We start from the raw sequence: 57,671 nt of genomic DNA, 5'->3' as shown, positions 1-57,671 counted from the left end.
GGCCGTACAGAAGTTACGGTCCGCGCCGTGCACGAGGATGTTGGAGACGAACGGGCACACCGCCTTGAACTGCCCCTCGATCTCGGCCGGCGCGATGTACTTGCCGCCCGAGGTCTTGATCAGGTCCTTCTTGCGGTCGGTGATCCGCAGATAGCCGTCGACGGACAGCTCGCCGATGTCACCGGTGTGGAACCACCCGTCGGCCTCCAGCACCTCTTCGGTCTTCTCGGGCAGCCCGTGATATCCGGCCATGATCCCCGGACCGCGCAGCAGGATCTCCCCGTCGTCGGCGATCCGCACCTCGGTGCCGGGCAGGGGCTTGCCGACGGTGCCCGTGCGGTACGCCTCACCGGGGTTGACGAAGCTCGCGGCGCTGGACTCGGTCAGTCCGTAGCCTTCCAGGATGTGGATCCCGGCGCCGGAGAAGAAGAAGCCGATGTCGGGGGCGAGCGCGGCGGAGCCGGAGATGGCGGCGCGCAGTCTGCCGCCGAACGCGTCGCGGAGCTTGGCGTAGACGAGCGCGTCGGCGACCTTGTGCTTCGCGGCGAGGGCGAAGGGGAGCGACGCCCTGCCCGTACGGCGGAAGTTGTCCTGGGAGATCTTGGCCGACTCGCGGGCCAGTTCGGCGGCCCACTGGAAGATCTTGTACTTGGCGCCGCCGCCGGCCCGCGCCTTGGCCGCGACCCCGTTGTAGACCTTCTCGAAGATCCTGGGCACGGCGGCCATGTAGGTCGGCCTGACCACCGGCAGATTCTCGATGATCTTGTCGACCCGGCCGTCCACGGCGGTGACATGCCCGGCCTCGATGTGCCCGGAGGTCAGCACCTTGCCGAAGACGTGGGCCAGCGGGAGCCACAGGTACTGCACGTCGTCGTGACGGATCAGGCCCGTCCCCACGGTGGCCTTGGCCATGTACGACCAGTTGTCGTGCAGGAGCCGCACGCCCTTGGGGCGGCCGGTGGTGCCCGACGTGTAGATCAGGGTGGCCAGCTGGTCCGACCGGATGGCGCCGAGCCGTTCGGTGACGGCGTCCGGGTTCTTGGCGAGGAGCTCACGCCCGCGGCTCTCCAGGTCGGCGAGGGAGAGCACCCAGCCGTCCGGGTCGCCCTCGGCGGGGGACGCGTCGGCCGCGTCGATGACCACCACGTGGGCGAGGTCCGGCAGGTCGGCCCGGCGCTCCCGCGCCTTGGCCAGTTGGGTGGCGTCCTCCGCGATCAGCACCCGGCTCCCGGAGTCGGCGAGGATGTACGCGCACTCCTGGGCGTTGGTGGAGGGGTAGACCGTGGTGGTCGCGGCGCCCGCGCACATCACCCCGAGGTCGGTGAGGATCCAGTCGACGCTGGTGGCGGCGGCGAGCGCGACGCGCTCCTCGGGCCGTACACCCAGCCCGATCAGGCCGGCCGCGACCGCGTACACCCGCTCCGCGGCCTCGCCCCAGGTCAGCGAACGCCAGTCGTCGGGGCCCTCGCCGGAGGCCGGGGGGACCGGGTAGCGGTACGCCTCCGCGCCGGGCGTGGCCGCCACGCGCTCAACGAAGAGGACCGCCACGGAGGGCGGCCGGTTCTCGATCAAGTTCTGTGTGTCGCTCACGGCATCCTCCGGGCCCGTCCGCAGCGCTACGTGACGGACTGCTGTTCCAACTGTCGAGTAACTAACTCGCGAGTAACTACCGATCTGTGATCAGACTAGAGGCCGACCGGCCGGTACGTAAGTGCCTGTGCGCCGCCGCTTCCCCGAAAGCGACCGGTGGGCCCGCACGCCTCGGCGTGGGGCCCACCGGCGGAGCGCGCGACGGACTACTTCTTGGCCTTGCCACCCGACTCGTCGCTGGACAGCACCGAGATGAAGGCCTCCTGCGGGACCTCCACGCTGCCGACCATCTTCATCCGCTTCTTGCCTTCCTTCTGCTTCTCCAGCAGCTTCCGCTTACGGGAGATGTCACCGCCGTAACACTTGGCGAGGACGTCCTTGCGGATGGCGCGGATGGTCTCGCGCGCGATGACCCGCGAGCCGATCGCGGCCTGGATCGGGATCTCGAAGGCCTGGCGGGGGATGAGCCCGCGCAGGGTGGCGACGAGCCGCACGCCGTACGCGTACGCCGCGTCCCGGTGCGTGATCGCCGAGAAGGCGTCGACCTTGTCGCCGTGGAGCAGGATGTCGACCTTCACGAGCTGCGCCGACTGCTCACCGGTCGGTTCGTAGTCGAGCGAGGCGTATCCGCGTGTCTTGGACTTCAGCTGGTCGAAGAAGTCGAAGACGATCTCGGCGAGGGGCAGGGTGTAGCGGATCTCCACCCGGTCCTCGGAGAGGTAGTCCATGCCGAGCAGCGTGCCGCGGCGGGCCTGGCACAGCTCCATGATCGAGCCGATGAACTCGCTCGGGGCGAGGACCGTGGCCTTGACGACCGGCTCGTACACCGCGTCGATCTTCCCCTCGGGGAACTCGCTCGGGTTGGTGACGATGTGTTCCTTACGGTCCTCCATCACCACCCGGTAGACCACGTTGGGCGCGGTCGCGATCAGGTCGAGGCCGAATTCCCGCTCCAGCCGCTCGCGGATCACGTCGAGGTGCAGGAGGCCGAGGAAGCCGACGCGGAAGCCGAAGCCCAGGGCCGCGGAGGTCTCCGGCTCGTACACCAGCGCGGCGTCGTTGAGCTGGAGCTTGTCGAGGGCGTCGCGCAGCTCCGGGTAGTCCGAGCCGTCCAGCGGGTACAGGCCGGAGAACACCATCGGCTTGGGGTCCTTGTAGCCGCCGAGCGCCTGGGTCGCCCCCTTGTTCAGGGTGGTGATCGTGTCGCCGACCTTGGACTGCCGGACGTCCTTCACGCCGGTGATGATGTAGCCCACCTCACCGACGCCGATGCCGTCGGCCGGGGTCATCTCCGGGGAGGAGACCCCGATCTCCAGCAGCTCGTGGGTGGCGTTGGTGGACATCATCCGGATGCGCTCACGCTTGTTGAGGCTGCCGTCGATGACACGGACGTAGGTGACCACCCCGCGGTACGAGTCGTAGACGGAGTCGAAGATCATCGCGCGGGCGGGCGCGTCCGCGTCGCCGACCGGCGCCGGTACGTCCCTGACCACGCGGTCGAGCAGCGCGTCCACGCCGACGCCGGTCTTCGCCGACACCCTGAGGACGTCGTCGGGCTGGCAGCCGATGAGGTTGGCCAGCTCCTCGGCGAACTTCTCGGGCTGGGCGGCCGGCAGGTCGATCTTGTTGAGCACCGGGACGATCGTGAGGTCGTTCTCCATCGCCAGGTACAGGTTGGCGAGGGTCTGGGCCTCGATGCCCTGCGCGGCGTCCACCAGGAGGACCGTGCCCTCGCAGGCGGCGAGCGAGCGGGAGACCTCGTAGGTGAAGTCCACGTGGCCCGGCGTGTCGATCATGTTCAGGACGTGGGTCTTCCCCACGTCCTCGCCCGTGTTGGGCGCCCAGGGCAGCCGGACCGCCTGGGACTTGATCGTGATGCCACGCTCGCGCTCGATGTCCATCCGGTCGAGATACTGGGCGCGCATCTGCCGCGAGTCGACAACACCGGTCAGCTGGAGCATCCGGTCGGCGAGGGTCGACTTGCCGTGGTCGATGTGCGCGATGATGCAGAAGTTGCGGAGCAGCGCCGGGTCCGTACGGCTCGGCTCGGGCACGTGGGTAGGGGTCGCGGGCACGCAGGGTCCTGATTCTTGAGACGCGCGGCGTCTCGTCTCGGGTCGACTCGGATCGATACGTAGCCCCTATCGTCCCATGGGTACGGGGCTGCGGCCGGTTTGGGCCGCGTCGGCGGTGGCTGGTAGCCTGAGCAGCTGTGTCCCGTGCCGTCTCGGTCCGGGACACTCACTCGAAGATCATCAAACCTGAAAAGGCTCATTCGTGGCGAACATCAAGTCCCAGATCAAGCGGAACAAGACGAACGAGAAGGCGCGCCTGCGCAACAAGTCCGTCAAGTCCGCGCTCAAGACCTCGATCCGCAAGGCTCGTGAGGCGGCTGTCGAGGGCGACGTCGAGAAGGCCACCGCGGCCGCTCGTGAGGCGTCCCGCCAGCTCGACAAGGCCGCCTCCAAGGGTGTCATCCACAAGAACGCCGCCGCCAACAAGAAGTCGGCGCTGGCGTCCAAGGTTGCCGCCCTCCAGGCCTGAGCACCCGCTCCACATGATGTGATCGCCGGAAGGGACTCAGCGGGCCCTCTCTACCGCTCCTGACCGGCGGACCCAGGATTCGCACACGACTGCGTTCGCCACGCGGGTGCGGATCCACCAGGTTTGACGTCGAAGGCCCCGGGGCCGTCCCTCCCAGGACACCCCCGGGGCCTTCGTCACGCTCCCGAACGTCACGCTCCCGATGCCCGCCCTACGGGGAGGGTCCTCAATCGCCGGACGGGCTTGAGGTCACTACCGACCGGCCCGCGCCGCGCGGGCGATCGCGACGACCGCCTTCTCCAGCGCGTACTCCGGATCGTCCCCTCCGCCCTTCACCCCCGCGTCCGCCTCGGCGACCGCCACCAGCGCCGCCGCCACCCCGTCCGGGGTCCAGCCGCGCATCTGCTGCCGCACCCGGTCGATCTTCCACGGCGGCATGCCCAGCTCGCGGGCGAGGTCGGCGGGCCGGCCGCCCCGCGCCGAGGAGAGCTTCCCGATGGCCCGGACGCCCTGCGCGAGCGCGCTGGTGATCAGCACGGGCGCCACCCCCGTCGACAGCGACCAGCGCAACGCCTCCAGCGCGTCGGCCGCACGCCCCTCCACGGCACGGTCCGCGACCGTGAAGGAGGAGGCCTCCGCGCGGCCCGTGTAGTAGCGCGCGACGATCTCCTCGTCGATCGTGCCCTCCACGTCCGCCGCCAGCTGCGAGACCGCGCTCGCCAGCTCCCGCAGATCGCTGCCGATGGAGTCGACGAGGGCCTGGCACGCCTCGGGGGTGGCCGAGCGGCCCAGCGTACGGAATTCGGAGCGGACGAAGCTCAGGCGCTCCGCGGGCTTCGTGGTCTTGGGACACGCGACCTCGCGCGCGCCCGCCTTGCGCGCCGCGTCCAGCAGCGCCTTGCCCTTGGCCGCGCCCGCGTGCAGCAGGACGAGCGTGATCTCCTCGGCGGGCGCGTCGAGGTACGCCTTGACGTCCTTGATCGTGTCGGCGGAGAGATCCTGCGCGTTCCGCACGATGACGACCTTGCGCTCGGCGAAGAGCGACGGGCTGGTCAGCTCGGCGAGCGTGCCGGGCTGGAGCTGGTCGGAGGTGAGATCACGGACGTCCGTGTCGGCGTCGGAGGCGCGGGCCGCCGCCACGACCTGCTGCACGGCGCGGTCGAGCAGCAGGTCCTCCTGGCCCACGGCGAGCGTGAGCGGGGCGAGCAGGTCGTCGGGGGAAGCTTTTCTGGTGGCCATCGCGAACCAGCATGGCACGCCCCGCCGACACTCCCCCCGCCACCGGCCACCGACCGCGCGCGGACCGGCGGCCCACCCGCCACGGCGCCTCGCACCACCTCGCGGACACGCCCTACGGCGCGCCTACGGCGCGCCTACGGCGCCTCGCGCCACCCGTCCCAGTCCGCCACGAAGGCGTCCAGCTCGGCGGTGTCCAGGCGGGCCCGCGGGTCCTCCACGACCACGAGCCACTGCGCGTCCTCCGCGTCGTCCTCACCGGCCAGGGCGTCCCGTACGAGCTGGGGCTCCTCGGTCACGGCGAACCGCTCGCCCAGCTCCCGCGCCACCTCCTCCGCGGCGTCACGGTCGGGCAGCACCAGCACATGCCTCACGTCGCTCACCCCCGCATTCTCCCGTTCTCCCGCTACCCCTGTCCCTTGGGCACGATCTGGATGTCGAGGTCGATCCTGATGCTGGAGCCGACGACAGCGATCCCCCGCGCCAGCATGGACTGCCAGTTCACCGTGTAGTCCTCCCGGTGCAGCTCGGTGGAGGCGCGGACGGCCACCCGGGTCTCGCCCTCCATGCCGTTGCCCATGCCGAGGTACTGCGCTTCGAGGGTGACCGTACGGGTCACCCCGTGCAGGGTGAGCGCCCCGGTGATCGCCCAGTTGTTCCCCCCGCGGTGGACGAAGCGGTCGCTGTAGAACTCCAGCGTCGGGTAGTTCGCCACGTCGAGGAAGTCGGCCGACCGCAGGTGGTCGTCGCGCATCTGCACGTTCGTGTCGATCGAGGCGGCGCCGATGATGACGTGCATCGCCGACTGCTCGATCGTCTCGCCGATCCGGATGGCCCCGGCGAAGTTGTCGAACCGCCCGTGCACCCGCGCGAGTCCGATGTGGCGCGCGATGAACCCGATGCGGGAGTGGGCCGGTTCGATCTCCCACTCGCCGGGGGCGGGCAGCGGGAGCGAGGGCGCGATCTGGAGGGTGATGTCGCCGAGTCCGGCGTGCTGGCCGTCGTCGGCGATCGAGACACTGCCCCGGTACGAGCTGAAGCTGTCGGCCGACACCGCCAGCCGGTACTCGCCGTTCGGGACCATCGCCACGATCGTCCCGAACGGATCGGTCTCCCCGCTCACGATCTTGCGCCCGTTCCCGTCGGTGACCGTGAACTCGGCCTGCCGGACGGGCTCGTTGACGGGATCGAGAACACGACAGGTGAGCAGGCCCGCACCGGTGGGCACCGTCAGTCCCGCGAGTGGATTGCTCTTCTGGTGAGCGGCCGTCCGTCGGCCGAGCAGGCGACTGATCATGCGCTACGTACCCCTGTGCGTTGGGCTCTGCGGGGCCGCGCACGGCAGTACGTCCTCGGCGGGGCGGCGGCCCATGACGAATAGGCATTCGATCACCCCTGCGTCGTTCGAGGCAAACGTACGCCGGAGTACGGAGTCCGGTATTACCGGCCGTTATTGAACCGTGTCCGATCAAGGTCCCCACACCCCCGTTCCCATCCCCGCGACCAGTGTCACGACTGGCCAACGCCCACTGTCACGTCCGGCAGCCGGCCATGACGGACCCGGCCCCGCACCCGGCCACGACCCACGAGAACAAGACATTCTCGACCGGTCCGTGGCCCCCTCGTCCCCACCCTCCCCCGTCATCCCGGCCGGCCCCTCGGCCCGCCCCTCGGGCCCCGTGGCACCGCGCGCAGACCGCGTCCGGTCCCGGTGACCGCGATCGCCCCGTCGGTGTCCGTACGGAGCACCGCCGCGCCCCCGGCCCGCAGGGCGCCGACCGTCCGGGGCGAGGGATGCCCGTACAGGTTCTCCGCGCCGACGGAGATCAGGGCCAGCCGGGGACGGACGGTCCTGAGCAGGCCGGGGTACTGGAAAAGGGAGCCGTGGTGGGCGACCTTGAGGACGTCCACCGGGGGCAGCGCCGGATGGTCACGCAACAGCCCTTGCTGCGCCGGGGGTTCGAGGTCTCCGGGGAGCAACAGCGTGGGCCCGCCCGCGATGCGCACGAACAGGGTGACGCTGGCGTCGTTCGGCTCCCCCACCACCGGATCCGCCCGGGGCCACAGCACCTGCCAGCTCAGCGGCCCCACCCTGCGCCGCTCCCCCGGTCCCGCCCGGACGACGGGCACCCCTGCCGCTGCAGCGGTTCTCCTGACAAACGCGCTCTGGTCCCGGGGTTCCTGGAGCGGCGTCGTCTGGATCGCGCCGACCGCGCGGCCCCGCAACACCCCGGGCAGTCCGGCGACATGGTCGGCGTGCAGGTGGGTGAGCAGCAGCAGAGGTACGCGCGTGACGCCGAGGTCCCGCAGGCAGCGGTCGGCGAGGAGCGGATCGGGACCGGCGTCCACGACCACGGCCGTGCCGTCCCCGGCCGCCAGGACCGCGCTGTCGCCCTGGCCGACGTCGCACATCGCGACCGTCCAGCCCGGCGGCGGCCAGCCCGTCACCAGCCGGGTCAGCGGAGGCGGCCGCAGGATCACGAGCAGCAGGAGCACCGCGCAGCCCGCGGCGGTCCAGGGGTGGCGTGGGATCCGCCGGGCGGCGAACAGGACGAGGACCGTCAGGCCGGCCAGCAGCAGCCCGCCCCACCAGCCCCCGGGCCAGCCGGCCTCGGCGCCCGGGAGGGCGGCCCCGCGCCGGGCCACCGAGGCGATCCACCCCGCCGGCCACCCCGCGCACCGGGCGAGCGCCTCGGCGACGGGCATCGCCATCGGCGCCACGGCGAGGGCGGCGAAGCCGAGCACGGTGGCCGGGGCCACGGCCAGCTCGGCGAAGAGATTGCACGGGATCGCCACCAGGCTGACCCGGGCCGCGAACACCACCACGACCGGCGCGCACACGGCCTGCGCGGCCCCGGCGGCGGCCAGCGCCTCGGCGAGCCGGGGAGGCACCCCGCGCCGCTCCAGCGCCGCGCTCCAGCGGGGCCCGAGCGTGAGCAGCGCGCCCGTGGCCAGGACGGAGAGCAGGAATCCGTAACTCCGCGCCAGCCAGGGGTCGTACAGCACCAGGAGCAGGACGGCGCCGGCCAGGGCGGGGATCAGCGACCTGCGCCGGCCCGTACCGATGGCGAGCAGGGCGATCGCCCCGCACGCGGCGGCCCGCAGCACACTCGGATCAGGCCGGCAGACCACCACGAAGGCGAGCGTGAGCGCCCCGCCGAGCAGCGCGGTCGACCGCAGCGAGATCCTCAGCCTCGGCGCCAGTCCGCGCCGTTCGGCCCTGAGCGCGAGTCCCGGCGGGCCGATCAGCAGGACGAGGACGATGGTGAGGTTGCTCCCGGAGACGGCCGTCAGGTGGGAGAGGTCCGTCGCCTTGAACGCGTCCTGGAGGTCGGGCGGGATCCGCGACGTGTCGCCGACCACCAGCCCGGGCAACAGCGCGCGGGCGTCCGCCGGCAGCCCCTCGGTCGCCTCCCGCAGCCCGGCCCGGAGCGCGCCGGCCACCCGCTGTGGGCGGGACGGCGGCCCGGTGACCCGGGGCGGCCCGGCCCCCTCCACGCGCAGCGAGGCCGCGTACCGGTCGTCCCCGTACAGCGGCGGCGAGAGCCGCCCGGTCAGCCGCAACCGGGTGGAGGGCAGCACCCCCTGCCACCGCCCCGCGTACGCGCCGGGCGTGGCGAGCACGAGCACCGGCGTCCGCCCTGCGGTGACCGCACCGTCGGGCGCCGTCACGCGCGTCACCTCGGCCTCCAGGAGGAACGCGCCACCGGACATCCGGTCACCGAACACCCTGGGCCGGGTGGGCCGTGGATCGGAGGTGACAACCGCCTCGACCGTCACGCGTGCGTACCGCTCCGCCAACCCCACCACCGGCCCCCGCCTCAGATCGGCCCCGTACAACCCGGCGGAAGCCGCCCCGGCGGCCCCACAGAGCAACACCCCAGCGAGAGCCACCCCATTGACCCGCCCCCACCGCACCCCAGCCGGAACGAGCCCGTGGGACCGCCCCCGCCGCACATCCACTCCCCCGAGCGGGCCGGGCCCGGACCCGCTCCCCCGCCCCGCAGTCCTCCCCCGCCCCGCAGTCCTGCTCCGCGCCGCCTCCCGTTGCCACCGGCCGCCTCCGCCCGTCCCCCGCATCGCCGTCCGGATCAGGACCAGCCCGGCCATCAAGAGGCAGGCGAGGACTCCCACAGCCGTCCAGAGGCCCGGAGCACCCAGCACCAGGGCCGCCGCCGCCCAGGCCGCCACGGCCGGTGGCACCAGGCGCAGGTCCGGCGGACCCTCCTGGCGGGGGTTCGCAGCCCCCAGGGGGTTGTCCGAGGCCGCGTGGACCGCCGGGCGCGTCGGGCGCGTCGGGCCGATCGGGCGTGTCACGGCCGGACCAGCGCGCGGAGATCGGCGAAGCGGCGGTCACCGATGCCGTTCACCTCGCGCAGCTCGTCCACGGACCGGAAACCGCCGTGCTCGGTGCGGTAGTCGAGGATGTGCTGGGCGAGCACCGGGCCGACGCCCGGCAGCGTGTCCAACTGCTCCGCCGTGGCGGTGTTGAGGCCGACCGGTTCCGCGGGGCGCGGGCCCCCTGTCGGCGCGACCGCAACGGGCGGGGCCGGTACGCCCACCACCACCTGTTCGCCGTCCATCAGCACCCGCGCCCGGTTCAGCGCGGTCGTGTCCGCGCCCGGCTCGACGCCCCCCGCCGCACGCAGCGCGTCGGCCACCCGCGACCCCGCCGGCAGCCGCAGCACCCCGGGCCGTCTGACCTTGCCGCCCACGTCGACCACCACACGGTCCGTGGCCGCCGCCGAGGGCGGTGACGACGGCGGAACCACCGCCGCCGCCCGAACCGTCTGCGGCGCCTGGACCGGCCTCGGCCGCGCCGACCAGAAGTGCTGGGCCGCCAGGACCCCCGCCACGACCAGCACCACGGCGAGCGCGGCGAGCGCCCTGGGCTCCAGACCGCAGCGGAGCTGAAGCCACAACGGCAGCCGGTCACGGACCGCCAGGGCCACCCGCTCCCGCCTCCGGCCCGCCGTCGGGCGTTCCGGCGTCGCCGACACGGACGGCGCCGCTGACGCCGGCAGTTCGGCGCGTGTGAACGGCGCGGCGGGAGCCGCGACACCTCGCGGCCGCGCCGCAACCCGCAGGCCCTCCCCCGTCCGCCTCGGCGGTGACAGTCCGCCACCGTTCGGCCCATCGGTGAACAGCGCGTCCGCCCGGAGCCGCAGCGTCGTGGAGGTCGTGGACGACGTGGATCCGCCCCCGCGAGAACGCGTGCGGAGACGGCGGCCGTACCGCGCACGGCTGTCGGAGCCCGGCGCCCGGCCCGGGCCACTGGTCGGGGAACTGGTCACGGAACGTGTTCGGAATGTCATGCCTCAACACGTTAGGCACATCCGCCGAACCTCGCGGATCACCCTCAATTCCGGTGGACAACCGACCCGTTGTGGATAACTCCGTCACCCACACGTGTCTCCCCACGTATCGCCCGCACGTGTCAGCCACGCATCAGCGCGGCGAGATCACAGCCCCCAGCAACCCCGGCCCGGTGTGCGCCCCGATCACCGCGCCCACCTCGCTGACGTGCAGGTCCATCAGCCCCGGAATCCGTTCCCGCAACCGCTCGGCCAGCGCCGTCGCCCGCTCGGGCGCCGCGAGATGGTGCACCGCGATGTCCACCTGACCCGTCCCGGCGCGCTCCGCGACGATCTCCTCCAGCCGGGCGATCGCCTTCGACGCCGTCCGTACCTTCTCCAGCATCTCGATGCGCCCGCCCTCCAGCTGCAACAGCGGCTTCACCGCCAGGGCCGAGCCCAACAGCGCCTGAGTCGCGCCGATCCGCCCGCCCCTGCGCAGATAGTCCAGCGTGTCGACGTAGAAGTACGCGGAGGTTCCGGCGGCCCGCTTCTCCGCCGCCGCCACCGCCTCGTCCAGCGTGCCGTCCGCCTCCGCCACCTCGGCCGCCGCCAGCGCGCAGAACCCGAGCGCCATCGCCACCATCCCGGTGTCCACCACCCGCACCGGCACCGGAGCCTCCTTGGCGGCCAGTACGGCGGCGTCGTAGGTACCGGAGAACTCGGCGGACAGATGGAGCGAAACGATCCCGCTCGCGCCGGCCTCGGCGGCCGTACGGTACGCGGCGGCAAAGACGTCGGGGCTCGGCCGGGACGTCGTCACGGAGCGTCGCTTCTGGAGGGCGATCGCCAGCGAGCGGGCCGAGATCTCCGTGCCCTCTTCCCACGCCCGGTCGCCGAGCACGACGGTCAGCGGAACCGCGGTGATGCCGTGCCGCTCCATCGTCTGGGGCGGCAGGTAGGCCGTGGAATCGGTGACGATCGCGACATGGCGGGACATGAGCGGGAGGTTACCCGCCGTCGCCCCCGGTCGGCAGCCCGGGACCGCCTCAATGATCGCTTCCGTCCGGACCGGCGTCGAATCCGTCACTTACAGGTCCCGTGTCCCGTCACTTCAAGATCCACCTACCGGTCCCGTGTCCCTGACTTCACGATCCCGGTCCCGGTCAGTTCGAGGTCTCCGGGCGGGCCTGCCTGGCCGGCTTCTGCCACGGATAGACGTTCCGGTGGGGGACCGGGGGCTCGATCGCCTCCGCCGCACCCCTCTCCGCATCCGTACGCCCCTCGGACGGCCACTGGCCCGGCGCCGCCGACGCCTCGTGCGCCGCCGCCGATTCCTCCACCGTCGACCAGTGCCGCAGCGCCCCCGACTCCACGTCGATCTGCTCGCTCAGGGACGACAGGTCGTCCTCCGCGAACTTCCGCGCCCGGTCCCGCGCCGCCCACCGCAGCGAGTCCGCCGAACGCGTGATCCGCTCCGTACGCTCCCGCAGACCCGCCAGCCGCTCCGCGACCCTCGCCCGGTCCGGGTCACGCTCCATCTGCCTGAGGTCGTCGTCCAGCTCCCTGCCGTGCACGCTCAGACGCTCGAACAGCGCGATCGATTCCGACAGCGAGGCGTCCTCGGCCGCGCCCGCGTGCAGCGCGTCCTGCGTCGCCTTCATCGACGTACGCAACCGGACCCGCAGCTGCGCCAGCTCGCCCGGCACACCCAGCTGCCCGATGCTCCGCGCGCGCAGCGTGGTGTCCTCCACGGCCCTGCGGGCCTGCGAGATCGTACGGTCGACCCCCCGCTTGGCCGCCTTGACCGCCTTGACGCTCACGAACACCCCCAGCGCCACGAAGGCGACGAAGAGTAGCGCCAGGATCAGGATCACGGCTTCCATGAGCGCCCCTCGGGGGTTGGGTCGGAAACATGTCGTTCGTCCGCTGTGGCTTCAACTGTGCTTCTTCCACCGTAAACGGAACGGGCAGGCAAAGGGTTCCGTAGGAACCCTCAACCTGCCCGTAAGGGGAAGCCCTAAGCCGTCACACGACGATGTTCACCAGCTTCGGCGCCCGGACGATCACCTTCCGGATCGTCGCGTCGCCCACCGCCGCGACCACCGTCGCCTCGCCCAGCACCAGCGCCTCCAGCTCCGCGTCCGAGATCGACGCGGGCACCTCCAGACGCGCCTTGACCTTGCCCTTGATCTGCACCACACACGTCACGGTCTCGTCCACGACGTACGCCGGGTCGGCGACCGGGAAGTCCTGGTGCACCACCGAGTCGGTGTGGCCCAGCTTCCGCCACAGCTCCTCGGCGATGTGCGGGGCCAGCGGCGCGATCAGCAGCACCAGCCGCTCGGCGACCGACCGCGACAGCGGACCGCCCGCCTTCGTCAGATGGTTGTTCAGCTCGGTGACCTTGGCGATGGCGGTGTTGAACCGCAGGCCCGCCATGTCCTGCGCCACGCCGTCGACGGCCTTGTGCAGCGCGCGCAGCGTCTCCTCGCCGGGCTCCGTGTCAACCACGGTGACCTCGCCCGTCGTCTCGTCGACGACATTGCGCCACAGCCGCTGCAACAGCCGGTACTGGCCGACCACCGCGCGTGTGTCCCAAGGACGCGAGACGTCCAGAGGACCCATCGCCATCTCGTACAGACGCAGGGTGTCCGCGCCGTACTCCGCGCAGATCTCGTCCGGAGTGACCGCGTTCTTGAGGGACTTGCCCATCTTGCCCAGTACGCGCGTGACCTTGGCGCCCTGGTACCAGTACCCGCCGTCGCGCTCCTCGACCTCGGTGGCAGGCACCGCGATGCCCCGGCCGTCCCGGTAGACGAACGCCTGGATCATGCCCTGGTTGTAGAGCTTGTGGAACGGCTCGACCGACGAGATGTGCCCCAGGTCGTACAGCACCTTGGACCAGAAGCGCGCGTACAGCAGGTGCAGTACGGCGTGTTCCGCGCCGCCCACGTACAGGTCCACGCCGCCGTGCGGCTGCCCCTCGCGGGGGCCCATCCAGTACTGCTCGATCGCCGGGTCGACCAGCTTCTCGCTGTTGTGCGGGTCCAGGTAGCGCAGTTCGTACCAGCAGGAACCGGCCCAGTTGGGCATGGTGTTGGTCTCGCGGCGGTAGCGCTTGACCCCCTCACCGCCGCCCAGGTCCAGCTCCACGTCCACCCAGTCCTGCTTCCGCGACAGCGGCGGCTCGGGCTGGGTGTCGGCGTCGTCCGGGTCGAACGTCCGTGGCGAGTAGTCGTCGACCTCGGGCAGTTCCAGCGGCAGCATCGACTCGGGCAGCGCGTGGGCGGTGCCGTCCTCGTCGTACACGATCGGGAAGGGCTCGCCCCAGTAGCGCTGCCGGCTGAACAGCCAGTCGCGCAGCCGGAAGTTGACCGTGCCCTCGCCGATGCCCCGGGCCGCCAGCCAGTCGGTGATCTTCGCCTTGGCGTCGACCACGCCCAGCCCGTCCAGGCCGATCTCGTCGCTCGTGGAGTTGATGATCTTCGCGTCGTACGAGGCGAACGCGTCGTCCCACTCCGCCGGGTCGGCCGGCCGGCCGTCGGACGGCTCGACCACACAGCGCATCGGCAGCTCGAAGGCGCGCGCGAACGCGAAGTCACGGCTGTCGTGCGCCGGGACGGCCATGATCGCGCCGGTGCCGTACCCCATCAGGACGTAGTCGGCGATGAAGACGGGCACGGGCTCGCCGCTGACCGGGTTGGTCGCGTACGCGCCGGTGAAGACACCGGTCTTGTCCTTGGCCTCGGCCTGCCGCTCGACGTCGGACTTCGACGCGGCCTGCTTGCGGTACGCGTCGACGGCCTCGGCCGGGGTCGCGTGGCCGCCCGTCCACACCTCGTGCGTGCCCTCGGGCCAGGCGGCGGGGACGATCCGCTCGACCAGCTCGTGCTCCGGGGACAGCACCATGTACGTGGCGCCGAACAGGGTGTCCTGACGGGTCGTGAACACCGTGATCGCACCGGCGTCACCGACCGGGAAGTCGACCCGCGCGCCCTCGCTGCGTCCGATCCAGTTGCGCTGCTGCGCCTTGATGGCGTCCGGCCAGTCCAGCGCCTCCAGGTCGGCCAGCAGACGGTCCGCGTAGGCCGTGATGCGCATGTTCCACTGGCGCAGCTTCCGCTTGAAGACCGGGAAGTTGCCGCGCTCGGAGCGGCCCTCGGCGGTGACTTCCTCGTTCGCCAGGACCGTGCCCAGACCGGGACACCAGTTGACCGGGGCGTCGGAGGTGTACGCCAGCCGGTACTCGCCGAGCACGTCGGCGCGTTCGACGGCGTCCAGCGCACTCCAGGGGCGCCCGTCCGGCGTCGCGCGCCGTCCGCTCTCGAACTGCGCCATCAGCTCGTCGATCGGCCGCGCCTTGTCCGCTTCCTCGTCGTACCAGGAGTTGAAGATCTGGACGAAGATCCACTGGGTCCACCGGTAGTAGTCCGGGTCGATCGTCGCGAAGGAGCGGCGCGTGTCGTGACCCAGGCCCAGCCGGCGCAGCTGGACCTTCATGTTCTCCATGTTGGCCTCGGTGGAGGCCCGGGGGTGCGTGCCGGTCTGCACCGCGTACTGCTCGGCGGGCAGGCCGAAGGCGTCGAAGCCCAGCGTGTGCAGGACGTTGTGGCCGGTCATGCGCTGGTGGCGGGCGAAGACGTCCGTGGCGATGTACCCCAGCGGGTGCCCGACGTGCAGGCCCGCGCCGGAGGGGTACGGGAACATGTCCATGATGAACTTCTTGGGCCGCGCGACCAGCCCGGGATCCCCGGCCAGGTCACCGGTGGGGTTCGGCGCCTCGTACGTGCCCTCGGCGGCCCAGACGTCCTGCCAGCGTGCCTCGATGTCGGCGGCCATGGCAGCCGTGTAGCGGTGCGGCGCGGCCGTCTCGGTGGCGGCGTGAGCCGTCTCGGCGGCAGCGGAATTCGTCTCGCTCATGATCCTTCGAAGCTCCATCGATCGTCTCTGCCTGCGGCGAATGAAAAAAGCCCCTCGCACAGGAGGGGTCAGCCGCGCCGATTCCGACCGGATCTCTCATCCGTCGGGACTGATCAGCGCGGCCCGCTAAGCAGAAGGCGTACGGCACGCATGGCGTCAGGGTACCGCAGGGCCCGGACGGCCCGCACCGGAGATCCGGCGGGGCGGGTCGGCGGGACCAGGAAGCGTGATCGGGAGGATCGGCATGTCCGTGGACGGCGATCGCCGATCACTGGGGAGCGCCTTACTCCGCGTATCGCCCCTATCCGGGGCAAGCTCAAAGTCAGTTACCTCACCTTCCCTTGGTTAAACCTGAGAATCGGTCTCTGCCTGGTATCGCTCCACTTAGCATGCGGCAACGGGACCGCTTTCCCGAGCCATTCGGAGTCGACCCCATGAACCCTTCTCGCAATCGCAGGATCAGTTCGTCGCCCGCACTGGACCCCGGCATGAGCCGACAGGTCCAGGGCGGGCTGACCGTCGCTGCACTGGTACTGGTACCCCTTCTCGCCGTCGCGACAGGCGACGCCTTCCGCGCCGCGCTGGATTTCGCAGCCGGCGTGCTTTCCCTCGTGTCCCTGACGGCGGCCGTCGCGTGGGGGCTGATAGCCACCGACCGGTTGCTGCTCTCCTCGCGGCACAGGCTGCTCGCGCAGGGCATCCACCGGGCGACGGCCGTGGCTTCGCTCGGCTTCCTCCTGCTGCACGTCACCGTCAAGGTGTCGCTCGGGCACGTCTCGCTGATCGGCGCCGTGGTGCCGTTCGGCCTGGGGATGACCGGTACGAACGGTCTCATCGGTTTCGGTTCGCTCGCCGGACTCCTGATGATCGTCGCCGCCACCACCGGGGCGATGCGCAGTGCCTTCGCCACCCCGGGCCGCATCGCCGGCCGCTGGCGGGCGATGCACATGCTCGCCTATCCGGCCTGGTGCTTCGCCCTGGTGCACGGCCTCTACACGGGCCGGCCGGCGGCGACCTGGGTCACCACGATGTACTGCGTCTCGCTCGTCGGAGTGGCGGCGGCCGTGTCCCTGCGGCTCCTCCCCCGCCCGGTCCAGAACCGGATCGCCGACCAGCTGATCGCACTGACCGGCGGGCAGCGCCGTACGACGGAGCCGGAGCAGTCGCTCCGGGACCTGTCGTCGGATCCGCTGCCCGGAGCGACGGGCCTCACCCCGCGGCCCGAGTACGAGCAGCTCCGCCGTGAGCCCTCTTTCTCGGCGCAGCCGCTGGGTGCCCCCCTCGGCCGGCCGCGGACCCCGCCGCGGCTCGCCCCGCCGTCCCCGCCGCTGTACGAGGCGGAGCGGGCCCCCATGGGCCTGTACGCGGGCGGCTCGGGCGGCGATGCGCTGTCCGACGCGTTCGCGGACCCGTTCTCGGGCCGCGCACCCGATCCGGTGTCCGGACCCGGCACCGGCCTCTCGGCCGGCTACCGCGCGGTCTCCCTGGGTACGGACCCGACCGCCGTACTCCCGGTGACACCGCCCTACGGCGCGGCGCCCGGCTCCCCGTCCGGCCCGCTGTCCGGTCCCCCGTCCGGTGACGTCCCGCTCGCCGAACGCATCCCCATGACCGAGGAACTGCCGATCATCACCGAAGAGTCCACCGGCCGTCCCGGCTCCTGGCCGGCGCCCTCCCCGCCGCCGCCCGGACAGGCCTTCGCTCCCCCCGCGCCGGCTCCCTCCCCGTACGACACGGGATCCGTCCCCTCCTACGACACGGGCTCGACACCCCCGTACGACACCGGGTCGGTCCCGGCGTACGACACCGGTTCCGTCCCTTCGTACGACACGGGCCCGACCCCTGCGTACGACACCGGCTCCGTGCCCGTCTACGGACCCAACGCGGCCTCCCCGTACGACACCGGCTCGATCCCCGCGTACGACACAGGCGCCCTCCCCGCCTACGACACGGGCAACCTTCCTCCGTACACGGGCCAGTCGCCCGCCTCCCCGGTCGGGCCCTCCTACGAAGGCGCGACGTACGACGGAACGGGGCCCCGTCCCGGCAGCGAGCCCCCGCCGGGTCCGCTCTACCAGCCCCCGGCCGGGGAGCCCTGGAACGCACCCGCAGGAGACCGACCGTGAACGCCCCTCTCCCCGACGTACCCGAAGTCCGCGTCGTCGGCCTGCCCCAGCTGACGCAGGGGTTCGACCTGGTCGAGCGGCTCGACCTGCCCATGCACCTCAAGGTGCACGGCCCGCTCCAGCCGATGACCGGTGAGCGGCTGGCGCAGCTCGCCGAGAACATCACCCTGCGCGGCCGCGGCGGCGCAGGTTTCCCCTTCGGCAAGAAGCTGCGGGCGGTCGCCCAGGCGTCGATCCGGCGCGGGGTCAGGCCCGTCGTGGTGATCAACGGCAGTGAGGGCGAGCCCGCGTGCCGCAAGGACACCGTGCTGCTCAACCGGGCGCCGCACCTGATCCTGGACGGCGCTCTGCTGGCCGCCGAGGCGCTCGGCGCCCGCACCCTGGTCGTCGCCGTCACCCGCAACTCCACGGAGGTATCCATGCGGGCGGCGCTCGCCGAGCGCGGTCTGTCCGACCGGCGCGGCCAGCAGCTGCGCGCGCGGGTGGTCCGTACGCCCGAGCGCATGGTCTCCGGCGAGGCCTCGGCGGTGATCCGTGCCATCGGCGGCGGGCCCGCCCTGCCGCCGGGCCGCCGGGAACGCGCGGCGGAGTCCGGTGTCGGCGGAGCGCCGACCCTGCTCTCCAACGCCGAGACGTACGCCCAACTGGCCGTCGGCGCCCGGATCGGCGCCCGCCGGTACGGCCACACCGGGCTGGAGGACGAGCCGGGCACCGTCATGCTCACCGTGTCGGGCGCGGTCGCCCGGCCGATGGTCATCGAGGTGCCGACCGGCGTGCCGCTGCGGTACGTCCTCCAGATGGCCGGCGCCCCGCCGCTGCCCCAGGGCGTGCTCACAGGCGGCTACCACGGCAACTGGATCGACGCGGTGGCCGCCCATGAGGCGGTCGTCTCCCGGGCGTCCCTGGCGGCCGTGGGCGGCTCGCTGGGCGCCGGGGCGATCCTGCCCATCGGCCCCGAGACCTGCCCGCTGGGCGAGGCCCTGCGGGTGGCCAACTGGCTCGCGGCCGAGACGGCCGGCCAGTGCGGCCCCTGCAAGCTCGGTCTGCCCGCCGCGGCCGGCGGTCTGTCCGACGTGATCAACGGGGGCGGCCCGACCGCCCTGGAGGCGCTGCGGGCGGTCACCCAGGCCGTCAAGGGCCGGGGCGCGTGCAAGCACCCCGACGGCTCCGCGCGCTTCTTCGCCTCCACCCTGTCGGCGTTCACGGACGACCTGGCCGCGCACATGCTGCACGGCGGTTGCGGACGCGAGACGACCGGGGTGCTGCCGCTGCCGGGTCCTGGCTACCAGGAGGCCGAGGAGTCGATCCCGAGCGGCGAGAAGCTCGCCGTGGACTGGACGCTCTGCCAGGGCCACGGGCTCTGCGCGGACATCGTGCCCGAGCTGATCAGGCTGGGCCCCGACGGCTACCCGGCGCTCGCGGACGCGTCGGTCCCGATGCACATGCGGGGCCGCGCGCAGCGCGCCGTGCGCCGCTGCCCGGCGCTGGCGCTCCGTATCGAGCAGCCCGAGCCGGAACGGCCCGCCCGCACGGCGCTGCCGCCCGGCGGCGGCCGCAAGGCCCTGGGCCCCGGCCGGGGTTGACCACGAAGAAGCGGGCCACCCGATCCGGGTGGCCCGCTTCTTGTTGTTGTCTTCGCTGTGGAACCGATTCGCTGTGGAGCTAAGGAGAATTGAACTCCTGACCTCTTGCATGCCATGCAAGCGCTCTACCAACTGAGCTATAGCCCCGCGCCGGGTCTCCCCTGCGGTGTCGCCAACATTAACGGTCCCTCCCGCCGAGCACCAAATCGATTCCCCTCCGTACGGAGACGCCTGGTACCGAACGTCCTTCGCGACCGTGTCGCGAAGGACGTCGTCAGGCGGTCGCGAAGGAGTAGAAGCGTTTGAGCGTGCAGTGTTCGTCGAGGAGACGTCCGTAGATGGGCTCACCTTCGAGCTCACGGTAGGTCTCGATCGGGTCGCCTTTTATGATCAGTGCCCGTGCGCACTCCTCGCACCAGTACTGGAAGTCGGCGTGGAGCGGATCCATGTCCCTGACGATCGGCGTACCGCTGCCGCACCAGTCGCACTTACGCCTGTGAGCACCCATCACTCAGCTCCGGCTGCGGCCGCAGACCTCCGCCGTGGCAGGCAGGTCATCGTCCCCCTCGACGCCGCTGGCGGACATGCGCGCTCTCCCTCCGGGTCCAGGCCGGCGTCCCCCTCCGGCCGTCCGATTCTGCCACGCCCGCGCAACGGGGTCAGCATGAAAAGGCCTGCCGGTGAGGGCTCATAGCGGACGTCAGCGCACGGTAGGTGCCTTTCGCCCGGCGCCGAGACCGGCCGCCGCGCCCAGGACGCTCGCGCCGGCGAGCGCGAGCATGCAGATCCACAGCGCGTCCGCGGCCCCGCCGGGTCCTGAGGCGTCCAGACGGTTCAGGAAGAGTGTCCCGAATGTCGCGACCCCGAGCAGCTGGCCGAGTTGGGTGACGGTGGCGAGCAGTCCGCTGGCGTCGGCCGCGTCCTCCTGGCGTACGGTCGCCAAGGCGCGGGCAAGTACGGGGCTGAAGCCGAGCGACAGACCCGCGCCGAGGCCCATGAAGGCGACGTACATCGCGACACCGCCGTCGCCGATGTCGCGCAGCACCCATCCCACGGCGACGGACGAGACCGCGGCCAGCGCGAACCCGCCCGGGACCAGGGCCTGGTGAAGCCGCTGGGGCCAGGTGCGCCAGGTCAGGCCGATCAGGCCGAAGACCACGGCGGTCGGTGCGAAGGACAGTCCCGCGCGCAACGGGCTGTAGCCGAGGGCGCCTTGGATGTAGAGGGTGAGGGAGAAAAGGAAACCGGCGTTGACGGCCATGACCAGCAGGATGCGCACGGCCGCCAGGGCCATCCCCGGAATGCGCAGCACACGCGGGGCGATCAGCGGGGCTCCGCCGTTGCGGGCGAGCCGGGACTCGAACACGAGGAAGCCGCAGAAGAACACCACGGACGCCCCCAGCGACAGCCAGGACCAGAGGGGCCAGCCCTCCTCCTGACCGAGCACCAGCGGCACGGTCAGCAGCGACACGGCCCCGGCCAGCAGCACCAGGCCCGGCAGGTCCAGCGAGCGCGAGCGTTCCGGTTCGCCGCGCCGGTCCTTGGGCAGCACCCGGGCGCCGAGCACCAGCAGGACCGCGCCCACGGGCACGTTGACCAGGAAGACGGGCCGCCAGCCCTCCCCGAACAGGTCGGCGCTGACGAGCAGTCCGCCCACGACCTGCCCGGCCGCGGCGCCGGTGGCGAGCACGGCGGCGTACGCGCCGAGCGCGCGCCCGCGCGCCTCGCCGGTGAAGTTGCGCTGGATGAGGCTGAGCACCTGAGGGATCATCAGGGCCGCGCCGGCGCCCTGGACCAGCCGGAAGGCGATCAGCTGCCCCGTGCCCGAGGCCAGTCCGCAGGCGAGCGAGGAGACGGTGAAGACGGCGAGCCCGCCGAGGTACATCCGCCGGTGGCCCAGCAGATCGCCCAGTCTGGCCCCGGTGATCAGCAGGACGGCGTACGAGATGGTGTAGCCGGCGATCACCATCTGCAACCCGGCGCCGGAGGCGTGGAGTTCGGTACGGATCGTGGGCGCGGCGACGTTGACGATGAAGACGTCGAGCAGCGCCATGAACTGGGCGGCGAGCACCACCGCGAGCAGCATGCCGGGCCGCTTGTCAGTGGTCCCGGCTTTACTGGGTCGAACGGATCTGCCGGGGTGGGCGGAGGTCGTGGCCGGGGGGCTCGCGGCCGAAGGGGTCGTGGTCATGGCACCGAGCCTGCGGTGCTTTCGATACGGGTAACCAGAGCCCCTTGATCCTGGTACTGGCACCACCTGGCAGCAGCCTCTCCAGAAGCGCACGATGGGGGCGTGACCACGATGACCGTGCAGCACACCACACGCGGCAACCGGCGCAGGCCGGAGCTGGCGGCCTTTCTGCGCAGCCGCCGGGCGCGGGTGACCCCCGCCGACGTCGGCATGGCCCCGGGGCTGCGGCGCCGCACGCCCGGCCTGCGGCGCGAAGAGGTCGCCCAGCTCTCCGGGGTGGGTGTGACCTGGTACACGTGGCTGGAGCAGGGGCGCCCGATCAACGCCTCGGCCCAGGTGCTGGACGCCATCGCGCGCACGCTCCGCCTGGACCGTACCGAGCGGGAGCATCTGTACCACCTGGCGGAGGTGCCGCACGACCCGGACCCGGAGACGGATCCGCTGGCCGTCACCCCGGAGGTCCAGGGCATCATCGACACGCTCGACCCGCTCCCCGCCGTGGTCTACAACGGGCGGTACGACATCCTGGCGACCAACGGGGCGTACACCGACCTCTTCGAGGAGGTGCCTCCGCGCCCCGCCGATCCGTGGAACGTGCTGTGGGTCCTGTTCACGGTGCCCGACACGCGCTGCCCGCTGGTCCATCCGGAGAGGGAGCTGCCGATGATGGTGGCGACCCTGCGGGCCACGTACGGACGGCATGTCGGAGAGCCCGTCTGGGAGTCGTTCATCCGCCGCCTGGCGCACGCGAGCCCGTACTTCGCCGAGTTGTGGGAGCGGGGGGACGTGGCGCCGTCGGGCGCCAGGACGAAGACCTTCCACCACAAGGAGGTGGGCGAGATACGGATGACGTCGGTCTCGCTGGCGATCACCGGCATGCCGGAGTGCCGGATCGTCGTCTACACACCGGGCGACGAGGAGAGCCGCGAACGCACGGCGCTCCTGCGCGCACAGCGCACCCTGAGGCCTTGACGGCCAGGGCGGGTCGGAACCCAGTCGTGGACGGCCGCGGGACCCTTCTACGGCTGACCGCGCCTGATCCTTGGCCTCACCGCCGACAACAAAAATCCCGTCCCCTGCGGGGACGGGATCCAGAGTCCGTGCGACTGATTGTGGAGCTAAGGAGAATTGAACTCCTGACCTCCTGCATGCCATGCAGGCGCTCTACCAACTGAGCTATAGCCCCTCGTGTCCTCGCGCTCGCGCGCTGCGGACTAGAAGAACTTTAGCCTGCGACCAGCCCGAAAGTGAAATCAGACGTCGTCGCCGAGAACCGGCTCGGGGAGTGTGCCGGCGTTGTGCTCCAGGAGCCGCCAGCCGCGCGCGCCCTCGCCGAGGACGGACCAGCAGCAGTTCGAGAGGCCCCCGAGGCCTTCCCAGTGGTGCGCCTCCAGGCCGAGCAGGCGGCCGATGGTGGTGCGGATCGTGCCGCCGTGGCTGACGACGACGAGCGTGCCGTCGTCGGGCAGTTTCTCGGCGTGCCGGAGCACCACCGGGGCGGCCCGGTCGGCGACCTCGGTCTCCAGCTCGCCACCGCCGCGCCGCACGGGCTCACCGCGCTTCCACGCGGCGTACTGGTCGCCGAACCGGCCGACGATCTCCTCGTGGGTCAGCCCCTGCCAGTCCCCCGCGAAGGTCTCGCGGAGCCCGGCGTCGTGTGCGACCTCCAGGCCGGTGAGGCCGGCCAGCTCGGCGGCCGTGGCCGCGGCCCGGGAGAGGTCGGAGGCGACGATCGCGTCGGGCCGCAGGGACGCCAGCAGCCGCGCGGACCGCCGCGCCTGGGCCACGCCCGTGGCGGTCAGCTCGATGTCCGTGGAGCCCTGGAAGCGGCGTTCCAGGTTCCAGGCCGTCTGGCCGTGCCGCCACAGGACGATGCGGCGTCCTCTGCCGCGTCCGCTGCCGTTCAGCTCAGCTCACCGTCCGTGTCACCGGCGATCCCGGCGGGCTCGGGGGCCTTCGTGCGGGTCTTCACGGCGTCCTCGGGCAGGGGCAGCTCGGGGCAGTCCTTCCACAGCCGCTCCAGGGCGTAGAAGACCCGCTCCTCGGTGTGCTGCACGTGGACGACGATGTCGACGTAGTCGAGGAGGATCCAGCGGGCGTCACGGTCGCCCTCACGGCGCACCGGCTTGATGCCGAGCTGCTTCTGGATCTGCTCCTCGATCTCGTCGACGATCGACTTGACCTGGCGGTCGTTGGGCGCGGACGCGAGCAGGAAGGCGTCCGTGATCGACAGCACATCGCTGACGTCGTACGCGATGATGTCGTGCCCGAGCCGGTCGGCGGCCGCCTGGGCGGCGACGGTGACGAGCTCGATGGAACGTTCGGTTGCGGTCACAAGCAGGCTTTCGTGTCGGCGGTCGTGGAGAGAACCAGGATCTCACGGACCGCCGACACCGGGCGCAGCTCTCACGCCCCGGCCGGGTCGGACGCGGCCGGGGCGGGTCAGGACTCAGTTCGGCGCGTAGTCCTGACCGAGGACGACCGACACGTCGGCGTTGGCGGCGGGCGTGCCCTTCTTCACCGCGTCGGTCGGCAGCCCGAGGGTCTTGGCGACCTCCACGGCCTGTTCCTTGATCGCCGCGTCACCGTAGATGACCTGCGAGGACACCTCCGCGTCCGCCGACCCGCCGTCGACGTAGCTGTAACCGCCATTGATCACGGCGGTACGCGCGGACTCGGCCGCGCTCGTGCCGCCACTGGCGTCCTCGACCCCCACGCGCAGGGCACTGCCCTTCTCCGGGGCGCTCACCGAGCCGCCGAGAATGTCCTTCACCACACCGGCGACGGCGGAGTCGCTGAGGGTGCCGTCGGGCTGCACGGGCAGGAGGGCCGTCTTGTAGTCGCCCTCCTTCGCGTGCAGGGACAGCTTGGCGAGGGCGGCGCCCAGGTCGGCCTCGGTCAGCGACGGGTCGAGGATCTGCCCGAGGGTCTGCACGGTGACCGTCGCGGCCTTCGGGTCGTCGGACATCTTCCGCAGCACCCCCTGGAGGACCTGGCCGAAGCGCTGGAGCTGCTTGGCCTCGGGCTCGCCGGGTCCGCGGTACGTGGCGTAGGCGACGGCCGCCTTGCCGCTGAGAGTCTGGTTCTCGCCCTTCCGCACCACCGGCTGGTCGCCCTTCTTCGCGCCGGGCACGTCCGTGTCGGTGGTCAGGTCGATGTTGCCGACGAGCTGGACGAGGTTGTCGAGGTACGGGGTGTCGAGCCGCCAGGTGCCCGAGATCTCGGTGCCGAGCAGGGTGCCGAGGGCCTTGCGGGTGGTGTCGGAGCCGTCGTCGTCCACGGACTTGCCGAGCGTGACCCCGGAGCCGTCGTCGCCCTCCACGGAGAGGGAGTTGGGCAGCAGGACGGTGGTGCCCTGGCCGGTGGTGGCGTTGTTGACGAGCAGCGCCGTGGAGGTGCCCTTCGCCTTGGTGTTGTGGAGGTGGACGACGATCACGTCGCGCTTCTGCGCGCCGCCCGCGGCGGTGCTCCCCTTCGTGTCCGCGCCGGCGGAACCGGGCAGCTTGCCCGCGTACCAGAGGTAGCCGACCCCGCCGGCGAGGACCAGGACGACGGCGACGACCAGGGCCACCACCCGGGACCGGCCCCGGCGCTTGGCCTCCTCGCGCCGCTCGGAGCGGCTCTCGGTGAACTTGAGCCAGTCGATGACGTCCTCGGAGTCCTCGTCGGGCTCCTCCGTGAAGGCGAACTGTTCGTCGACGGCGGGGCGCCGCTGCTCGGGGACGGCGGCCTGGGGGGTCTCGGGGGCGGCCTGCCGCGTCTGCCGCGGCGCCTCCTGCGGCGGCTCCTGCTGCTGCGGGATCCACTGCTGGGTGGCGTCGACGGCGACGGGCTGCTGCGCCTGCTGCTGCCCGGTGTCGTAGCCGTACCCGTCGTACCCGTAGCCGTCCTGCTGCTGGGGATGTTGCTGGGGCTGCTGCTGCCCGTAGTTCTCGTACGGCTGCTGGGGCTGCTGGGCATACGGGTCGTACGTCTGCTGCTGCTGGGCCTGCTGCTGATGCTGCGGCTGCTGCGGCTGTCCGTATGCGTCGTACTGCTGCGTCTGAGGCTGCTCGTACACCGGCTGCCCGTACTCGTCGTACCCGACGATCCGAGGCTGTGCGTAATAGGGGTCGTACGGGTCGTACGGCTGCTGCTGGTCGTTCACCGGTGTCCCTCTCCGTGACTCATTCGCCGCGGTACAACTGCCTCTTGTCGATGTAACGCACCACACCGTCCGGGACCAGGTACCAGACCGGATCGCCCTTCGCGACGCGCTCCCGGCAGTCCGTGGACGAGATCGCCAGCGCCGGGACCTCCACCAGCGAGACACCGCCCTTGGGCAGCCCGTCGTCCGTCAGGTCGTGGCCGGGCCGCGTGACCCCGATGAAGTGGGCCAGCGAGAACAGCTCTTCGTGGTCCCGCCAGCTCAGGATCTGCGAGAGCGCGTCGGCCCCGGTGATGAAGAAGAGGTCCGCGTCGTCGTTGCGGGACCGCAGGTCCCGCAACGTGTCGATCGTGTACGTCGGCCCGCCGCGGTCGATGTCGATGCGGCTGACCGAGAACTGCGGATTGGACGCCGTGGCGATGACCGTCATCAGATAGCGGTCCTCCGCCGGGGAGACCACCTGACGACTCTTCTGCCACGGCTGTCCGGTCGGTACGAACACCACCTCGTCGAGCTGGAACCGTATGGCGACCTCACTGGCCGCGACCAGGTGCCCATGGTGGATCGGGTCGAAAGTCCCGCCCATCACACCGAGTCGGCGCCTGCCCCGACCGGGGCCCGCGACGGGGCCGGTAGGCGTCTGCTGCTCTCCCATGCGTGCAGAGCGTACTTGCACCGGGTTACGTACCGGCCTCAGCGGTCGCGGTTGAAGCGGGTGGTGATCCACAGCAGCAGGAGGAGCGCGAACAGCGCGCCGCCGCCCGTGAGGTACGGGCTGAGGCTTTCGTGGTTGCCGCCGCCGTGCTCGGCGCCCTCGGCGAGCGTGACCAGGTTGGCGGCGGTGCCGGTGAGGCTCATCTTCAGCAGGCCCTTTTCGTCGGGAGTCGGTGAGACGTCGCGCACATCGTATGCGGGCGCGTCGGGCACGCTCACGCCGACTCAGTCGTTGTTGTCCTTGTCGCGGTAACCGCGCAGCAGGAACCAGGCGAGCAGGGCGACTCCGACCAGGGAGACGACGAGCACGATCCGGATCGTATCGCCGGGCCCCTGCTGGTCGGAGGCCGCGGCGAGCAGTGTGGCGGGGAAGGGCATGTCGGCTGTGCTCCTAGCTGTTATCGGGCTTCACGGGCCCCCTTCACACGGTAGACGCACCACCTAGGGTGGGGTCCGTCAGGGGGACGGGCCTTGGACTCGTACGAACAGGGGGCATCCATGACAGAAGAGATTCACGACAACGTGCCGAGCAGGCAGCGCAAGCGCTTCCCGGGCATCTCCTCACGCGCGTACGAACATCCCGCGGACCGCTCGGCGCTGGTGGCCCTGCGCAAGCTCACCGGCTTCGACACGGTGTTCAAGGCGCTGAGCGGGCTGCTGCCGGAGCGCAGTCTGCGGCTGCTCTTCCTGTCGGACTCGGTGCGCGTGAGCGAGGCGCAGTTCGCGCACCTCCACACCCTGCTCCTCGACGCGTGTTACGTACTGGACCTGGAGAAGGTCCCGTCGATGTACGTGACGCAGGACCCGCGGCCCAACGCCATGTGCATCGGGCTGGACGAGCCGATCATCGTGGTAACCACCGGGCTGGTGGAGCTGCTCGACGAGGAGGAGATGCGGGCGGTCGTCGGCCACGAGGTGGGCCACGCCCTGTCCGGCCACTCGGTCTACCGTACGATCCTGCTCTTCCTCACCAACCTCGCGCTCAAGGTCGCGTGGATCCCGCTGGGCAATGTCGCGATCATGGCGATCGTGACGGCGCTGCGGGAGTGGTTCCGCAAGTCGGAACTGTCCGCGGACCGGGCGGGACTGCTGGTCGGTCAGGACCTCAAGGCGTCGATGCGCGGCCTGATGAAGATCGCGGGCGGGAACCACCTGCACGAGATGAACGTGGACGCGTTCCTGGAGCAGGCGGAGGAGTACGAGGCCGGGGGCGACCTGCGCGACTCGGTCCTCAAGATCCTCAACATCCTGCCCCGTACGCACCCGTTCACCACGGTGCGGGCGGCCGAGCTGAAGAAGTGGGCCGAGAGCCGCGACTACCAGCGGATCATGGACGGCCACTACCCCCGCCGCGACGAGGACAAGGAGACGTCGGTCGCGGACTCCTTCCGCGAATCGGCCACGCACTACGCGGACACCGTCCGCACCAGCAAGGACCCGCTGTTGAAGCTGGTTGGTGACCTCGCGGGCGGCGCGGGGGACCTGGGCGGCAAGCTGCGCGACCGCTTCACCGGCGGTACGGCCGGCCCGAAGACCCCGCCGAACGGCGAGGCGGCGGAGGGCCAGGCCTGACCGCTTCCCCAAGGGTGTACGGCTCTTCCCAAGGCTCTACGGCTTCGGCTCCGCCCCCGTCGACAGCATTCCGCACAGGCCCGTCCCGATCGGGCCGGTGGCGAACGGGTTGGTGCCTGGCGGGCGCTCGGCCACCGTGGTCCGTGCCCCCGCCAGGAGGGGCCGCAGCGTCCTCGGCGGCGCGGCCGAGCAGGCCTGCGGCCCGACCTGGGCCTGGCTCAGCAGCAGCTCGGCCTGGTGTTTCGCCAGGTCGTTCTGGTCGAAGCGGAAGCGCAGCTCGCGCCGCACGGTGAACAGCGACGCGTCCCGTACGGGCACCGCCGACGACACGGCGGGCCGCAGCGCGTAGACGAAGGTGTGGTCGGAGGTGACCTCCAGGATCCCCGGCCCCGTCTCCTCGACCCGGAGCGTGCCGTGCACCCGTACCTCGTCGGCGGCCGGGGCCACCTTCGCCGGGTCGAACCGCACCAGCCACCCCGCCGGGACGTGCCGCCCGTCGTCCGCCGGCGCGCTGAAGCTCCGGTCGAACTGGGTCAGCTGGTCGGGGTCGAGCAGGGCCCGCACGGGCCGCAGCGTGCGGCCCGCGAGCACGTCGGGGTCCAGCGAGGACGCCACGAGGTAGTCCTTGACGGTGGTCAGCGCGGCGACGACCTGGCTCTCGGTGAAACTTCTGGTCCCCCGCACACCCGGCAGGGTGATCCCGGAGGCCCCGGCGCGGAACTGCGCGGCCGGGCTGTGCGCGAAGAGGTCGTCGGGGGTGCCGCCGGGCACCCGCCCGGCCGGGGCCAGCGGGATCACCGTCATCCGCAGCGCCTCGGCGGTGCCATGGGTCGAGGGCCGGTACGGACTCCGTACGCCCAGGTAGATCGCGGTGCCGAAGGCCAGGGCGACCACCAGGAGCAGGACGAGCGCCTGCCGGGGGCCGCGCATGAAGCCGCGTCGCCTGCCCCGCCTGACGTGCTTGGGCGGCAGGCTCCGCACGGCCGCGTGGGCGTGGTCGCCGCCCATCCGCTCCCGCGCCGAGTACTCCTGGAGCCGGGCAGCGCGGATGAACGATTCGTCGAACACGACGGACCGGTACTCGTCATCGCCGTTGGGGGAGCCCTCGGGTGCCCCTTCAGGTGGCTCTCCGCGCCCTGCCATACCTTCAGGGTAGGTCGGCGGAGGCGAACATAAACGCTCCGCCTCGGGGCGAGTTCCGCCGGACGGCGTTGGTCCGTTCGGGTGAGCGGGCCCCCGGATCACGGGTGGGCGGACCCACGGAACACCCCGGCGGAGCGCCGCCTCGGGGGGTGTCAGGGCGTGTGCGGTACGGCGCCGGTCGCCGGGGCCGTGCGGTCGTGCTCCCGGGAGACCCCGGCCCCGGGACCGATCACGGGACCGATGACGGGCGCGCCCGAACGGGTCGTGTCCACCCCGGTCGTGGCCGGTGCGGGCGCCGGGTCCTGGCGGCCGCTCGCCGCCCCGCGGTAGACGGCGCTGAAGGCGAGCGCGACCATCCCGATGCCCATCAGCAGGGCGAGGAGCCAGGCGACCGGCCGGTGCCAGCGGGCATTGCCGCGGTACGGACGCAGGGCGCCGCCGTGCGGTCCGTACGGCCCCGCGTACCCGTCCGGGTCGTCGGGGTCGTATCCGTATCCGTCCTCGCGGTCGTATCCGCCGCCGGGCCCGTAGAACTCGTCGTAGAACTCGTCGTCCGGCGGGCCGCCCGACCGCAGGCGGGCCGCCTCCGCGGCGGCGCGTGCCTCGGCGGCGGCCAGCAGCCGCTCGACCGCGCTCGGTTCATGGAAGGTGGCTGACTTGATGAAGGCCTCGTCGAACACCACGGAGGCGAAGTCCTCGTCCGCGCCTCCGCGGTCGTCGTCGGGCTCCCAGCCGTCCGGGAACGGCCTGCCCCCCACGTCGTCCGGCACGATCCCAGGGTAAACCGGGCGAGTCGTTTTGGGCAGGCGGAGTCCAAAGTACGGGTAGTCACCTCACCTGGTGTGACCGTCACCGGTCACGATGTACTTGGTGGAGGTCAGTTCGGGCAGCCCCATCGGCCCGCGGGCGTGCAGCTTCTGGGTGGAGATCCCGATCTCGGCGCCGAATCCGAACTGCCCGCCGTCGGTGAAACGCGTCGAGGCGTTCACGGCGACCGTCGTCGAATCCACCAATTGGGTGAACCGGCGGGCGGCGGCCTGCGAGGTGGTCACGATCGCCTCGGTGTGGCCCGAGGACCAGAGCCTGATGTGCGCGACGGCGGAGTCCAGCGAGTCCACGACGGCCGCGGCGATGTCGTACGACAGGTACTCCGTCTCCCAGTCCTCCGCGGTGGCCGCCACGACGGTGGCCTTGGTGCCGCCCGCGTAGGCGAGGACCCGCTCGTCGGCGTGCACGGTCACGCCCGCGTCGGCGAGCGCGTCCAGCGCGCGGGGCAGGAACGCGGCCGCGATGTCCTGGTGGACCAGCAGCGTCTCGGCGGAGTTGCAGACGCTGGGCCGCTGCGCCTTGGAGTTGATCAGGATGTCGACGGCCATGTCGAGGTCGGTGTCGGCGTCGACGTACACATGGCAGTTGCCGGTGCCCGTCTCGATGACCGGCACGGTGGACTCCTCGACGACCGTACGGATCAGGGAGGCGCCGCCGCGCGGGATCAGGACGTCGACCAGGCCGCGCGCCCGCATCAGCTCGCGTACGGAGTCCCGGCCCTCGCCGGGCACCAGCTGGACGGCGTCGGCGGGCAGTCCGGCGCCTCCGACGGCGTCGCGCAGCACCCGGACGAGCGCGGTGTTGGAGGAGATCGCGGAGGACGAGCCGCGCAGGAGCACGGCGTTGCCCGACTTGAGGCACAGGGCGGCGGCGTCCACGGTGACGTTGGGGCGGGCCTCGTAGATGATCCCGACGACGCCGAGCGGCACGCGTACCTGCCGCAGGTCGATGCCGTTGGGCAGCGTGGAGCCGCGGACGACCTCGCCGACGGGGTCGGGCAGCGCCGCCACGTCCCGTACGTCGGCGGCGATGGCCCGCACCCGCTCGGGGGTGAGGGTCAGCCGGTCGATGACCGTCTCGGTGGCCCCGGCCTCCCGGGCGCGCGCCACGTCCTCGGCGTTGGCCGTGACGATCTCGTGGGTACGGACCTCCAGCGCGTCCGCGATCGCCAGGAGGGCGTCGTCCTTGGCCGCGCGCGGCAGCGGCGCGATGTCGGCGGCGGCAGCGCGGGAGCGGTAGGCGGTCCTGGCGACCGGGGAGAGATTGTCGTACGGCGAGAGCGAGGTCATGCCCGCAGGGTAGTGCGCGCCCTGCGGGCATTCCGCACCTATTCCGCACTCCGAGACACTTCACGGGACACGCGTGGGACACGTGGGACCGGGTGCGGCGGACGGGTCAGAACGGATGGACCCCCACGGGCGCGGCGGGCGGCGGCCCGTACCCCTCCGCGATGCGCTGGTGGTACGTCTCGCGGTCGATGACCTCCAGGCCCACGATCTCCCACGGCGGCAGCTTCGCGCTGGAGCGGTGCTCCCCCCAGAGCCGCAGCGCCACCGCTGCCGCGTCGTGCAGGTCCCGGGCCTCCTCCCAGTAGCGGATCTCCGCGTGGTCGTTGGCGTACCGGCTGGTCAGCAGGAAGGGATGGTCGTGGGCCAGCTGTTCCAGGCCACGTCTGACCTCCGTCAGCGGAGCCTCGGAGCCCGAGACGCTGAGTGTGATGTGCCAGAGCTTGGACACCTGGCGCTCTTCTCCCCGCGCTTCCTTTCCCGATCCTGCCTCCCTCTGTGGCTCGTCGTCGCCGCCGTCGCGGTCGACGTCCTGTCCCGTTTCGACGCTGGTCAGGGTTCGTGTCTTCCCCGCCACCCGCCGGGCGTGGGCACTGCCGCCGTTCCCTCGGGGCACCGCCCCCGGGCGCGCTCGTCTCACCAGCGGCCTCCTGTTGTTGCTGCGTCGTCGTGCTGTTCCCCTGTGGACCGACCGGTCCTGCTCCCGGGGATCGCCCCCGGGATCGTCCCCCGAATTACCCTTGGGACAAAGTTGACCAGCCCGGGCGTCGGTGTGGGGCGGTTTTCCCCAAGGTCCCTGTCCAACGGCGCCGGTTTCAGCCGTTTCAGGGTCGTGGGCCCGGCTGGAGGATCACCAGATCGTCTCTGTGTACGACCTCGCGTTCGTAGGCGGGGCCCAGCTCACGGGCCAGTTCGCGGGTGGAGCGGCCGAGGAGCTGGGGGATCTCTTTCGCGTCGAAATTGACGAGCCCGCGGGCGACGGCGCGGCCCGCCGTGTCCCGCAGTTCCACGGGGTCCCCGGCGCTGAACTCCCCCTCCACGGCGGCGATTCCGGCCGGCAGCAGCGAGGTGCGCCGCTCCACGACGGCCCGTACGGCGCCGTCGTCCAGGGTGAGGGCGCCCTGCGGGGTGGAGGCGTGGGCCAGCCACAGCAGGCGGTCCGCCGAGCGGCGTCCGGTGCGGTGGAAGTACGTGCCGGTGTCGCGTCCCGCGAGCCCGTCGGCGGCGTGGCTGGCGGAGGTGAGCACGACGGGGATGCCGGCGGCGGCGGCGATCCTGGCGGCCTCGACCTTGGTGACCATGCCGCCGGTGCCCACGCCCGCCTTGCCGGCGCTGCCGAGGGAGACGCCCGCGAGGTCGGCGGGGCCGCGCACCTCGGCGATCCGGGTGGTGCCCGGGGTGCTCGGGTTGCCGTCGTAGAGCCCGTCGACGTCGGAGAGGAGGACGAGGAGGTCGGCCCGGACGAGATGGGCGACGAGCGCGGCCAGCCGGTCGTTGTCGCCGAAGCGGATCTCGTCGGTGGCGACGGTGTCGTTCTCGTTGACGACGGGGACGGCGCCCATGCCGAGGAGTTGGTCGAGGGTGCGGTACGCGTTGCGGTAGTGGGACCGGCGGCTGGTGTCGTCGGTCGTCAGGAGCACCTGGCCGACCCGGACGCCGTAGCGGGCGAAGGAGGCGGTGTAGCGGGCGACCAGGAGCCCCTGCCCGACGCTGGCGGCGGCCTGCTGGCGCGCCAGGTCCTTGGGGCGTCCGGTCAGGCCGAGCGGCGCCAGTCCGGCGGCGATGGCGCCGCTGGACACCAGCACGATCTCCTTGGGGCCGTGGTCGCCCGGCGCCTGCTCGCCGTTCCCGCCGCGCACCGTGGCCAGGGCGTCCACCAGGGCGTCGACCCGGTCGGCGTCGAGACCGCCGGAGGCGGTCGTCAGCGAGGAGGAACCGACCTTGACGACGATCCTGCGGGCCCCTGCCACCACGTCCTGCCGTACCGCTGCCACGTGCCTTGCCTCTGCTCTCACTGTCGGGCCGCCTCCCGGCCGGTCAGCGTACGCGCACCCGGGCCGCGGGCGGCGGGCCTTTTCAGCCGCTGAGACGGCGGGCGCGCAGTTCGCTCCTGAACGACACGCAGTCCTCGTACGCGGGCAGCAGGCCCTGCCGTTCGGCCTCGGCCAGGGTGGGCGCCTCGGCGTCCTTGGGCGAGAGCAGCGGAGGGATGTCGGCGGGCCACTCGACGGCCAGCGCGGGGTCGAGCGGGTGGACGCCGTGCTCGCGGGTGGGCGCGTACCCCTCGGAGCAGAGGTAGACGACGATGGTGTCGTCGGTCAGCGCGAGGAACGCGTGCCCGAGCCCCTCGGAGAGGTAGAGCGCGTGGTGGCTCTCGTCGTCGAGCCGGACGATCTCCGACTGCCCGTACGTGGGCGAGCCGACCCGGATGTCCACGACGGCGTCCAGGATCGCGCCGCGCACGCACTTGACGTACTTGGCCTGGCTGGGCGGCACGTCGGCGTAGTGGATCCCGCGCAGGGTGCCGCGTTTGGAGACGGAGTAGTTGGCCTGGGCGAGGTCGAGGTCCTGGCCGGTCGCCTCCCGGAAGTCGGCGGCGCGGAACCACTCGTGGAAGCTGCCGCGCTCGTCGGGGAACACCTTGGGTTCGTGGATCCAGGCGCCTTCGATGGACAGGGGTCGCATGATGTGTGGTGATTCCTCGCTGTGGCCGTACGGAAGCGCGCGTACGGAGGTGGTCATACGGAAGTAGGCATACGGACGGGGTCGGTCACGGGGTCGGGCGGGACGGGGCGGGCCGAAGTGGCGGGCCGCCGGCCGGAGTCATCGCGCCAGGGCGCGGCGGACCCGGCCGAGCACGCGCCGCAGCAGGGACCGACGGACGGGAGCGCCCTTCTGCGCGGCGGACTTTTTCCTCTTCGGCAGGGCCGTGGCCGCGACGACCCTCGCCACGCCGTCGTCGGTGAACCGCAGGCCGACGGGCAGGACCGTCCAGCGGGGTGTGCCGCGCTTCGCGGACGGCAGCCCCAGCTCCACCCGCCAGGCCCGGCCCGTGAGCGTCTCCACGGGCAGCTCCGACGCCAGGAGGGCCCCGTCGCCCTTGGGGACGAGCGTGGCGGGGCTCTCGGCCTTCGCGCCGGTCGTCGCGTCCGTCAGGCGCAGCGCGACGTCCTCCGGGTCGGCGGCGTGCAGCCGCAGCGGTACGGAGAGGCTGCCGTCGTCGTACGTCACGTGGGCGGGGGCGATCCTCGCGACGTCGCGATCGAAGCGGCTGGTGGCGTGGTCGACGTCCAGCGACAGGTTGCCGTACGGCTCGGTCCAGTACGGCAGGACCAGCCGCCGGGGCGTACCGCTGAGGGTGCCCTGGCGGGCCGCGTCCACGGTGTCCGCGCGGACGGCCCCCAGCCGGGCCTCCTTGGTCCAGCCGCAGGCGCTGATGCGGAAGTGGATGTCCCAGATGCCGGGGCCGAGCGGGGCGCGGTTGGCGGCGGTCCCGGGGTCCACGGCCGACTCCGCCCGCAGGACGAGCCGGAAGGCCCCGTCGGCGCCGTCGGCCGGCACCCGCTCGCGCGTGAACTCGACGGGCTGGTAGAACTCGGCGGCCGTGGAGCGTTCCCGTACGACGAGGTCGACCTTCGCCTGGTCCACCGGCGCGCGGGTACTGGCACCCAGCTCCCGGATCGCGGCGGCGGTCTCCTCGCCGAAGGGCAGGTCGAGGCGGGCCTCGCCGTCCTCGGTGAGGAAGGTGAGCGGGGAGCCGGCCACCTGGTACTCGGCGGTGAAGCCGATCCGCAGCGCCCCGGTCTCCCAGCCGAGCGTCTCCAGCCGTCCCGTGGGCTTGATCTCGGCCTCCCACCGGGCCAGTTCCTCCAGGTCGGCGAACCGGTCGGCGGCCACCAGGGCGGCGACGACCTGCTGGGTGGGCTGGAGCCCGGCGGCGACCCCGGGGCCCATGCGCTCGACGACCACCCCGCGGATCTCGTCGTACAGCTCGCGGCGGTAGTCCTCGGGCAGGGCCAGCAGTCGGCGCCCGCGCAGCCGCTCCACCATCTCGTTGCGCAGCCAGCGGCGGTAGAGCTTGTCGCGCAGCGCGCCCGGCTCGGTGTTGCGCTCGACGACGTCCAGCGCCTCGCGCAGGTTCTTGAAGTAGCCGACCGGGTCGAAGCGCTGGAAGCCGGCGTTCGAGGCGTCCTCACGCTTGACGTGGTAGTAGCAGAGATAGTCGCTCAGCACCGCGATGTTCGAGGCGAGCAAGTAGGTCTCGGCGACAAAGACATGGTCTTCGAGGCGGCGCCGGCCTTCCTTGAATCGGATGTTGTTCCGGTCCAGGAATTCCTTGCGGAACATCTTGTGCGGGGTGAGGCTGTCGATCAGCGGGGCATTCCTGACGTTCGCGTGCGGCCGATTGACGCGGAACAGTTCGAGCGGAACCGGCCTGCCCTTGCCGGCCATCTTTCCGACGATCACATCGGCGTTGTTCTCGACACCGTATTCGTACATGCGCTCAAGGGCTTCGTCACCGAGCCAGTCGTCATTGTCGACGAACATCACGAACTCACCCCGGGCCGCGGCGATCCCGACGTTGCGGGGCTTGCCGGACCAGCCGGACGGCTCCTGGTGGATCACGTGCATGTGGGGATGCTCGGCGGCGAGCAGGTCGAGCCGTTCGGGGGTTCCGTCCGTCGACCCGTCGTTGACGAAGATGGCTTCGTACGTGTCGTCAGGCAGGCTCTGGCGCAGCAACGAGGCAATGCAGTCCTCGATGTACTGACCGGGGTTGTACACCGGAATAACCACGCTGACCTTGACGGACATGCGATAAGCCCCACTGGTGAAAGCGCCCCGGCGTCTGGTCGCGGGACATCGGAAAACCCACAATATCGTCTGGCCGTAAGGCAGCAGGATCGCCGTCCACAGCTTCGGCCGCCCGGTCCGTAAATCATTCCGGACCGGGCGGCCGGCGGTTCAGCGTCCGACGGCCTCGATCTGCTTGCGCAGGGGACCGAACGCGGAGCGCCCGCGGCGCAGGTCGCGGGCGCGGGTCAGCTGGCGCCAGAAGTCGGCGGTGAGGACGGTCTCGGGAGCGATCGCGTTCTTGCGGACGATCACCTCGTCCGGGACGGCCTGGGGGTCCGGTACGACGTACTCCTCGATGATCTTGTCGTACGCGTCCTTGAGGACCGTGCTGGTGGGGTCGGCGCCGAAGATCAGCACCACACCGGTCGGCTGCGTGTCGACCTCGACCACGAGCAGGTCGGGACGGAAGCGGCGGAGCACGGTGGCGACCTTGTAGACGTCCCCGGTCCACGCGTCGGTGTGGCGGTCGCGGGCGGCCTCGTCGATGTTGCGGGGCAGCATGTCGTCGAGCACGATCACGCTGGACCAGCGCGCGTGGCGCTCGACGTTCATGAAGTCGCGCAGGGCGAACTCGAAGAGGTGCATGCCGTCGATGAACGACAGGTCGAGCTTGGGGTCCCCGCCGAACAGCGCGAGGGGGTCCTTGCGGGCCAGCGCGCGGAACGGGTTGCGCTGGGGCCGCAGGTGCAGCAGGGGGTCCTTGCGGGCGAAGAAGTCGTCGCTGGTCGCACGTACCAGGTGGACGTCGCAGCTGATGGCCTTGACCACCTTGAAGGCGGGGTCGACCGCTACGGAGGGAACGCGGGAGAGAGCCAGGCTGCGACCGTCGTTGACCCCGATCTCCAGGTAGGTACGGGGTTTGTAGACGCGGTGCAGTTGACGCAGGAAGCCGTGGCGATCCACTGAGGGCCCTTCACTCAGAAGCAAACATTGGAGTCGTTAATTCCGAGTGAAGGTAGTCCCTCCGCCGACAAAACGTAAATGGCTACCGGTTGGTAGCAGCGCCTCCGCGCTCGCTCTCCAGCAAGGCGGGGAAGGCCTCCGCGAGAGCTTCACGCCACTCCCTCATCGGTCCGAACCCGGCCTCCTTCCACCGGTCGTGCCCCAGCACGCTGTACGCGGGGCGGGGTGCGGGCCTGACGAAGGCGTCGCTGGTCGTGGGGCGTACCCGGGCGGGATCCGCGCCCAGCAGCCGGAAGATCTCCTGGGTGAGGCCGAACCAGGTTGTTTCGCCCCCGTTCGTCCCGTGGTAGACCCCGGCCGCCGCCTCGCCGCGCAGCGCGTGCCGGCCGAGGCCCGCCAGCCGCTCCGCGAGGTCCGCCGACCAGGTGGGCTGACCCCTCTGGTCATTCACCACATCGAGGGTGTCCTTGACACCCTCCAGCTTGATCATTGTTCTGATGAAATTGCCGCCGCCGGCGCCGTAGAGCCACGCGGTACGGATCACGAACCCGGTCTCCGGGAGTGTCTCCAGCACGGCGCGCTCGCCGGCGGCCTTCGTCCGGCCGTAGGCGTTGAGCGGCGCCAGCGGGGCGTCTTCCGGGTACGGGTCCCCGGCGTCGCCCGCGAGGACGTAGTCCGTGGAGACCTGGAGCAGGAGGGCGCCGGAGTCCCGGCAGGCCTCGGCGAGCACCCGGGGCCCCGTGCCGTTGACCGCCAGGGCCGCCTCCTCCCCCGCCTCGGCGTCGTCCACCGCCGTCCAGGCCGCGCAGTTCACCACCACGGCGGGGCGGTGCTCGTCCAGGGCGGCCCGTACGGACGCGGGGTCCGTGATGTCCAGGGCGGCCCTGCCGAGCCCCGTCACGGCCTCTCCGTCCGCCGTGAGCCGGGCCAGGAGGTCCTGGCCCAGCATGCCGCCCGCTCCGGTGACCAGCCAGCCGCTCACAGCGCCGCACGCTCCTTGAGGGGCTCCCACCACGCGCGGTTCTCGCGGTACCACCGCACCGTCTCGGCGAGGCCGGTGACGAAGTCCTTGCGCGGTTCGTACCCCAGCTCGGTGCGGATCTTGGCGCAGTCGACGGAGTACCGCCGGTCGTGGCCCTTGCGGTCGGTGACGTACTCGACGCTGGTGTCCCAGTCAGCCCCGCACGCCTCCAGCAGCAGCCCGGTCAGTTCCTTGTTGGACAGTTCCGTACCGCCGCCGATGTTGTAGACCTCGCCCGCGCGGCCCTTCGTGCGGACCAGTTCGATGCCCTGGACGTGGTCGTCGATGTGCAGCCAGTCGCGCACGTTCCCGCCGTCGCCGTAGAGCGGGACCTTCCTGCCGTCCAGCAGGTTCGTGATGAACAGCGGGATGACCTTCTCGGGGAAGTGGTGGTGCCCGTAGTTGTTGGAGCAGCGGGTCACGCGCACGTCGAGGCCGTGGGTGCGGTGGTACGAGAGCGCGATCAGGTCGCTGGACGCCTTCGCGGCGGAGTAGGGCGAGTTGGGCGCCAGCGGGTCGGTCTCGGGCCAGGAGCCCTCGTCGATCGAGCCGTAGACCTCGTCCGTGGAGATGTGCACGAAGGTCTTCACCCCCGCGCGGTGCGCGGCGTCGATCAGGGTGTGCGTGCCGACGACGTTCGTACGGACGAACTCGGCGCCGCCGTCGATGGACCGGTCGACGTGCGACTCGGCGGCGAAGTGCACCACCTGGTCGTGCTCGGCCATCAGCTTGGCGACCAGCTCCGGGTCGCAGATGTCGCCTTCCACGAAGGAGAACCCGGGGTGGTCACGGACCTCGTCGAGGTTGACCGGGTTGCCCGCGTACGTGAGCTTGTCGAGGACGGTGAGGGCGACGTCACCGGGGCCCTGCGGGCCGAGCACCGTACGGACGTAGTGCGAGCCGATGAAGCCCGCCCCGCCGGTCACCAGGATCCTGGTGGGACGGCCGGATGTGGCGGAAGTTGTCATGACGAGATCTGCACCTTGCTGTGGTCGCCGAGGACGAGGCGGTGGGCGGACGGGTGACGGGGGGCCGGGGTGACCTCGACGTTGCGGCCGATCAGCGACGCCTCGACCCGGCGTACACCGGTGATGGAGGCACCCCGCAGGATGATGGAGTACTCGATCTCGCTGTCCTCGATCGTGCACTCCTCCGAGACCGACGTGAAGGGACCGATGTAGGCGTCGCTGACCACCGTGTCCGCGCCGATGATCGCGGGGCCGACGATCCGGCTCCCGGTCACCTTCGCACCCTTCTCGATCCTGACCCGGCCGATGATCTCACTGGCCTCGTCGACGGTGCCGTCGCAGTGCGGCTCGATCCGCTCCAGCACCGAGCGGTTGACCTCCAGCATGTCCGTGACGTTGCCGGTGTCCTTCCAGTACCCGGAGATGGTCGTGGACCTGACGTCCTTCTTCTGGTCGATCAGCCACTGAATGGCGTGGGTGATCTCCAGCTCGCCGCGCCAGGAGGGCTCGATGGACCGTACGGCCTCGTGCACGGCCGGGGTGAAGAGGTACACGCCGACCAGCGCGAGGTCGCTCTTGGGCTGCTTCGGCTTCTCCTCCAGGGCCACCACCCGGCCGCCGACGTCGAGTTCGGCCACGCCGAAGGAGGTCGGGTTGGGCACCTGGGTGAGCAGGATCTGCGCGTCGGGCCGGTCGGCGCGGAATCCGTCGACGAGACCGGAGATACCGCCGACGATGAAGTTGTCACCGAGGTACATCACGAAGTCGTCGTCGCCCAGGAATTCGCGGGCGATCAGCACCGCGTGCGCCAGGCCGAGCGGGGACTCCTGCTGGAGATAGGTGATCCGCATTCCGAATTGCGAGCCGTCGCCGACCGCCTCCCGGATCTCGTCGGCGGTGTCGCCGACGATCACGCCGACCTCTGTGATGCCCGCTTCCGCGATGGCTTCCAGGCCGTAGAAGAGCACCGGCTTGTTCGCCACCGGTACCAGCTGTTTGGCGGAGGTGTGCGTGATGGGGCGCAGACGGGTACCCGCCCCGCCGGACAGCACGAGAGCCTTCACGTTTTCCCGACCTCACTGAAGATTGTTACTGCGCGGGCTGTACGGATCAGCCCGATTTTACCCAGCGTTTCCCCTGAGGGCGGTACCCGGCCACGTCCGGACACGCCCCCGGCGGCGCCGGAGACCGCGCGGTCCGGTCATCCCTTCGAAGCCAGCGCGCGCATTCTCCCGCGCAGTTTGCGCGCCGCCCGCCGCGCGAGCGACGCGGGCCTCCGGATGGTCTTGGCCGGTTCCACCCGCCGCTTGCCCGCCCAGTCGTTCACGGTGATCTCGTACGTCACGTCCCGGATACCCGCCCCGCGGGCCCCGAAGTGCGGGAAGGCCAGATACGTCGTCCCCGTCCGGCCCTTGCGGACCACCTCGGGCACGGTGCCGGCCTGGAGGAAGGCGAGGACGTCGAGGAGGAGGTCGAGCCGCCCCCTGGCCACACACTCCAGGCGCAGCCGCTCGTTCACCTTCAGACGGGCCGCCAGACCCGGCGTCCAGTATTCGGCCATCAGGGGGGCGGCCAGCTCCATCTTGTGGAGCCGGACCTCGTCGGACTCCTTGAGCAGGCGTGGGGTGAACTGCTGGAGCAGGGTGACCGTGAAGGGTCTGGTCATCAGCTTGTCGCGCTTGGCGCCCGGGGGTACGAGGTCGGCGATCAGCTTCATCAGGGCCCGCGCGGAATCGAACCGCAGGATGTATCCGCCCGACTTGGTGACGTGTTTGCCGTCGTCACGGCCGACGAGGTAGTAGCACGTGTAGTCGGCCACGATCGAGACACCGGAGCCCCGCAGGAAGGCCTCCAGGGTGAAGAGGGCGTCCTCGCCGGTCTTCAGCTCCTCGTCGAAGGTCAGGTCCAGCCGGGTGAGCAGGTCGCGCCGGAAGAGCTTCTGCGCGCTGAGCGCGAAGATGGCCCGGGAGTTGAACACGTCGACCCGCTCGACGGTCTTCCCCCACATGGACCGGGGGGCGGTGCGGTTGACGCCCTCGACCTTGCCGAGCACCACATCCGTGCCGGCGCGGTCGGCCATGGCGACCATCCGTTCGAGGGCCTCCTCGCCGAAGTAGTCGTCGGCGTCGAGGAAAAACACATAACGGCCGCGCGCCATCGACAGACCCACATTGCGGGGACCGCTGGGGCCGCCGGAATTGGCCTGGCGCACCACTCTGGTCGGGACGGCGGACTCGGCGGCGAATTTCTCCAGATACTCCCCCGTGCCGTCGGTCGAACCGTCGTCGACGGCGACGATCTCGATTCTGCCGGCGCCCAGCGTCTGATTCTCCACCGATTCCAGACAGCGGACGAGGTAGGGCATCGCCTCATATGCGCCGACGATGACGCTCACATCAGGAACAGCAATGTTGTTCATCGAGTTTTAAGACAATCGTCGCCGGGCATCGGTTGCCTCGCCCTCATCACCTGGAATGTGACGTCCATCACGACTCATTTCCGCCGTACGGTACGACACAAAAACCCGCAGAACACCGAAGGGCGTTCTGCGGGTCTTCGCTTCATCCACGTGGAGATCAGCGGGCAGGGATCAGCCGCGCAGCGACGGATCCAGATCGTTGTTCTCCGGCTCGACGAGGGCGTCCGCGGCCGTCTCCAGCCCCTCTTCCGCCCTGGCCTCCATCGGGGCCGAGTCGTCCGGCGCCGCCGCGTCCGCCACGCTGTCGGGCTCGGCGAGGCGCTGCTCGACGCCGACGTTGCGCGACAGGGACTTGCCCGCCAGCGTGCGGGTGGCCGTGTTGAACTGCTCGATCGACGTGGGCTCGTCGGGGCCGAGCAGATACCGCTTCAGTTCGTGGCGGGCGGCCGCCCTGGTGTCCCCGGCCGGGTCCGTCACCGTACGGAGCAGCTCGTCCAGCTCCTCGGCGCTGTTGGACAGGATCACCGCGGCCCGTACGGCGGTGTTCTGCCGCTTGAACTCCTCGGCGCCCAGGTCCGCGGAGTCGGTGACCGCGTACGGCTTGCCGCTCGCGATGAAGTCCGAGACCACGCTGGAGATGTCGGAGACCATGGCGTCCGACTCGTTGAAGCAGTCGTACAGCCGCGGCTCGGCGCCGCTGATGACCCGGTGCTCCCACCAGCCGAAGGAACGCCAGTACGCGGTGTTCCACTCCGCCCTGAGGCGGGTCAGCTCCGCCTGCCGCGCCGGATCGGCCTTGGCGTCACGCGACTCCTCGGCCTCGTCGCGGCTCGCGTCCGCCCCGGCCGTCAGCGCGGTGAGACGGGCCTCGACGCGGCTCAGCTCGGCCCGCGCGGCGGCCTGCTCGTCGCGCTGGGCGGCACTCGCCCAGCGGGTGTCGGTGGCGCGCTCCGCCGCGGCCTTCTGCACCAGCGCGACGATGCGCTCGTGCACGGCCTTCGCCTTCGGGCTGCGGGTGCCGGTGAACGGGTGCGGCTTGTACAGGAGGCGTACGGGCTGCTCGGCGGCGAGCAGCCGGTTCACGATGTTCTCGCCGGCCAGCAGCAGGGAGGTGTTGCCCGGGTTGTCGTCCCAGCCCTCCCAGGTGGGCGCGTACAGCACGGTGGGGACGGGGTGGCGCGGTACGCCGGTCCCCGACTCGATGGGGGCCAGCTGCGGGCGCCCCACCTCCACGATGTCCTCGTCACGCACGCCGACGTCGGCGAGCGCGTACCGGTCGCGGCCCGCGCGGCCCGCGGTCCACACCTCGTCGTACGCCTTGCTGAACGGGTTGACGCTGGCGAGCTTGTCGCTGTCGCCGTGGCCGATGAAGACGTGCTTCATGGTCGGCACCCGCAGCATGTGGATGTTCTTGCCCACGTTCGCGGCGTACAGGGCGACCCGGACGGTCGACAGGTCCAGGTTCATCAGGTGCACCCCGCCGGGGACGCACAGCACCGGCACGGCCGTCGGCAGGAGCTGCTGGGCGATGACCCGCTCGCGCAGCAGGACCATCGGCCGGTCCTCCATCTGGTCCAGCGTCTCCAGCCACATGTTGACCTGGTACGCGGACTCCTTGGAGCCGGAGAAGTAGAGGATCGTCGTCGGCCGGTACTCGGCCAGCCAGACGTCCACGGCCGCCAGGACCTTCTCGGCGGAGGGGACGAGCCGGCTGGGCCGCAGGTACGGCAGCAGGGCCAGCACGTACCCGACACCGAGGACCAGCGTGAGCGCGAGGCTCGCGTACCCGTACAGGTTCTCGTCCGTGGCCAGGGCGGCGATCACACCCGCCATGGCGAAGAGGTCCAGGTGGAGCATCTTCTCGGCGGACCGGTGGAGCAGCCAGCGCGGCGGGGCGTCGGGGATCCGGATGGAGCCGAGATCGATGTTCCGCGTGACCACGGGGAGCCGGCGGCGCAGGCGGAGGAGGGTCACCACCGCGCCGTGCGGTGCCTGGAGGCCGTAGAAGACGAGGACCGTCACGACGGTCACGTAGAAGATGCGGTCCTGACCGAGCCCGGAGCGGGCGACGAGCAGCACGAGGAGCAGCTGCCGGATCAGGAAGCGGATGGACAGACCGGCCCGCACTTTGGCGAGGCGGTTCACCAGATAACTGCCGCGGTGGTGCAGATGCGCGTCCGCGACATAACTGACGGCTACCGCGACTGCGAACAGCCAAATGTCAGGAATTATCGCGGCGAGCATGATGCACGGGAAACTGAGCACCAGGAGAAGTGCCGCTGCCAGCTCTGATCCGCTGCCTACCCGGGCGAGGCGAATGGCCGTCGAAATCACGAAAAACCTGCTCCAGACCGTGCCGGCTGATGACCTTGCGACGAAAGTGTGAAGACGAAGCTTCACGAACTCGGGCCCCCGCGGTGCGCGTTTCCGCAACCGCGAAGGCCCATATCATGGATTGTCACGAATTATTACACATCTTCCTGACGGTCCAGGACGGCGGCCAGCGCCTGCTCGAAGCCGGAGGCCTCGGACGCGGTGCGCGTCGGGTCCTGCTGCCGTACGTCGATGACGTGGCCGGTCAGCTCGGAGAGCAGGACGTCGAGGGACGTCCTGGCGACCGCCTCGGAGGAGAGCAGGGACCCGGCGGGCTCCTGGCCGAACGCCTTGGTCCGCATGGGGGTCGCGGTGCGCTCGGGGTTCACGCAGTTCACCCGGATCCCGTCGGCGGCCCACTCGTCCGACAGCGCCTGGGTCAGGTTCACCATGGCGGCCTTCGTGGACGAGTAGAGGCTGTACTCCGCGCGGCCCCGCGTGTAGCTGGAGGACGTGTAGAGGAGCAACTGGCCCTTGGTCTCGGCCAGGTACTTGTACGAGGCGCGCGCGATCTGCACCGGCGCCAGGTAGTTGACGTTCAGCGCTTCCTGGATCGTCGTGTTGTCCGTCTCGGCCAGCTTGCCGATGCGCAGCACACCCGCGGTGTTGATCACGTAGTCGATGCGGCCGGTCTCCGAGTACGCCTTGGACAGGGCGTCGTCGACGTGTTCCGGGTTCTCGACGTGCGTACCGGTGGTGGAACGCCCGAGCGCGTACACCGACGCACCGTACTGCTTCGCCAGGGCGGCGATGTCCGCGCCGATGCCGTACGAGCCGCCGAAGACCACCAGCGTCCGGCCGGAGAGCAGTTCGCGGTAGGCGGCCTCGTCGGCCTGGGCGGGGGCGGCGGTGGAGGCCAGCTGGAAGAGCTTGTCGGCGATGAAGACGTCGACGGGCTGGGTGACCTTCATGTTGTACTCGTCGCCCGCGACGACGTAGATCGGCACGTCGGGGAGGTACTTGAGCACCACCGTGCAGTCGTCCGTGGCCTGGAAGTTGGGGTCGCCGCCGGCGATGTTGTACGCCTTGCGGATCGTGGAGAGCTTGAAGGCCTGCGGGGTCTGGCCGCGGCGCAGCCGGGCCCGGTCGGGGACCTCGGTGATGAACTCGCCGTCGCCGCCGTGCGTACGGGTCACGATGATGGTGTCCGCGGAGGGGATCGCGACGTCGACGGCCTGGTAGCGGTCGAGCGCGTCCACGCAGTCCTGGATCACCCGCTGCGAGAGCAGGGGCCGCACGGCGTCGTGGAACAGGACGTTGGCGTCCTCGCCCTCCGCCAGGCCCTCACCCAGCGCGGCGATGGCCCGCTCGGTGGTCTCGTTCCGCGTCGCGCCGCCCTCGATCACCCGGGTGACCTTGGTCAGGCCGGCCTTGATGACGATCTTCTCCACGTCGGGGACGAAGCCCGGCGCCATGAGCACGATCACGTCGTCGATCGCATCGGCCTGCTGGAAGATCGACAGTGTGTGCTCGATGACCGCCTTACCCGCGATCTTCAGCAGCTGCTTGGGGATCGACAGGCCCACGCGCTGACCTGTACCGCCCGCCAGGACGACGGCGGTGGTGCGGGGCCTCGCGTTGGACGCGAAAGTTGCAGACACGTAACTGACCTACCTTGCGGACTCAGAGGATGAATCGATGGTCCCACCCACGGCAATCGTCCCGCAAGGCGGAGCACGGCTGACAGCCACCCCCACGCAACCCCTGATTCACCTGGACAGGCTACTGCGGCACTGGTCATGACACGGTCGCCGGAGGGGCGGGAACCCACCCCTCCGGCGACCGTGGAGACGCCTGTCACATGACGGCGCCGGTGACCTGCACGGATCCGCGCGGCCCGTACGGCCTGTGCGGCCTGTGCTGCCGTTACGGATCGACCCGTACGCCTAGAAGGGGTCGAACTCGTCGTACTCCTTCTGGACGTCGTCGCGCTCGGCGTCCCGGTCCCTGCGGCGCTGCGACGCGGGACGGGGTGCCTCCAGGCGGTGGTCCTCGCCGCGGCGGCCCAGCATCTCGGCGCCCGCCATCATCGTGGGCTCCCAGTCGAAGACGACCGCGTTGTCCTCGGCGCCGATCGCCACGCCGTCGCCCGACCGGGCGCCGGCCTTCATCAGCTTGTCCTCGACACCGAGCCGGCTGAGCCGGTCCGCGAGGTAGCCGACGGCCTCGTCGTTGCTGAAGTCGGTCTGGCGCACCCAGCGTTCGGGCTTCTCGCCGCGTACGCGGTAGATCCCGTCCTCTTCCAGGGCGACGGTGAAGCCCGCGTCGTCGACGGCCTTGGGACGGATGACGATCCGGGTCGCCTCCTCCTGCGGCTTGTCGGCGCGGGCCTTGGCGACGGCCTCGGCCAGCCCGAAGGAGAGCTCCTTGAGGCCGGTACGGTCCACCGCGGAGGCCTCGAAGACGTGGTAGCCGCGCTTCTCCAGCTCGGGCCTGATCATGTCGGCGAGGTCCTTGCCGTCCGGGATGTCGACCTTGTTGAGGACGACCATGCGCGGCCGGTCCTCCAGGCCCCCGTACAGCGCCAGCTCCGCCTCGATCACGTCGAGGTCGGTGACCGGGTCGCGGTCGGACTCCAGGGTGGCGGTGTCCAGGACGTGCAGCAGCACCGAGCAGCGCTCGACGTGGCGCAGGAACTCAAGACCGAGGCCGCGGCCCTGGCTGGCGCCCGGGATCAGTCCGGGCACGTCCGCGATCGTGTAGACGACCGAACCGGCCGTGACCACACCGAGGTTGGGGATGAGCGTGGTGAACGGGTAGTCCGCGATCTTCGGCTTGGCGGCCGAGAGCACGGAGATCAGCGACGACTTGCCGGCGCTCGGGTACCCGACGAGCGCGACGTCGGCGACCGTCTTGAGCTCCAGCACGATGTCGCCGCCGCCACCGGGCACGCCGAGCAGCGCGAAGCCGGGGGCCTTGCGGCGGGCGGAGGCGAGCGACGCGTTGCCGAGGCCGCCGCGGCCGCCTTCGGCCGCCACGTACGTCGTGCCCTGGCCGACGAGGTCGGCGAGGACGTTGCCGGCCTTGTCGAGGACGACCGTGCCGTCCGGGACGGGCAGGACCAGGTCCTGGCCGTCCTTGCCGGAGCGGTTGGCCCCGGCGCCGGGCTGGCCGTTGGTGGCCTTGCGGTGCGGCGTGTGGTGGTAGTCGAGCAGCGTGGTCACGTCCTGGTCGACGACCAGGATGACGTCGCCGCCATGACCGCCGTTGCCGCCGTCGGGTCCACCGAGCGGCTTGAACTTCTCACGGTGTACGGAGGCGCAGCCGTGGCCTCCGCTACCCGCGGCGACATGCAGCTCGACGCGGTCCACGAAGGTGGTCATGGGGGTTGCCTCCAGTACATACGGAAATGTCTTAACAACAACACACGAAGGGCGGACCCGCTTCCCGATACTCCGGGAAGTGAGGTCCGCCCTCGCGAAGAAACCCGTTCTACAGGCGCCTGAGACCGATGAGGTCCTTAGGCGACCGGAACGATGTTCACAACCTTGCGGCCACGGCTGGTGCCGAACTCCACCGCGCCGGCGTTCAGCGCGAACAGCGTGTCGTCGCCGCCACGGCCGACGCCGGAACCCGGGTGGAAGTGTGTGCCGCGCTGGCGGACCAGGATCTCACCGGCGTTGACGACCTGACCGCCGAAGCGCTTCACGCCGAGCCGCTGAGCATTCGAATCGCGCCCGTTCCGAGTGGACGATGCGCCCTTCTTATGTGCCATGTCTCCTCAGTCCCTTACTTCGCAGCCGCGGGGATACCGGTGACCTTGATCGCCGTGTACTGCTGGCGGTGACCCTGGCGACGGCGGTAGCCGGTCTTGTTCTTGTAGCGAAGGATGTCGATCTTGACACCCTTGTGGTGATCCACGATCTCGGCCTGGACCTTGATGCCGTCCAGGACCCACGGGTCGCTGGTGACGGCGTCGCCGTCGACCACGAGCAGGGTCGAGAGCTCGACCGTGTCGCCAACCTTGGCGGTGGGAATCTTGTCAACCTCAACGATGTCGCCGACAGCAACCTTGTGCTGGCGGCCACCGCTGCGCACGATGGCGTACACGCGGAACTCACTCTCGCTCGGAACGGAAACCCCTGACGCCAGCCGCTCGCACGGCCCGGGGCCGTGACGATCCGAAAGGACGAGCGGCCTCCTCCGGCGAGGTGGAGCGGCGCCGGAAGGTGGGTGCTCAGGGATTGGCGCGTACATAAACACGCCGACGGCCAAGAGTACGGGCAGCCCACCGGGGAAATCAAACCAGCCCGGTGGCGGCAACGGCCTGTGCCCCGCCCCGGGAAGTCCGGGGCGGGGCACAGGCCGTTCAACCGCCGTACACCGGGGCGGTCCCACCGACTGAATCTGTCGGTGGGGCCGTCGGCGGTGCCGCCCGGCTCAGCTGTCCGTCGACGCCGTGACGGACGGTGCCGTCTGCTCGGCCGCCGACGTCTTCTTCGCCGCCGACTTCGTCGTCTTCTTGGCCGTTGTCTTCTTCGCCACCGTCTTCTTGGCGGCGGTCTTCTTCACCGCTGCCTTCTTGGCGACGGCCTTCTTGACGGTCTTGCGGGCCGTCTTCTTGGCCGGGGCGGCGTCCGCCTCCGGTGTGTCCTGCGCCGCCTGGGCCTCCTGGCCGGACCCGGGTGCCTCGGCCGGTACGGCCGCCTCCTCGGGCTTCGACGCGGCCACCACGACCACCGCCGAGTCCTCCGCGCCCGTCGGCGAACCGGCGGGGGCGGTGACCTTGCGGGTCGCCCTGCGGCGGGCGCGCGGCGGTGCGGCGTCCGGGGTCGCCTCCGCCTCGGGGGCCGTGGTGGCCTCCGTGGACGGGGCCGGCTCGGGCACGGGCTCGTGCTCGGCCACGGGGACGACGACCTCGGCGGCGGCCTCCGCGTCGGCGGCCTTCGGCGAGCCGGCCGGAGCCGTCGCCTTTCGGGTCGCCCTGCGGCGGGTACGGCCCGTGGGGGCCGCCTCCTCGACGGGTGCCTCCTGCGCGGGTGCCTCCACGGACGGGGCGGTGTCCTCGGCGAACGCCTCCACGACCGGCGGGGCCTCCACCGCACTCGCGGCGGGGGTCTCCACGACGATCTCCGCCGCCTCCGCCTCGGCCGCCCTCGGCGAACCGGCCGGAGCCGATGCCTTGCGCGACGCCCGGCGGCGCGAACGGCCGCGTACGGACGCCTCGGCCTCCGCCACGCTGCTGAACAGCTCCTCGTCCGGCGCGAACTCCGCCACCGCGAACGGGACCGGTGTCGCCACCTCGGCGGCCAGTTCGGCCTCCGTCTCGTGCTCGGGCTCGGTCAGCACGTCAACGTACTCGTGCTCGTGGTCGTGCTCGTGGCCGTCGTGACCGTGGTCCTGGTCCGTACCCGCCGCGCCGCCACGGCCGCGCTTCTTGGAACGCTTGCCGTTCCCGCTCACCGCGCCGTTGCCGTTGGCGTTGCTGTTCCCGCCACCGCCACCCGACGCCGTCGGCTGTTCCATGTGGACGATCACACCGCGCCCGTTGCAGTGGACGCAGGTCTCGGAGAACGACTCCAGCAGGCCCTGGCCGACCCGCTTGCGGGTCATCTGGACCAGGCCCAGCGAGGTGACCTCCGCCACCTGGTGCTTCGTACGGTCCCGGCCCAGGCACTCCAGCAGCCGCCGCAGCACCAGGTCCCGGTTGGACTCCAGCACCATGTCGATGAAGTCGATCACGACGATGCCGCCGAGGTCGCGCAGCCGCAGCTGGCGCACGATCTCCTCGGCCGCCTCCAGGTTGTTCCTGGTGACGGTCTCCTCCAGGTTGCCGCCCTGGCCGGTGAACTTCCCGGTGTTGACGTCGACCACGATCATGGCCTCGGTCTTGTCGATCACCAGCGAACCACCGCTCGGCAGCCAGACCTTGCGGTCCAGCGCCTTCATCAGCTGCTCGTCGATGCGGTACGTCGCGAAGACGTCGACCTCGCTCGTCCAGCGGGTCAGCCGGTCGGAGAGGTCCGGCGCGACGTGCGCGACATAGCCGTGGATGGTCTGCCACGCGTCGTCACCGCTGACGATGACCTTCGTGAAGTCCTCGTTGAAGATGTCGCGGACGACCCGGACCGTCATGTCGGGCTCACCGTAGAGAAGCGTCGGGGCGTTGCCGCTCTTCGACTTCTTCTTGATGTCCTCCCACTGGCCCTGGAGGCGCTCGACGTCACGGCGCAGCTCGTCCTCGCTCGCGCCCTCGGCGGCCGTACGCACGATGACACCGGCGTCGTCGGGGACGATCTTCTTGAGGATGGACTTGAGCCGGGACCGCTCGGTGTCGGGCAACTTGCGGCTGATGCCGGTCATCGAGCCCTCGGGCACGTAGACCAGGTAACGGCCGGGCAGGGACACCTGGCTGGTGAGACGCGCGCCCTTGTGGCCGATCGGGTCCTTCGTCACCTGGACGAGCACCGACTGGCCGGACTTGAGCGCGGTCTCGATCCGGCGCGGGCCGTTGGCCATGCCCAGCGCCTCGAAGTTGACCTCACCGGCGTACAGGACGGCGTTGCGGCCCTTGCCGATGTCGACGAACGCGGCCTCCATGGACGGCAGTACGTTCTGCACCTTGCCCAGGTAGACGTTGCCGACGTAGCTGGTGGCCTGTTCCTTGTTGACGTAGTGCTCCACGAGCACGTTGTCCTCGAGGACGCCGATCTGCGTGCGCTCGCCGTTCTGCCGTACGACCATCACACGCTCGACGGCCTCACGACGGGCGAGGAACTCCGCCTCGGTGATGATCGGCACGCGGCGGCGGCCCTGCTCGCGCCCCTCGCGGCGGCGCTGCTTCTTGGCCTCCAGGCGGGTCGAGCCCTTGATGGACTGCACCTCGTCGGAGCCGCTGTGGATCTCGCGCTCGCGGTCCGTCTCCTTGGCGCGCCGCTCACGCGGCTCGCGGACCTTGACGACCGTACGCTCCGGGTCGTCCTGGCCGTTCTGCGCGCTCTCGGCCTCGGGGCCGCTGTCACCGCTGCGACGGCGCCTGCGGCGGCGACGGCGGCTGCTGGAGGAACCGGTGCCCGATCCGTTGTCCCCGTCGTCGTAGGAGGCCTCGTCGCTGTCGTCGTACGACCGCTCCGTCTCCTCCTCGGCGTGGTCGTGGGCGCCGTCGGCGGACCGGTCGGTGTGCTGGTCGGTGTGCCGGTCGTCCGACTGCTCGTCCTGGGTGTCGTCCGACTCCGCGGACTCACCGCGACGGCGGCGCCGGCCACCGCGGCGGCGGCGACGCGACGGGCGGTCCCCGTACTCGTCACTGTCGTCGAAGGGACCGTCGGCGCCCTCGGCGCCCTGGTCGGCCTCCGGCTCGCTGTCGTCGGCGTGCTGCTCCTGGGCGGCCGGCGCCTCGACGGCGCGCGGGGCCTCGGCGGGCTCGGCGGACTCACCGCGACGGCGGCGCCTGCGGCGTCCCGCCGGCTCGGGGGCGGCGACGGGCTCGGCGGGGGCCGCGTTCTCCGTCGTGTCCGTGTCGAACGTGTCGTGTGTGTTGTCGTCCTCGTCGATGTGGTCGTCGAGGTCGTCGTGCCCGCGCGTCCCGGCGGCGGCGGCCATCGCGGCGGCCGTCTCGGGGGTCTGGAACATCGGCTCGGTGAAGACCGGGGCCTGGAAGACGGCCACGGCGGGCCGCGCGGAGCGGCGGCGCGAGCGCTCGGGGGCCTCGGGCTCCCGCTCGGGCTGCTTCGCGGGCTCGGGCTTCCTGGTGGCCTTGACGGGCTGCGGCTCCGGCGCGGAGACGGGCTCCGAGGCGGTGGGGGTGGTCTCCGGCGCGGCGGCCCTGCGGCGCGTGCGCCCACGGGTCGCGGCCTTGCCGGCCGCCTCGACCTCGGCCTCGTCGGCGCTGATCTGGGCGACGGCGTCCGCGGGCAGGCTCTCGCCGGCCACGGGCTCGTTCTCGTCGGGGACCGCTGCGGGGGCCGCGGCCTCGGGGGCCGGCGCACCGGCGGGCGCGGTGGCCCTGCGGGTGGCGCGGCGGCGCGGACGGGCGGCGGGCGCCGCGTCCTCGGCGGGGCTCTCGGCCTCGCTCCGCGCCGGGCCGTCCGTCGTGCTCACGGCTGCTTCGGGTACGTCGGCCACGGCGGCCTCGTCCTGCGCGGCGGCGGTCTCGGGGGCGGCGACCTTGCGGGTCGCACGGCGGCGGGCTCGCGGCGCGGGTGTTTCGGCGGGCGTCTCAGCCGGCGCCTCGTCGGGCGTCACGGCCGCCGCGGCCGCGCTCTCCGTACCGTCCTCGGCCTGCGGCGGCCCGGCCGGCGCGGTGGCCTTACGGGTGGCGCGACGGCGCGTACGCGGGGCGGGCGCCTCCTCGGACGCCGCCGCCGAGGTCTCTTCCGCCACGGGGGCGGCGACCGGCTCCACGGGGGCCTCAGCCGTCTCCGTGGTCGTCTCGGGCGCGGCCACCTTGCGGGTGGCCCGGCGCCGGGTGCGCGGCGCGGGCGCCTCGTCCGCCGCCGGTGCGGCGCCGTTCTCCGTACCGCTCGCCGCGCCGTTCTCCGTACCGCTCACGGCTTCCGCCGCTTCCCCGGCCTCGGAGCCCGCCGACGGCGGACCCGCGGGGCGGGACGCCGCACGGCGCCTGCGCCGGGGCGGCAGCGTGTCGCTGGGTGTGTTGTTGTCTTCTTCGGTGGTCCCGGCCGTACCGGGTTCGTCGTTCTCAAGCATGCGGGGTTCTCCCGTCGCGTTCCCGGGCGCCGCGCCTGATTCCGGTCCGGCCGCGGCTCGCGCATCGCGCGATCGCCGCCGTCCGGGGCGCGGGCGCCGCACGGGAACTGTTATGTCTGGCTCGCCGGTTCCCTACGCGAAGTACGTACGGCCTGGCGAAAGTCTTTTTTGGTGGAACGCGCCGCCCGACCCAGGTGGCTCCCGAGTACCAGGGCTGCGCTGTGACGACCGCCTATGCGGAACCCGCACCTTCCGGCGCTTTCGCGGCGGCGGGTCCGGCGGCCTGTTTCAGGCCGGCCGTGGCTGCCTCGCGGTCGGGCGCGAGCGGGTCGGTCACCGTGCCGGACTCCTCGTCGAAGAGCCCCTGCGCCAGCCTGGTCACCGCTGCGGGGACCGGCGGCGCCAGGTCGGCCACAGCTCGGAGACCGGACAGGACGTCGTCGGGTCGCACGGCAGGTGTCACGTGCCGAACAACCAGGCGCAGTATCGCACAGGGCCCGTCCCCCGGCCTATCAGCCCGGGGCGGGGTGACCTCCAGGGAGACCACTGCGGCGCGTGTGTCGAAGGTCCGCACACCGTTCTTCATACGGCGCTCGACCTCGACCGATTCCGCGGTCAGGAAGACGGACACGGCGTGTCCGGCTTCCTCAGGACGTACGCCCTCCAGCCGCAGCTCCCACACGGAAGCGGTCAGCCGGTCGGCGAGTCCTGACGTACGGGCCTCGACGGCGTCGATGATGTCGAGACCGGTGGGCAGCGACTCGTCGAGCAACTGTCGCAGCTTCTCCGGGTCGCGGTGCTCCACCAGGGCGATCTCCAGGAACTCGGCCTCACTGCCCGTGCCGGTGGGTGCGGCATTGGCGTACGACACCTTCGGGTGCGGGGTGAACCCCGCCGAGTACGCCATCGGCACCTCGGCACGGCGCAGCGCCCGCTCGAAGGCGCGCTGGAAGTCTCGGTGGCTGGTGAACCGGAGGCGGCCACGCTTGGTGTAGCGCAAACGGATGCGCTGCACCGCCGGTGTGGCTGGCGGCCCCTCGGGCTGTCGCTTGCCCAGTGGTTCTTCTCCTCGGTGCGGGGCGGAACACGCTCGCGTGCCGCCCTCGGACGTCCGGGTGGCCCCGGGTCCCCCGGCTCACCCCTGCTTGCGCAAGGAGATCTCAGGTGCGGGCACCGCGCCGGGGACAGTCGTTGTACTACCCAGAGTACGCGCCCGGTGCTCGATAGGTTCCCGGGGCTCGGTCATCCGTGGCGTGCCTCGTGTCGCACCCACCAGCGCGCGCCAGGCGTCACGGCGCGTCTGCCGGAACGTCTCCCGTGCGCTCTCGATCGTTTCCCGTGCGACGCGGCCGATTTCGCGGGAGGCGCGCCCGGCCGGGGCCAGCACGTTGTCCCGCAGCCAGTGCCCCACCGGGGTGCACACATTCCTGTACGTCCAACGTCCCGGCCGCCCCACCGCATTCCAGAGCAGCCAGGCGAGCGCCCTGCCGATGGCCCGCGAGAGGTATCCGGCGATGCGCCAGGCGACGGAGAACGCGGCGCCGATCTCCCGTCCGGCCGGAACGAGGATCCGCCGCACCACCCACCCGCCGGGCGCGACGACCAGGACGAGGGCGAGCCAGACGACCGCGGCCCAGAGGACGCGGCCACAGAACGAGAGTCCGTGGCCGAGACGGCCGAGCAGCCACACGAGGCCGGCGCCGAGCGGGATGAGGAGGCCGCGGTAGACCCACACGGCGGGCACCACCACCCCGTACCGCACCACGGGCACAACGACGTACCGCCACAACCCCACCACCGGCCACACCATCACCGCCACGGCCACCCACCGCAACCCCCTGCCCAGGGGCGTGAGCACGCTCCGGTAAGCGGCCATCAACAACCGGTCCAGCGCGCGCCCGAGCGGAACGAGCACCGCGCGCCACACCCACACCACGGGTGCCACGAAGACGGCGGTGACCCCCCACCGAAACGCCGTGCCAAGCGGTACGACCACCCTCTCGTACAACCAGACCAGCGGGATGCCCACCAGCACGCGCCCCAGCACACCCAGCGCCCCGCCCAGCCACCCGAGACCGAGCAACAGCCCCCGCCCCAGCGGACGCAGCACCGAACGGTCCACCGCCCTGGCGCCGGCGGCCGACAGGTCCCACACCACCCGTACGGGCAGGACGAGCAGCAGGACGACGATCCGCACCGGAATCCGGACGGCCACCGTCAGACAGCCCTCGCCACCCTCGTAGGCCGAAGGCGCTGATGCGCCCCGTACGCGACCCGCCGCACGCCCCGCTCGCCGTCCCGCGCCTTCTCCATGTCCACGCCCATGTCGGCCCCCCTGCCCAACAGGACGCGTCAGGGGCCGGTTCGGATCCAGAATCGGAGCTTTCCCCCGCGCTGGTCCTCCAGGACCCCGCCCACGGCCTCGATCACCTTCCGCGAGGCGGTGTTGGTGGTGTCGCAGGTGACCAGCACCGAACCGATCCCGATCCGCCGCGCCACGGGAAGCGCCTCGGTGAGCATGGCGGTCGCGTACCCCCGCCGACGGGCGGTGGGCCGCACCGCGTACCCGATGTGGCCGCCCAGCTCGTGCAGGAACGGATTGAGCCGGTGCCGGATCGCCAGCCGCCCGAGAAACGTGTCGCCCTCGACGTACCAGAGGGTGGTGTTGGGCACCCACCCCTCGATCCGCGGCGTCTCCTCCAACGGCTCGGCGTTGAGCTTGTCCACATACCCGGCGAACACCTCGGGCCGGTGCCAACTGGCCGCGTACTGCTCCATCTCATGAGCGAGCAGCGACCGCTCACCGGCCCCCTCCTCGACAAACTCCTTCATCGCGTCGAGAAACGAGGCATGAACGCGGACGTCGGGGGCGATGAGCTGCGGCATCCGCCCAGTGTCCCACCGGGCCCCGGTGATTGATCAGGAAAAATCCCGCCTGGCCCCCTGAAGTCGGAGCCCCTGTCATGCCGAGGGCTGCCGGGCGGGGCAGGGAAGGTCGGGAGCGGCACGGTTGGGGGAGCAGGTCACGAGGGCGACTGAGTGGAAGAGAGTGCCTTTCAGGTACTGGCCGAGGGACACGTCTCCACCCCACGCCAACCGTTCAACCGCCGCCCTGACCAGAAGCACCAGCCTGGCCCCCTCCCTGTCCTGGGCGGAGGCGAACCTGGGCGCGAACTCCGCGAGTCGGCGGCCGAGCCATTCCCCGGCTTCCTTGGGTTCCTCCCATGTCCCCCGGATCATCGAGGGCGGTTTCATGAGCCAGTGCGCGGTCTGGATCGGAGGCACACCGGTGGCCGGGAACACGGCGACGGCTTCCCGGTACCGATCGTGGACCTCTTGGTCACTGGTCACCGCCGGGGCCTGTCCGGCCGGCCTGCGGATGCTCTCCTTGTCGAACGCCTTCTTCTCACCGAGCCACGCGTAACCATGCTGGTGCACTGCCGCTCCGTTCCGAGAGATGACGACGGCCCTGCCCGTCGGTGTGGGGGCGGGGCCGTCGGTGCGGGTGCTGCCGTGGGATCAGGCGGAGAGGTCGAAGCGGGTGGGGTCGATGCCCGCCGCGTCCAGCTCCGCCGTGGTGAAGCGCAACGGCTCGGCGTCCGGGCGCTTGCTGTCACCCACGGCCCAGGCGTCCGGCCCGATCCTCGCGAGGGTGACGCACGCCTCGCCATCCGGGTGGGTATTGCCGCCGCACGCCTTCAAGAACGCGGCCCCCTTAATGGGGAGCCTGTACAGATCGGTCATCGTCGTTCCTTCCTTCGCCGCTGTCCACTTCCATCGGAAACCAATGGTGACCCGGCGACAGGCAACGCTCTAGCCGATTTCCTGTTCACGCAAAAGCTCGTCCCGGATGCCCTCGACCAGGACCCGCATATCGTCACCCGAAACGGCAGTTTCGCTGAATCCTTCAAACTTGGACGCATACAGGGCAATGTCCCTGGGGTCCGTCATCACTGTTTCCGCATGGACCAGCTCAACGGTCACCATGCGATCATCCTTTATGGAGAACGAGTGCCCCGGAAAATCCGTCTGCGAAGCGGACAGCGCGACGATTCTGATATCTACGCCGGGCAGTCAGGAGACGGAAATCAAGCGGTCCAGTTGCCCCACCATGACCAGGGGCGGAACGATGCGCCACCGAAGAACTGACTCCGTGATGACAAAACGGAATTCCTTGCCTTCCGCGTACAGCACACCTTGCCGCGCCAACCTCGCACCGATGGTGCGCTCCAACTGCGCTTCGGGCAGTCCCTTTCGAGCAAAAACCGCCCGCACATATTCGGGAGTCTGAAGCAGACCAGGAATGAGCGAGGGCTGAAACAGGCGCAGCAGAGCAGTCTGTGATTCAAGAGCCTGCACCTGCTGCTGTTTGCGGCTGTACCCCAACCGCCGAACAAGTCGCCACGCCGTGATCTCCGTGGCCGCCTCTCTGGCTGCGGCCATGTACTCGGCCTTGACCTCATCCGACACACCTATGGCCGTGAGGATGCAGTCGACGTCCGTGACGCTCGGAGCCACGTTCCCGTTCTCGATCTTCGACAGCTTGGAACGAGACATGACGGCACCACGGGCAACCGCCTTGGCCTCCAGTCCGGAGGACTCCCGCAGTTCCCGCAGCGCCGGGCCGAGGCCAAGTTTATTCACTCGCCGTACTTTGCCCACCATTCAGAGAACGGCACGGCCTGAGCCAGTGCCGTGTCCCTGTATTGCAAGAACCGGGCATTCTGGTCTTCACCCAGCATGTCGGCACCCAGATACTTGCCCTCCCCGTCATAATTCATGACGCCAACAACCCGCTCATCGAAGAGCCAGAAGTCCGGGGCTTCCGGAATGGGGTTCTCCTGGTTCGTGGTGTCCAGGATGAAGAATTCTTCCCCGGCCGCCATGTTCCGCCGGTATCCCCAGGAGAGTTCGAAGCGCAGGTAGTCGGTCAGCGGACGCGCGAGGATGTGGACCCGGTAGATTCGCTTGCCCGACCGGACCGCGTCCCCGATTGTCGTCATCCACTTGGCCGTCTGGTAACTCTCCGGCTGCGGCTCACCCGCAAGGAATGCCTGATAGGCATCGACGCCGCCCGACTTGCTGTAATCGTCCAGCGTCTCCAGCCGAAAGGCCTCCTGACCGAAGTCACCGAACCAGTCACCCAGCGTCTTGGACGAGGTTGTCACGGACAGCCTTCCGGATCAGCTCGACGGGGACCTCCACCAGGGTTTCGTGAGCAGGGATCACGAGCTCGTGGTCAGCCACCCTGTCCCCCTGGATGGCGGGCGTTCCCCGATCGGTGACGTAGATGGTGGGGCAGTCACC

Annotated in this window: 48 protein-coding genes, 2 tRNA genes and 1 pseudogene (2 of these 51 only partly in view); 5 read left to right on the top strand and 46 right to left on the bottom strand. The window is 71.0% G+C overall.

The window, feature by feature from the left end:
• A protein-coding gene (locus ACIO1C_RS08020; protein ID WP_401859726.1) for an AMP-dependent synthetase/ligase crosses the window boundary here: on the bottom strand, nucleotides 1-1,590 show its 5' portion. It extends 300 nt beyond the left edge of the window; only the first 1,590 of its 1,890 coding nucleotides appear in the window; the start codon lies at nucleotides 1,588-1,590; the stop codon falls past the left edge of the window.
• Between the two features lie 206 nt (nucleotides 1,591-1,796).
• Nucleotides 1,797-3,665 (bottom strand): translation elongation factor 4, encoded by a 1,869-nt coding sequence (gene lepA / locus ACIO1C_RS08015; protein ID WP_401859724.1) that lies wholly within the window; start codon nucleotides 3,663-3,665, stop codon nucleotides 1,797-1,799.
• Between the two features lie 202 nt (nucleotides 3,666-3,867).
• On the opposite strand from lepA, the gene rpsT reads away from it, so the two are divergent.
• Complete coding sequence (gene rpsT, locus ACIO1C_RS08010; RefSeq protein WP_161312545.1) at nucleotides 3,868-4,134, top strand: 30S ribosomal protein S20; 267 nt, start codon at nucleotides 3,868-3,870, stop codon at nucleotides 4,132-4,134.
• Nucleotides 4,135-4,386: 252 nt separating this feature from the next.
• Here rpsT and holA read toward each other — a convergent pair whose 3' ends face one another.
• The 8 genes from holA to leuS form a co-directional block, all read right to left on the bottom strand.
• Nucleotides 4,387-5,373, bottom strand: a complete 987-nt coding sequence (gene holA / locus ACIO1C_RS08005) for a DNA polymerase III subunit delta (RefSeq protein ID WP_401859722.1) — start codon at nucleotides 5,371-5,373, stop codon at nucleotides 4,387-4,389.
• 134 nt (nucleotides 5,374-5,507) lie between these two features.
• The gene (locus tag ACIO1C_RS08000; protein WP_327236685.1) at nucleotides 5,508-5,753 is read right to left on the bottom strand and encodes a hypothetical protein; all 246 of its coding nucleotides are present in this window, start codon (nucleotides 5,751-5,753) and stop codon (nucleotides 5,508-5,510) included.
• 23 nt (nucleotides 5,754-5,776) lie between these two features.
• Nucleotides 5,777-6,667, bottom strand: a complete 891-nt coding sequence (locus ACIO1C_RS07995; RefSeq protein ID WP_401859720.1) for a YceI family protein — start codon at nucleotides 6,665-6,667, stop codon at nucleotides 5,777-5,779.
• A gap of 344 nt (nucleotides 6,668-7,011) precedes the next feature.
• Nucleotides 7,012-9,675 carry a ComEC/Rec2 family competence protein gene (locus ACIO1C_RS07990; RefSeq protein ID WP_401859990.1) on the bottom strand — a complete coding sequence of 888 codons (2,664 nt, stop codon included), beginning with the start codon at nucleotides 9,673-9,675 and terminating at the stop codon, nucleotides 7,012-7,014.
• A gap of 8 nt (nucleotides 9,676-9,683) precedes the next feature.
• Nucleotides 9,684-10,370 (bottom strand): helix-hairpin-helix domain-containing protein, encoded by a 687-nt coding sequence (locus ACIO1C_RS07985; RefSeq protein WP_401859718.1) that lies wholly within the window; start codon nucleotides 10,368-10,370, stop codon nucleotides 9,684-9,686.
• A gap of 448 nt (nucleotides 10,371-10,818) precedes the next feature.
• Nucleotides 10,819-11,664: a DegV family protein gene (locus ACIO1C_RS07980; RefSeq protein WP_401859716.1), complete on the bottom strand. Its 846-nt coding sequence runs from the start codon at nucleotides 11,662-11,664 to the stop codon at nucleotides 10,819-10,821.
• A gap of 166 nt (nucleotides 11,665-11,830) precedes the next feature.
• The gene (locus ACIO1C_RS07975; protein ID WP_401859714.1) at nucleotides 11,831-12,550 is read right to left on the bottom strand and encodes a hypothetical protein; all 720 of its coding nucleotides are present in this window, start codon (nucleotides 12,548-12,550) and stop codon (nucleotides 11,831-11,833) included.
• 142 nt (nucleotides 12,551-12,692) lie between these two features.
• Nucleotides 12,693-15,587 (bottom strand): leucine--tRNA ligase, encoded by a 2,895-nt coding sequence (leuS, locus tag ACIO1C_RS07970; RefSeq protein ID WP_401859712.1) that lies wholly within the window; start codon nucleotides 15,585-15,587, stop codon nucleotides 12,693-12,695.
• A 488-nt stretch (nucleotides 15,588-16,075) separates the two neighbouring features.
• Between leuS and ACIO1C_RS07965 the strand changes: the two genes are divergently transcribed.
• Nucleotides 16,076-17,713 (top strand): hypothetical protein, encoded by a 1,638-nt coding sequence (locus ACIO1C_RS07965; protein ID WP_401859710.1) that lies wholly within the window; start codon nucleotides 16,076-16,078, stop codon nucleotides 17,711-17,713.
• Nucleotides 17,710-19,296 (top strand): ferredoxin, encoded by a 1,587-nt coding sequence (locus tag ACIO1C_RS07960; protein WP_401859708.1) that lies wholly within the window; start codon nucleotides 17,710-17,712, stop codon nucleotides 19,294-19,296. The genes ACIO1C_RS07965 and ACIO1C_RS07960 overlap by 4 nt, the downstream gene beginning before the upstream one ends.
• A 74-nt stretch (nucleotides 19,297-19,370) precedes the next feature.
• Here the strand turns inward: ACIO1C_RS07960 and ACIO1C_RS07955 are convergent.
• The 3 genes from ACIO1C_RS07955 to ACIO1C_RS07945 all read right to left on the bottom strand — a co-directional run bounded on the left by ACIO1C_RS07955 (nucleotide 19,371) and on the right by ACIO1C_RS07945 (nucleotide 21,382).
• Nucleotides 19,371-19,443 (bottom strand) — tRNA-Ala (locus tag ACIO1C_RS07955).
• A gap of 127 nt (nucleotides 19,444-19,570) precedes the next feature.
• A complete protein-coding gene (locus tag ACIO1C_RS07950) occupies nucleotides 19,571-19,804 on the bottom strand; it encodes a hypothetical protein (RefSeq protein WP_161312004.1) in 234 nt (77 codons plus the stop codon).
• Nucleotides 19,805-19,996: 192 nt separating this feature from the next.
• Nucleotides 19,997-21,382: an MFS transporter gene (locus ACIO1C_RS07945; RefSeq protein ID WP_401859989.1), complete on the bottom strand. Its 1,386-nt coding sequence runs from the start codon at nucleotides 21,380-21,382 to the stop codon at nucleotides 19,997-19,999.
• Between the two features lie 216 nt (nucleotides 21,383-21,598).
• Here ACIO1C_RS07945 and ACIO1C_RS07940 point away from each other — a divergent pair, with 216 nt between their 5' ends.
• Nucleotides 21,599-22,459 carry a helix-turn-helix transcriptional regulator gene (locus tag ACIO1C_RS07940; RefSeq protein WP_401859987.1) on the top strand — a complete coding sequence of 287 codons (861 nt, stop codon included), beginning with the start codon at nucleotides 21,599-21,601 and terminating at the stop codon, nucleotides 22,457-22,459.
• Nucleotides 22,460-22,600: 141 nt separating this feature from the next.
• Here the strand turns inward: ACIO1C_RS07940 and ACIO1C_RS07935 are convergent.
• From ACIO1C_RS07935 to ACIO1C_RS07905, 7 genes are all read right to left on the bottom strand, one after another.
• Nucleotides 22,601-22,673: transfer RNA gene (locus ACIO1C_RS07935), tRNA-Ala, on the bottom strand.
• Between the two features lie 67 nt (nucleotides 22,674-22,740).
• Nucleotides 22,741-23,394: a histidine phosphatase family protein gene (locus ACIO1C_RS07930; protein ID WP_401859985.1), complete on the bottom strand. Its 654-nt coding sequence runs from the start codon at nucleotides 23,392-23,394 to the stop codon at nucleotides 22,741-22,743.
• Entirely contained in the window at nucleotides 23,391-23,822 is a 432-nt protein-coding gene (gene rsfS, locus ACIO1C_RS07925; protein ID WP_401859706.1) for a ribosome silencing factor, read from the bottom strand. The genes ACIO1C_RS07930 and rsfS overlap by 4 nt, the downstream gene beginning before the upstream one ends.
• Nucleotides 23,823-23,936: 114 nt before the next feature.
• Nucleotides 23,937-25,634: a LytR C-terminal domain-containing protein gene (locus tag ACIO1C_RS07920; protein ID WP_401859704.1), complete on the bottom strand. Its 1,698-nt coding sequence runs from the start codon at nucleotides 25,632-25,634 to the stop codon at nucleotides 23,937-23,939.
• A gap of 19 nt (nucleotides 25,635-25,653) precedes the next feature.
• Entirely contained in the window at nucleotides 25,654-26,289 is a 636-nt protein-coding gene (nadD, locus tag ACIO1C_RS07915) for a nicotinate-nucleotide adenylyltransferase (protein WP_401859702.1), read from the bottom strand.
• A gap of 38 nt (nucleotides 26,290-26,327) precedes the next feature.
• On the bottom strand, nucleotides 26,328-26,567 hold the full coding sequence (locus ACIO1C_RS07910) for a hypothetical protein (RefSeq protein ID WP_401860004.1): 240 nt from the start codon (nucleotides 26,565-26,567) through the stop codon (nucleotides 26,328-26,330).
• A gap of 6 nt (nucleotides 26,568-26,573) precedes the next feature.
• Nucleotides 26,574-26,726 (bottom strand): hypothetical protein, encoded by a 153-nt coding sequence (locus tag ACIO1C_RS07905; RefSeq protein ID WP_202534241.1) that lies wholly within the window; start codon nucleotides 26,724-26,726, stop codon nucleotides 26,574-26,576.
• Between the two features lie 120 nt (nucleotides 26,727-26,846).
• On the opposite strand from ACIO1C_RS07905, the gene ACIO1C_RS07900 reads away from it, so the two are divergent.
• Nucleotides 26,847-27,920, top strand: coding sequence for a M48 family metallopeptidase (locus tag ACIO1C_RS07900; RefSeq protein ID WP_401859700.1), 1,074 nt, complete (start codon nucleotides 26,847-26,849; stop codon nucleotides 27,918-27,920).
• Between the two features lie 36 nt (nucleotides 27,921-27,956).
• On the opposite strand, the gene ACIO1C_RS07895 is transcribed toward ACIO1C_RS07900, so the two are convergent.
• From ACIO1C_RS07895 to ACIO1C_RS07770, 26 genes and pseudogenes are all read right to left on the bottom strand, one after another.
• A complete protein-coding gene (locus ACIO1C_RS07895; RefSeq protein ID WP_401859698.1) occupies nucleotides 27,957-29,063 on the bottom strand; it encodes a hypothetical protein in 1,107 nt (368 codons plus the stop codon).
• Nucleotides 29,064-29,215: 152 nt separating this feature from the next.
• Nucleotides 29,216-29,833, bottom strand: coding sequence for a hypothetical protein (locus tag ACIO1C_RS07890; RefSeq protein ID WP_401859696.1), 618 nt, complete (start codon nucleotides 29,831-29,833; stop codon nucleotides 29,216-29,218).
• A 63-nt stretch (nucleotides 29,834-29,896) separates the two neighbouring features.
• Nucleotides 29,897-31,180 carry a glutamate-5-semialdehyde dehydrogenase gene (locus tag ACIO1C_RS07885; protein ID WP_161312013.1) on the bottom strand — a complete coding sequence of 428 codons (1,284 nt, stop codon included), beginning with the start codon at nucleotides 31,178-31,180 and terminating at the stop codon, nucleotides 29,897-29,899.
• Between the two features lie 106 nt (nucleotides 31,181-31,286).
• A complete protein-coding gene (locus ACIO1C_RS07880) occupies nucleotides 31,287-31,817 on the bottom strand; it encodes a hypothetical protein (protein ID WP_401859694.1) in 531 nt (176 codons plus the stop codon).
• Between the two features lie 184 nt (nucleotides 31,818-32,001).
• Complete coding sequence (proB, locus tag ACIO1C_RS07875) at nucleotides 32,002-33,147, bottom strand: glutamate 5-kinase (protein WP_401859983.1); 1,146 nt, start codon at nucleotides 33,145-33,147, stop codon at nucleotides 32,002-32,004.
• 106 nt (nucleotides 33,148-33,253) lie between these two features.
• Entirely contained in the window at nucleotides 33,254-33,862 is a 609-nt protein-coding gene (gene rfbC / locus ACIO1C_RS07870; protein ID WP_401859692.1) for a dTDP-4-dehydrorhamnose 3,5-epimerase, read from the bottom strand.
• Nucleotides 33,863-34,000: 138 nt separating this feature from the next.
• Complete coding sequence (locus tag ACIO1C_RS07865; protein ID WP_401859690.1) at nucleotides 34,001-35,992, bottom strand: glycosyltransferase family 2 protein; 1,992 nt, start codon at nucleotides 35,990-35,992, stop codon at nucleotides 34,001-34,003.
• A 150-nt stretch (nucleotides 35,993-36,142) separates the two neighbouring features.
• Nucleotides 36,143-36,937 carry a class I SAM-dependent methyltransferase gene (locus ACIO1C_RS07860; protein WP_401859688.1) on the bottom strand — a complete coding sequence of 265 codons (795 nt, stop codon included), beginning with the start codon at nucleotides 36,935-36,937 and terminating at the stop codon, nucleotides 36,143-36,145.
• Nucleotides 36,938-37,019: 82 nt separating this feature from the next.
• A complete protein-coding gene (rfbD, locus tag ACIO1C_RS07855) occupies nucleotides 37,020-37,886 on the bottom strand; it encodes a dTDP-4-dehydrorhamnose reductase (protein WP_401859981.1) in 867 nt (288 codons plus the stop codon).
• A gap of 29 nt (nucleotides 37,887-37,915) precedes the next feature.
• Complete coding sequence (rfbB, locus tag ACIO1C_RS07850) at nucleotides 37,916-38,926, bottom strand: dTDP-glucose 4,6-dehydratase (protein WP_401859686.1); 1,011 nt, start codon at nucleotides 38,924-38,926, stop codon at nucleotides 37,916-37,918.
• Nucleotides 38,923-39,990, bottom strand: a complete 1,068-nt coding sequence (locus ACIO1C_RS07845; RefSeq protein WP_401859684.1) for a glucose-1-phosphate thymidylyltransferase — start codon at nucleotides 39,988-39,990, stop codon at nucleotides 38,923-38,925. Before ACIO1C_RS07845 ends, rfbB begins: the two co-directional genes overlap by 4 nt.
• 137 nt (nucleotides 39,991-40,127) lie before the next feature.
• Nucleotides 40,128-41,345: a glycosyltransferase family 2 protein gene (locus ACIO1C_RS07840; protein ID WP_401859682.1), complete on the bottom strand. Its 1,218-nt coding sequence runs from the start codon at nucleotides 41,343-41,345 to the stop codon at nucleotides 40,128-40,130.
• A 171-nt stretch (nucleotides 41,346-41,516) separates the two neighbouring features.
• Nucleotides 41,517-43,589, bottom strand: a complete 2,073-nt coding sequence (locus ACIO1C_RS07835) for a hypothetical protein (RefSeq protein ID WP_401859979.1) — start codon at nucleotides 43,587-43,589, stop codon at nucleotides 41,517-41,519.
• Between the two features lie 224 nt (nucleotides 43,590-43,813).
• A complete protein-coding gene (locus ACIO1C_RS07830; RefSeq protein WP_401859680.1) occupies nucleotides 43,814-45,319 on the bottom strand; it encodes an SDR family NAD(P)-dependent oxidoreductase in 1,506 nt (501 codons plus the stop codon).
• Between the two features lie 285 nt (nucleotides 45,320-45,604).
• Nucleotides 45,605-47,041: a GTPase ObgE gene (obgE, locus tag ACIO1C_RS07825; protein ID WP_401859678.1), complete on the bottom strand. Its 1,437-nt coding sequence runs from the start codon at nucleotides 47,039-47,041 to the stop codon at nucleotides 45,605-45,607.
• Nucleotides 47,042-47,178: 137 nt separating this feature from the next.
• Nucleotides 47,179-47,433, bottom strand: a complete 255-nt coding sequence (rpmA, locus tag ACIO1C_RS07820) for a 50S ribosomal protein L27 (RefSeq protein ID WP_030352365.1) — start codon at nucleotides 47,431-47,433, stop codon at nucleotides 47,179-47,181.
• A gap of 14 nt (nucleotides 47,434-47,447) precedes the next feature.
• On the bottom strand, nucleotides 47,448-47,768 hold the full coding sequence (gene rplU, locus ACIO1C_RS07815; protein WP_161307631.1) for a 50S ribosomal protein L21: 321 nt from the start codon (nucleotides 47,766-47,768) through the stop codon (nucleotides 47,448-47,450).
• Nucleotides 47,769-48,098: 330 nt separating this feature from the next.
• Nucleotides 48,099-52,364: an Rne/Rng family ribonuclease gene (locus ACIO1C_RS07810; protein ID WP_401859676.1), complete on the bottom strand. Its 4,266-nt coding sequence runs from the start codon at nucleotides 52,362-52,364 to the stop codon at nucleotides 48,099-48,101.
• A 232-nt stretch (nucleotides 52,365-52,596) separates the two neighbouring features.
• Nucleotides 52,597-53,379 (bottom strand): TIGR03936 family radical SAM-associated protein, encoded by a 783-nt coding sequence (locus tag ACIO1C_RS07805; RefSeq protein WP_401859674.1) that lies wholly within the window; start codon nucleotides 53,377-53,379, stop codon nucleotides 52,597-52,599.
• A 120-nt stretch (nucleotides 53,380-53,499) separates the two neighbouring features.
• Nucleotides 53,500-54,579, bottom strand: a complete 1,080-nt coding sequence (locus ACIO1C_RS07800; protein WP_401859672.1) for a hypothetical protein — start codon at nucleotides 54,577-54,579, stop codon at nucleotides 53,500-53,502.
• 137 nt (nucleotides 54,580-54,716) lie between these two features.
• On the bottom strand, nucleotides 54,717-55,250 hold the full coding sequence (locus ACIO1C_RS07795) for a GNAT family N-acetyltransferase (RefSeq protein ID WP_401859670.1): 534 nt from the start codon (nucleotides 55,248-55,250) through the stop codon (nucleotides 54,717-54,719).
• Nucleotides 55,251-55,325: 75 nt separating this feature from the next.
• Nucleotides 55,326-55,802 (bottom strand): hypothetical protein, encoded by a 477-nt coding sequence (locus tag ACIO1C_RS07790; RefSeq protein ID WP_401859668.1) that lies wholly within the window; start codon nucleotides 55,800-55,802, stop codon nucleotides 55,326-55,328.
• Nucleotides 55,803-55,883: 81 nt separating this feature from the next.
• Nucleotides 55,884-56,108, bottom strand: coding sequence for a DUF397 domain-containing protein (locus tag ACIO1C_RS07785; protein WP_401859666.1), 225 nt, complete (start codon nucleotides 56,106-56,108; stop codon nucleotides 55,884-55,886).
• 69 nt (nucleotides 56,109-56,177) lie between these two features.
• A pseudogene (locus ACIO1C_RS07780) lies at nucleotides 56,178-57,008 on the bottom strand (helix-turn-helix domain-containing protein).
• On the bottom strand, nucleotides 57,005-57,532 hold the full coding sequence (locus ACIO1C_RS07775; RefSeq protein WP_401859664.1) for a DUF6879 family protein: 528 nt from the start codon (nucleotides 57,530-57,532) through the stop codon (nucleotides 57,005-57,007). The pseudogene ACIO1C_RS07780 and the gene ACIO1C_RS07775 overlap by 4 nt, the downstream one beginning before the upstream one ends.
• Nucleotides 57,504-57,671, bottom strand: partial view of a hypothetical protein gene (locus ACIO1C_RS07770; protein ID WP_401859662.1) — the 3' portion only. The gene runs 36 nt beyond the window's last position; the window shows 168 of its 204 coding nt (coding positions 37-204); its start codon lies off the right edge, out of view — the gene reads right to left on this strand; it ends in the stop codon at nucleotides 57,504-57,506. The genes ACIO1C_RS07775 and ACIO1C_RS07770 overlap by 29 nt, the downstream gene beginning before the upstream one ends.

The sequence above is a fragment of the Streptomyces sp. NPDC087420 genome (assembly GCF_044744165.1).
Lineage (GTDB): Bacteria > Actinomycetota > Actinomycetes > Streptomycetales > Streptomycetaceae > Streptomyces.
This window is presented reverse-complemented; position numbering and strand designations above follow the sequence as displayed.

What these genes read in the sequence shown, in the direction of transcription:
- ACIO1C_RS07900 (WP_401859700.1), top strand. Translation starts at nt 26,847, where the DNA reads ATGACAGAAGAGATTCACGACAACGTGCCGAGCAGGCAGCGCAAGCGC.
- ACIO1C_RS07840 (WP_401859682.1), bottom strand. Translation starts at nt 41,345, where the DNA reads ATGAACAACATTGCTGTTCCTGATGTGAGCGTCATCGTCGGCGCATAT.
- ACIO1C_RS07940 (WP_401859987.1), top strand. Translation starts at nt 21,599, where the DNA reads ATGACCGTGCAGCACACCACACGCGGCAACCGGCGCAGGCCGGAGCTG.
- rfbD (WP_401859981.1), bottom strand. Translation starts at nt 37,886, where the DNA reads ATGCTGGGCCAGGACCTCCTGGCCCGGCTCACGGCGGACGGAGAGGCC.
- rfbB (WP_401859686.1), bottom strand. Translation starts at nt 38,926, where the DNA reads ATGACAACTTCCGCCACATCCGGCCGTCCCACCAGGATCCTGGTGACC.
- nadD (WP_401859702.1), bottom strand. Translation starts at nt 26,289, where the DNA reads ATGGGAGAGCAGCAGACGCCTACCGGCCCCGTCGCGGGCCCCGGTCGG.
- rfbC (WP_401859692.1), bottom strand. Translation starts at nt 33,862, where the DNA reads ATGCGACCCCTGTCCATCGAAGGCGCCTGGATCCACGAACCCAAGGTG.
- ACIO1C_RS07885 (WP_161312013.1), bottom strand. Translation starts at nt 31,180, where the DNA reads ATGACCTCGCTCTCGCCGTACGACAATCTCTCCCCGGTCGCCAGGACC.
- ACIO1C_RS07975 (WP_401859714.1), bottom strand. Translation starts at nt 12,550, where the DNA reads ATGGAAGCCGTGATCCTGATCCTGGCGCTACTCTTCGTCGCCTTCGTG.
- ACIO1C_RS07895 (WP_401859698.1), bottom strand. Translation starts at nt 29,063, where the DNA reads ATGGCAGGGCGCGGAGAGCCACCTGAAGGGGCACCCGAGGGCTCCCCC.
- holA (WP_401859722.1), bottom strand. Translation starts at nt 5,373, where the DNA reads ATGGCCACCAGAAAAGCTTCCCCCGACGACCTGCTCGCCCCGCTCACG.
- ACIO1C_RS07995 (WP_401859720.1), bottom strand. Translation starts at nt 6,667, where the DNA reads ATGATCAGTCGCCTGCTCGGCCGACGGACGGCCGCTCACCAGAAGAGC.
- rpmA (WP_030352365.1), bottom strand. Translation starts at nt 47,433, where the DNA reads ATGGCACATAAGAAGGGCGCATCGTCCACTCGGAACGGGCGCGATTCG.
- ACIO1C_RS07945 (WP_401859989.1), bottom strand. Translation starts at nt 21,382, where the DNA reads ATGCTGCTCGCGGTGGTGCTCGCCGCCCAGTTCATGGCGCTGCTCGAC.
- leuS (WP_401859712.1), bottom strand. Translation starts at nt 15,587, where the DNA reads ATGAGCGAGACGAATTCCGCTGCCGCCGAGACGGCTCACGCCGCCACC.
- ACIO1C_RS07965 (WP_401859710.1), top strand. Translation starts at nt 16,076, where the DNA reads ATGAGCCGACAGGTCCAGGGCGGGCTGACCGTCGCTGCACTGGTACTG.
- ACIO1C_RS07905 (WP_202534241.1), bottom strand. Translation starts at nt 26,726, where the DNA reads ATGCCCTTCCCCGCCACACTGCTCGCCGCGGCCTCCGACCAGCAGGGG.
- ACIO1C_RS07795 (WP_401859670.1), bottom strand. Translation starts at nt 55,250, where the DNA reads ATGCCGCAGCTCATCGCCCCCGACGTCCGCGTTCATGCCTCGTTTCTC.
- ACIO1C_RS07865 (WP_401859690.1), bottom strand. Translation starts at nt 35,992, where the DNA reads ATGTCCGTCAAGGTCAGCGTGGTTATTCCGGTGTACAACCCCGGTCAG.
- ACIO1C_RS07785 (WP_401859666.1), bottom strand. Translation starts at nt 56,108, where the DNA reads ATGACCGATCTGTACAGGCTCCCCATTAAGGGGGCCGCGTTCTTGAAG.
- ACIO1C_RS07810 (WP_401859676.1), bottom strand. Translation starts at nt 52,364, where the DNA reads ATGCTTGAGAACGACGAACCCGGTACGGCCGGGACCACCGAAGAAGAC.
- ACIO1C_RS07835 (WP_401859979.1), bottom strand. Translation starts at nt 43,589, where the DNA reads ATGCTCGCCGCGATAATTCCTGACATTTGGCTGTTCGCAGTCGCGGTA.
- obgE (WP_401859678.1), bottom strand. Translation starts at nt 47,041, where the DNA reads ATGACCACCTTCGTGGACCGCGTCGAGCTGCATGTCGCCGCGGGTAGC.
- ACIO1C_RS07950 (WP_161312004.1), bottom strand. Translation starts at nt 19,804, where the DNA reads ATGGGTGCTCACAGGCGTAAGTGCGACTGGTGCGGCAGCGGTACGCCG.
- ACIO1C_RS07980 (WP_401859716.1), bottom strand. Translation starts at nt 11,664, where the DNA reads ATGTCCCGCCATGTCGCGATCGTCACCGATTCCACGGCCTACCTGCCG.